The sequence below is a fragment of the Gammaproteobacteria bacterium genome (assembly GCA_016200485.1).
Lineage (GTDB): Bacteria > Pseudomonadota > Gammaproteobacteria > Tenderiales > Tenderiaceae > JACQEP01.
Genome location: JACQEP010000010.1, coordinates 285,757 through 341,981, shown reverse-complemented (window position 1 = coordinate 341,981; position 56,225 = coordinate 285,757). Strand labels below are relative to the sequence as shown.

Annotated in this window: 58 protein-coding genes and 2 tRNA genes (2 of these 60 only partly in view); 45 read left to right on the top strand and 15 right to left on the bottom strand. The window is 52.8% G+C overall.

The genetic code is table 11. From position 1 onward, the window contains the following. A protein-coding gene (locus tag HY272_06995) for a hypothetical protein (protein ID MBI3772428.1) crosses the window boundary here: on the top strand, positions 1 to 1,648 show its 3' portion. 38 nt of this gene lie to the left of the window's left edge; the window shows 1,648 of its 1,686 coding nt (coding positions 39-1,686); the start codon falls outside the window, past its left edge; the stop codon is at positions 1,646 to 1,648. Between the two features lie 473 nt (positions 1,649 to 2,121). Here HY272_06995 and HY272_06990 read toward each other — a convergent pair. Next, positions 2,122 to 2,197: transfer RNA gene (locus HY272_06990), tRNA-Phe, on the bottom strand. Between the two features lie 156 nt (positions 2,198 to 2,353). Between HY272_06990 and HY272_06985 the strand changes: the two genes are divergently transcribed. Beyond that, complete coding sequence (locus HY272_06985) at positions 2,354 to 3,370, top strand: SUMF1/EgtB/PvdO family nonheme iron enzyme (GenBank protein ID MBI3772427.1); 1,017 nt, start codon at positions 2,354 to 2,356, stop codon at positions 3,368 to 3,370. Then, on the top strand, positions 3,349 to 4,308 hold the full coding sequence (locus HY272_06980; GenBank protein MBI3772426.1) for an SUMF1/EgtB/PvdO family nonheme iron enzyme: 960 nt from the start codon (positions 3,349 to 3,351) through the stop codon (positions 4,306 to 4,308). Before HY272_06985 ends, HY272_06980 begins: the two co-directional genes overlap by 22 nt. 1 nt (position 4,309) lies before the next feature. Here HY272_06980 and HY272_06975 read toward each other — a convergent pair whose 3' ends face one another. The 3 genes from HY272_06975 to HY272_06965 all read right to left on the bottom strand — a co-directional run bounded on the left by HY272_06975 (position 4,310) and on the right by HY272_06965 (position 8,118). Further along, entirely contained in the window at positions 4,310 to 4,579 is a 270-nt protein-coding gene (locus HY272_06975; protein MBI3772425.1) for an oxidative damage protection protein, read from the bottom strand. Between the two features lie 63 nt (positions 4,580 to 4,642). Then, positions 4,643 to 5,719 carry an A/G-specific adenine glycosylase gene (gene mutY / locus HY272_06970; GenBank protein MBI3772424.1) on the bottom strand — a complete coding sequence of 359 codons (1,077 nt, stop codon included), beginning with the start codon at positions 5,717 to 5,719 and terminating at the stop codon, positions 4,643 to 4,645. A gap of 56 nt (positions 5,720 to 5,775) precedes the next feature. Further along, positions 5,776 to 8,118, bottom strand: a complete 2,343-nt coding sequence (locus tag HY272_06965; protein MBI3772423.1) for an AsmA family protein — start codon at positions 8,116 to 8,118, stop codon at positions 5,776 to 5,778. Positions 8,119 to 8,371: 253 nt separating this feature from the next. On the opposite strand from HY272_06965, the gene HY272_06960 reads away from it, so the two are divergent. Then, positions 8,372 to 8,776, top strand: coding sequence for a hypothetical protein (locus HY272_06960; GenBank protein ID MBI3772422.1), 405 nt, complete (start codon positions 8,372 to 8,374; stop codon positions 8,774 to 8,776). Positions 8,777 to 9,016: 240 nt separating this feature from the next. Next, positions 9,017 to 9,502 carry a host attachment protein gene (locus HY272_06955; GenBank protein ID MBI3772421.1) on the top strand — a complete coding sequence of 162 codons (486 nt, stop codon included), beginning with the start codon at positions 9,017 to 9,019 and terminating at the stop codon, positions 9,500 to 9,502. 67 nt (positions 9,503 to 9,569) lie between these two features. On the opposite strand, the gene HY272_06950 is transcribed toward HY272_06955, so the two are convergent. Further along, positions 9,570 to 9,644: transfer RNA gene (locus tag HY272_06950), tRNA-Gly, on the bottom strand. 98 nt (positions 9,645 to 9,742) lie between these two features. Here HY272_06950 and thiS point away from each other — a divergent pair. The 11 genes from thiS to HY272_06895 all read left to right on the top strand — a co-directional run bounded on the left by thiS (position 9,743) and on the right by HY272_06895 (position 17,088). After that, on the top strand, positions 9,743 to 9,943 hold the full coding sequence (gene thiS, locus HY272_06945) for a sulfur carrier protein ThiS (protein ID MBI3772420.1): 201 nt from the start codon (positions 9,743 to 9,745) through the stop codon (positions 9,941 to 9,943). Positions 9,944 to 9,974: 31 nt separating this feature from the next. After that, on the top strand, positions 9,975 to 10,796 hold the full coding sequence (locus HY272_06940; protein MBI3772419.1) for a thiazole synthase: 822 nt from the start codon (positions 9,975 to 9,977) through the stop codon (positions 10,794 to 10,796). Positions 10,797 to 10,965: 169 nt separating this feature from the next. Further along, positions 10,966 to 11,658 (top strand): tRNA (guanosine(46)-N7)-methyltransferase TrmB, encoded by a 693-nt coding sequence (trmB, locus tag HY272_06935; GenBank protein MBI3772418.1) that lies wholly within the window; start codon positions 10,966 to 10,968, stop codon positions 11,656 to 11,658. Positions 11,659 to 11,716: 58 nt separating this feature from the next. Further along, complete coding sequence (locus HY272_06930; protein ID MBI3772417.1) at positions 11,717 to 12,325, top strand: sigma-70 family RNA polymerase sigma factor; 609 nt, start codon at positions 11,717 to 11,719, stop codon at positions 12,323 to 12,325. Next, positions 12,325 to 12,588 carry a zf-HC2 domain-containing protein gene (locus HY272_06925; protein MBI3772416.1) on the top strand — a complete coding sequence of 88 codons (264 nt, stop codon included), beginning with the start codon at positions 12,325 to 12,327 and terminating at the stop codon, positions 12,586 to 12,588. The genes HY272_06930 and HY272_06925 overlap by 1 nt, the downstream gene beginning before the upstream one ends. 203 nt (positions 12,589 to 12,791) lie before the next feature. Beyond that, positions 12,792 to 13,877 (top strand): beta-propeller fold lactonase family protein, encoded by a 1,086-nt coding sequence (locus HY272_06920; GenBank protein ID MBI3772415.1) that lies wholly within the window; start codon positions 12,792 to 12,794, stop codon positions 13,875 to 13,877. 352 nt (positions 13,878 to 14,229) lie between these two features. Further along, a complete protein-coding gene (locus HY272_06915; GenBank protein ID MBI3772414.1) occupies positions 14,230 to 14,496 on the top strand; it encodes a DUF2282 domain-containing protein in 267 nt (88 codons plus the stop codon). A gap of 5 nt (positions 14,497 to 14,501) precedes the next feature. Continuing rightward, a complete protein-coding gene (locus HY272_06910) occupies positions 14,502 to 15,380 on the top strand; it encodes a DUF692 domain-containing protein (GenBank protein ID MBI3772413.1) in 879 nt (292 codons plus the stop codon). After that, entirely contained in the window at positions 15,364 to 16,137 is a 774-nt protein-coding gene (locus HY272_06905) for a putative DNA-binding domain-containing protein (GenBank protein ID MBI3772412.1), read from the top strand. Before HY272_06910 ends, HY272_06905 begins: the two co-directional genes overlap by 17 nt. Beyond that, a complete protein-coding gene (locus HY272_06900; GenBank protein MBI3772411.1) occupies positions 16,121 to 16,582 on the top strand; it encodes a DoxX family protein in 462 nt (153 codons plus the stop codon). The genes HY272_06905 and HY272_06900 overlap by 17 nt, the downstream gene beginning before the upstream one ends. 275 nt (positions 16,583 to 16,857) lie before the next feature. Beyond that, a complete protein-coding gene (locus HY272_06895; protein ID MBI3772410.1) occupies positions 16,858 to 17,088 on the top strand; it encodes a hypothetical protein in 231 nt (76 codons plus the stop codon). 13 nt (positions 17,089 to 17,101) lie between these two features. Here HY272_06895 and serB read toward each other — a convergent pair whose 3' ends face one another. Continuing rightward, positions 17,102 to 17,947 (bottom strand): phosphoserine phosphatase SerB, encoded by an 846-nt coding sequence (serB, locus tag HY272_06890; protein ID MBI3772409.1) that lies wholly within the window; start codon positions 17,945 to 17,947, stop codon positions 17,102 to 17,104. Between the two features lie 105 nt (positions 17,948 to 18,052). Further along, positions 18,053 to 19,225, bottom strand: a complete 1,173-nt coding sequence (locus HY272_06885) for an oxygen-independent coproporphyrinogen III oxidase-like protein (GenBank protein ID MBI3772408.1) — start codon at positions 19,223 to 19,225, stop codon at positions 18,053 to 18,055. A gap of 128 nt (positions 19,226 to 19,353) precedes the next feature. Here HY272_06885 and HY272_06880 point away from each other — a divergent pair, with 128 nt between their 5' ends. Beyond that, positions 19,354 to 20,031, top strand: a complete 678-nt coding sequence (locus HY272_06880; protein ID MBI3772407.1) for an OmpA family protein — start codon at positions 19,354 to 19,356, stop codon at positions 20,029 to 20,031. Between the two features lie 315 nt (positions 20,032 to 20,346). Here the strand turns inward: HY272_06880 and HY272_06875 are convergent, their stop codons facing one another. Beyond that, complete coding sequence (locus HY272_06875) at positions 20,347 to 21,408, bottom strand: exo-alpha-sialidase (GenBank protein ID MBI3772406.1); 1,062 nt, start codon at positions 21,406 to 21,408, stop codon at positions 20,347 to 20,349. 79 nt (positions 21,409 to 21,487) lie between these two features. Here HY272_06875 and HY272_06870 point away from each other — a divergent pair, with 79 nt between their 5' ends. Continuing rightward, positions 21,488 to 22,246, top strand: a complete 759-nt coding sequence (locus HY272_06870) for a YdcF family protein (protein MBI3772405.1) — start codon at positions 21,488 to 21,490, stop codon at positions 22,244 to 22,246. A 58-nt stretch (positions 22,247 to 22,304) separates the two neighbouring features. Here HY272_06870 and HY272_06865 read toward each other — a convergent pair whose 3' ends face one another. After that, the gene (locus tag HY272_06865; protein ID MBI3772404.1) at positions 22,305 to 22,907 is read right to left on the bottom strand and encodes a CHRD domain-containing protein; all 603 of its coding nucleotides are present in this window, start codon (positions 22,905 to 22,907) and stop codon (positions 22,305 to 22,307) included. A 541-nt stretch (positions 22,908 to 23,448) separates the two neighbouring features. On the opposite strand from HY272_06865, the gene HY272_06860 reads away from it, so the two are divergent. Next, positions 23,449 to 23,736, top strand: coding sequence for a hypothetical protein (locus tag HY272_06860; GenBank protein ID MBI3772403.1), 288 nt, complete (start codon positions 23,449 to 23,451; stop codon positions 23,734 to 23,736). A gap of 109 nt (positions 23,737 to 23,845) precedes the next feature. Here HY272_06860 and HY272_06855 read toward each other — a convergent pair whose 3' ends face one another. The 3 genes from HY272_06855 to rph form a co-directional block, all read right to left on the bottom strand. After that, on the bottom strand, positions 23,846 to 25,192 hold the full coding sequence (locus HY272_06855) for a tRNA 5-hydroxyuridine modification protein YegQ (GenBank protein MBI3772402.1): 1,347 nt from the start codon (positions 25,190 to 25,192) through the stop codon (positions 23,846 to 23,848). A 146-nt stretch (positions 25,193 to 25,338) separates the two neighbouring features. Further along, the gene (gene rdgB / locus HY272_06850) at positions 25,339 to 25,941 is read right to left on the bottom strand and encodes an RdgB/HAM1 family non-canonical purine NTP pyrophosphatase (GenBank protein ID MBI3772401.1); all 603 of its coding nucleotides are present in this window, start codon (positions 25,939 to 25,941) and stop codon (positions 25,339 to 25,341) included. A gap of 2 nt (positions 25,942 to 25,943) precedes the next feature. Then, entirely contained in the window at positions 25,944 to 26,663 is a 720-nt protein-coding gene (rph, locus tag HY272_06845) for a ribonuclease PH (GenBank protein ID MBI3772400.1), read from the bottom strand. 299 nt (positions 26,664 to 26,962) lie between these two features. Between rph and HY272_06840 the strand changes: the two genes are divergently transcribed. Continuing rightward, positions 26,963 to 27,253 carry a nucleotidyltransferase family protein gene (locus HY272_06840; GenBank protein ID MBI3772399.1) on the top strand — a complete coding sequence of 97 codons (291 nt, stop codon included), beginning with the start codon at positions 26,963 to 26,965 and terminating at the stop codon, positions 27,251 to 27,253. Between the two features lie 179 nt (positions 27,254 to 27,432). Next, positions 27,433 to 28,299 (top strand): YicC family protein, encoded by an 867-nt coding sequence (locus HY272_06835; protein MBI3772398.1) that lies wholly within the window; start codon positions 27,433 to 27,435, stop codon positions 28,297 to 28,299. A 170-nt stretch (positions 28,300 to 28,469) separates the two neighbouring features. Here HY272_06835 and HY272_06830 read toward each other — a convergent pair whose 3' ends face one another. Beyond that, positions 28,470 to 28,781, bottom strand: coding sequence for a HigA family addiction module antidote protein (locus tag HY272_06830; protein ID MBI3772397.1), 312 nt, complete (start codon positions 28,779 to 28,781; stop codon positions 28,470 to 28,472). Between the two features lie 182 nt (positions 28,782 to 28,963). Beyond that, complete coding sequence (locus tag HY272_06825; protein ID MBI3772396.1) at positions 28,964 to 31,339, bottom strand: hypothetical protein; 2,376 nt, start codon at positions 31,337 to 31,339, stop codon at positions 28,964 to 28,966. Positions 31,340 to 31,772: 433 nt separating this feature from the next. Here HY272_06825 and gmk point away from each other — a divergent pair, with 433 nt between their 5' ends. The 21 genes from gmk to HY272_06720 all read left to right on the top strand — a co-directional run bounded on the left by gmk (position 31,773) and on the right by HY272_06720 (position 51,577). After that, positions 31,773 to 32,420: a guanylate kinase gene (gene gmk / locus HY272_06820; protein MBI3772395.1), complete on the top strand. Its 648-nt coding sequence runs from the start codon at positions 31,773 to 31,775 to the stop codon at positions 32,418 to 32,420. Positions 32,421 to 32,499: 79 nt separating this feature from the next. Continuing rightward, entirely contained in the window at positions 32,500 to 32,796 is a 297-nt protein-coding gene (gene rpoZ, locus HY272_06815) for a DNA-directed RNA polymerase subunit omega (GenBank protein ID MBI3772394.1), read from the top strand. 74 nt (positions 32,797 to 32,870) lie between these two features. After that, positions 32,871 to 35,027, top strand: coding sequence for a bifunctional GTP diphosphokinase/guanosine-3',5'-bis pyrophosphate 3'-pyrophosphohydrolase (gene spoT / locus HY272_06810; protein MBI3772393.1), 2,157 nt, complete (start codon positions 32,871 to 32,873; stop codon positions 35,025 to 35,027). Between the two features lie 159 nt (positions 35,028 to 35,186). Then, a complete protein-coding gene (locus HY272_06805; GenBank protein MBI3772392.1) occupies positions 35,187 to 35,573 on the top strand; it encodes a RidA family protein in 387 nt (128 codons plus the stop codon). 21 nt (positions 35,574 to 35,594) lie between these two features. Next, entirely contained in the window at positions 35,595 to 37,688 is a 2,094-nt protein-coding gene (gene recG, locus HY272_06800; protein MBI3772391.1) for an ATP-dependent DNA helicase RecG, read from the top strand. Positions 37,689 to 37,870: 182 nt separating this feature from the next. Then, positions 37,871 to 38,467, top strand: a complete 597-nt coding sequence (locus HY272_06795; protein MBI3772390.1) for a chorismate lyase — start codon at positions 37,871 to 37,873, stop codon at positions 38,465 to 38,467. A gap of 119 nt (positions 38,468 to 38,586) precedes the next feature. Beyond that, the gene (gene ubiA, locus HY272_06790; GenBank protein MBI3772389.1) at positions 38,587 to 39,414 is read left to right on the top strand and encodes a 4-hydroxybenzoate octaprenyltransferase; all 828 of its coding nucleotides are present in this window, start codon (positions 38,587 to 38,589) and stop codon (positions 39,412 to 39,414) included. 83 nt (positions 39,415 to 39,497) lie between these two features. Continuing rightward, complete coding sequence (locus HY272_06785; protein MBI3772388.1) at positions 39,498 to 39,701, top strand: heavy-metal-associated domain-containing protein; 204 nt, start codon at positions 39,498 to 39,500, stop codon at positions 39,699 to 39,701. Beyond that, positions 39,698 to 40,711 (top strand): KpsF/GutQ family sugar-phosphate isomerase, encoded by a 1,014-nt coding sequence (locus HY272_06780; protein MBI3772387.1) that lies wholly within the window; start codon positions 39,698 to 39,700, stop codon positions 40,709 to 40,711. The genes HY272_06785 and HY272_06780 overlap by 4 nt, the downstream gene beginning before the upstream one ends. A 12-nt stretch (positions 40,712 to 40,723) precedes the next feature. Beyond that, entirely contained in the window at positions 40,724 to 41,248 is a 525-nt protein-coding gene (kdsC, locus tag HY272_06775; GenBank protein ID MBI3772386.1) for a 3-deoxy-manno-octulosonate-8-phosphatase KdsC, read from the top strand. A 6-nt stretch (positions 41,249 to 41,254) separates the two neighbouring features. Next, on the top strand, positions 41,255 to 41,830 hold the full coding sequence (lptC, locus tag HY272_06770) for an LPS export ABC transporter periplasmic protein LptC (protein MBI3772385.1): 576 nt from the start codon (positions 41,255 to 41,257) through the stop codon (positions 41,828 to 41,830). Then, on the top strand, positions 41,817 to 42,335 hold the full coding sequence (gene lptA / locus HY272_06765; protein MBI3772384.1) for a lipopolysaccharide transport periplasmic protein LptA: 519 nt from the start codon (positions 41,817 to 41,819) through the stop codon (positions 42,333 to 42,335). Before lptC ends, lptA begins: the two co-directional genes overlap by 14 nt. A gap of 3 nt (positions 42,336 to 42,338) precedes the next feature. Continuing rightward, on the top strand, positions 42,339 to 43,064 hold the full coding sequence (gene lptB, locus HY272_06760; protein ID MBI3772383.1) for an LPS export ABC transporter ATP-binding protein: 726 nt from the start codon (positions 42,339 to 42,341) through the stop codon (positions 43,062 to 43,064). Between the two features lie 80 nt (positions 43,065 to 43,144). Beyond that, positions 43,145 to 44,671 (top strand): RNA polymerase factor sigma-54, encoded by a 1,527-nt coding sequence (locus HY272_06755; protein MBI3772382.1) that lies wholly within the window; start codon positions 43,145 to 43,147, stop codon positions 44,669 to 44,671. Between the two features lie 18 nt (positions 44,672 to 44,689). Next, positions 44,690 to 45,217, top strand: a complete 528-nt coding sequence (locus tag HY272_06750; protein MBI3772381.1) for a hypothetical protein — start codon at positions 44,690 to 44,692, stop codon at positions 45,215 to 45,217. Further along, positions 45,214 to 46,068 (top strand): RNase adapter RapZ, encoded by an 855-nt coding sequence (gene rapZ, locus HY272_06745; GenBank protein MBI3772380.1) that lies wholly within the window; start codon positions 45,214 to 45,216, stop codon positions 46,066 to 46,068. The genes HY272_06750 and rapZ overlap by 4 nt, the downstream gene beginning before the upstream one ends. Then, entirely contained in the window at positions 46,065 to 46,457 is a 393-nt protein-coding gene (locus HY272_06740; GenBank protein ID MBI3772379.1) for a PTS fructose transporter subunit IIA, read from the top strand. The genes rapZ and HY272_06740 overlap by 4 nt, the downstream gene beginning before the upstream one ends. Positions 46,458 to 46,615: 158 nt before the next feature. Beyond that, on the top strand, positions 46,616 to 46,885 hold the full coding sequence (locus HY272_06735) for an HPr family phosphocarrier protein (GenBank protein ID MBI3772378.1): 270 nt from the start codon (positions 46,616 to 46,618) through the stop codon (positions 46,883 to 46,885). A 28-nt stretch (positions 46,886 to 46,913) separates the two neighbouring features. Continuing rightward, positions 46,914 to 48,656 carry a phosphoenolpyruvate--protein phosphotransferase gene (gene ptsP, locus HY272_06730; GenBank protein MBI3772377.1) on the top strand — a complete coding sequence of 581 codons (1,743 nt, stop codon included), beginning with the start codon at positions 46,914 to 46,916 and terminating at the stop codon, positions 48,654 to 48,656. 236 nt (positions 48,657 to 48,892) lie between these two features. After that, positions 48,893 to 50,251 (top strand): magnesium transporter, encoded by a 1,359-nt coding sequence (mgtE, locus tag HY272_06725; protein MBI3772376.1) that lies wholly within the window; start codon positions 48,893 to 48,895, stop codon positions 50,249 to 50,251. Positions 50,252 to 50,368: 117 nt separating this feature from the next. Then, positions 50,369 to 51,577 (top strand): HDOD domain-containing protein, encoded by a 1,209-nt coding sequence (locus HY272_06720; GenBank protein ID MBI3772375.1) that lies wholly within the window; start codon positions 50,369 to 50,371, stop codon positions 51,575 to 51,577. Between the two features lie 260 nt (positions 51,578 to 51,837). Here HY272_06720 and HY272_06715 read toward each other — a convergent pair whose 3' ends face one another. After that, the gene (locus HY272_06715) at positions 51,838 to 53,790 is read right to left on the bottom strand and encodes a hydantoinase/oxoprolinase family protein (protein ID MBI3772374.1); all 1,953 of its coding nucleotides are present in this window, start codon (positions 53,788 to 53,790) and stop codon (positions 51,838 to 51,840) included. 98 nt (positions 53,791 to 53,888) lie between these two features. Between HY272_06715 and HY272_06710 the strand changes: the two genes are divergently transcribed. The 3 genes in view from HY272_06710 to HY272_06700 are tightly spaced (at most 16 nt apart) and all read left to right on the top strand, a layout consistent with a single transcriptional unit that may run on beyond the window. Next, the gene (locus HY272_06710; GenBank protein ID MBI3772373.1) at positions 53,889 to 54,863 is read left to right on the top strand and encodes an ATP-binding cassette domain-containing protein; all 975 of its coding nucleotides are present in this window, start codon (positions 53,889 to 53,891) and stop codon (positions 54,861 to 54,863) included. Continuing rightward, positions 54,860 to 55,618, top strand: coding sequence for an ABC transporter permease subunit (locus tag HY272_06705; protein MBI3772372.1), 759 nt, complete (start codon positions 54,860 to 54,862; stop codon positions 55,616 to 55,618). The genes HY272_06710 and HY272_06705 overlap by 4 nt, the downstream gene beginning before the upstream one ends. A 16-nt stretch (positions 55,619 to 55,634) precedes the next feature. Beyond that, positions 55,635 to 56,225, top strand: partial view of a GldG family protein gene (locus HY272_06700; protein MBI3772371.1) — the 5' portion only. It continues 792 nt past the right edge of the window; the window shows 591 of its 1,383 coding nt (coding positions 1-591); the start codon lies at positions 55,635 to 55,637; the stop codon falls past the right edge of the window.

The window sequence follows — 56,225 nt, the reverse complement described above, 5'->3', positions numbered from 1 at the left end:
AGGGATCGGTTTAACGGCTATTTCGGCTGCGATAGCGGCGGTAATGTCAACGTCAGTACATGCTGAGGTATACACGGTCTCTACCGTGGGTGAGCTGAAGGAGGCTGTGATTAAGGCGAATGCCTCTCCGGTCGCGGATGTCATCAAAATGGCAGAAGCTTCCTTTGTGTTGGGGGATGTGGATGGAATCGGCAGTGATGTGTACTCAGCGTTTCCGATAGAAGGTGAGCTAACCATCGAAGGGCAGGGTATGAATAAGACGCTGCTGCAACGAAATGGTGCTGCCAAAAACCAGTTCCGTTTTTTTCATGTTGGTGCCAGCGCCAAGCTGACACTACGTAATCTGAATCTCAGCGGCGGTTCGCTCGATTACTATATGGATTCCAATATTGTTGATAAGCAGATTGGTGGAGGCGCTGTTGAGAACGAAGGTGAGCTGGTCGTTGAATCAGTCAAGTTCTTTAGTAACTCAGCAGCAACTGGAGGTGCTATTGCCAATAGTCCTAATGCCAAACTCACGGTCAGTGACAGCATTTTTTGGGCCAATCACACTACTAGAAATTGGGATAGCGATGGGGGTGCGATTTTTAATAATGCGGGTACCGCAAGTATTAAGCGTAGTACTTTCCAAAAGAATTTTACCTCACCAACCAAAGATGATAGCGGCAATGTGGTAGGGGCAACGCAATCGGACGGTGGTGCGATAGAAAACTCCATTGGGTATATGGAAGTTATCGATAGCACATTTATTAGCAACACTTCATATTGTGGCGGCGCAATAGAGAACGCCAAGGGTAAGTTGCTAGTCGTCAATTCAACCTTTAATGATAATCATGGCTTGTTGCATGCAGGGGCCATTTATGGCTCTGAGCCGCGACTGAATGGCGACGAAAGTCTCTATGGTGGTGGTTTGATTGACATTCAAAACAGCACGATGAGTGGAAATCATGCCGGCATTGAGGGCGGTGGCGGCGTGTACGCGGATGCGGGTATCGTCACGCTCAAAAACAATCTAATTGCAGGTAATGATTCTACGGCCAAGGGTCCAGATTGTGGATTTAACGATACGGATCTTCGTAGTCCTGATATGTATAAACAGAGTAACAACTACCCGAGCATGATTTTGGTGGCAGGGAATAACCTGATCGGTGATTTGACGGAGTGTAAAGTCGAATCTCTGAAGGGAACTAGCTCGCTGATTATTACTGGCGCCAATATCGCTGGTCTTGAAACGCTTGCCGATAGTGGTGTTCCGGGAAATGCTCACTTCCCATTGAAGTCGACTAGCTTGGCAATCAATCAGGGTCAGGATTGTAAGTTGACGCAGGATCAGCTCGGTAATGGCCGAGTCGGAGCTGCCTGTGATTTAGGTGCGATTGAACAGCAGATGGACGTTGCTTCGGTATTTGTGGGTGACGAATTCAAGAAAACAATTGTCGGTACCTATGAAATTCCGGATTTCTATACGCAGTCGAATAACACTTCGCCGGATACTTCGAGCGCTACAACCTCGACAGCAGTTGAAAGCAGTGGCAGTGTTGCTGCATCGGCTGGCAGTGACGGCGCAGGTGGCGGGGGTGCTTTAAATTTCCTTGGCTTGTTTCTGTTTGGCTTGCCTATGGTATTTAGATTGTCGCGTAAGCAATAATTGACCTGACTTTGTTAATTGCCTGTTTAGGATTTCAAAATAAAGGATTATTGGTTTTCGAAGCAATTTGCAAAGAACAGGCTACCCCTTATAGTTTAGCTACAGTCTGTGAGTTGTCTTCGTGAAGACGAACCCCATCCTCATCTGGGGTTCGTCTTTTTTTGTCTGAATTTTCGAATGCAAGATGGATGCTGCCGGTAATGGTTCATTGATGATTGCTGGTGCGCGTGAAGACCAAAATTTACGTTAAAGTCGCTCCCCCCATGCTCGATAGGAGTGAGGGTGGGCTCAACACGGAAACATGGCCCACCGGGGCCAAATAATCCTTCCCCGCACGGACAAGTAAGTGAGGCCTGTAAAATGGCTGCTTGGAACTGAAAAGTGAAGCTTAATATTTGAAGACGAGACAATGATAACGGCTTGAAATCTATAGCCGTTTCGATGTCATGGTTTTTTGGAATGGGAAGTAAAATTGGTGCCCAAGGGCGGAATCGAACCACCGACACGGGGATTTTCAGTCCCCTGCTCTACCGACTGAGCTACTTGGGCAAGAAGAGGGCGTATTAAACCAATTCGTCTCTCGCGGGTCAAGGTAATATGGTGATTTTCTGAGGGAGGGTGATTTTGTTACTCTTGGCCCCTTGCAACAAACAATAAGCTGGTTAGGAAAGGATGCGGCGGGTGCGGAAGTCAGGTTGGAGGATCGTGGCGGTATTGGCCGGGCTGAGCTTGGCAATGGGGGTTGAGGCCGCTGGCCAGCCTGAAAAGATTGTGCGCTTCCATCATGAGGACCTGAATGGCTGTGTGGGCTGCCATCAGGAGGCCAATACCGAGCTGTTCAAGAAGGCGATGGCCAAGGAGTGCCTGGAGTGCCATAACGAGAAGGGTATCAAGGCGAATTTTAAGGCTGCCCTGGCGCAGATGGAGTCGGCAGTACGCAAGGAGCAGCCGACGCAGAAGGTCGAGGGACAGGGGCCTGGGATGAGTCTGCCGATCTATTATCCGGGGACCAAGCGCGGTGCCCAGCCGAATGAGATGGTGTTGATCCCGGCGGGTAAATTCATCATGGGCACGGATTTTCGCCTGCCTGATGAGGGGCCGCAGCATGAAGAAACCCTGCCTGCCTTTTATATTGATAAGTTCGAGGTGACCAATCTCCAGTACAAGCAGTTCAACGACGCCACCCAGCATAAGTCGCCCAGTCATTTTGTGAATCGCACCTACCCTGAGGGTAAGGCAGACCATCCGGTGACCTATGTGACCTGGGATGATGCCAAGGCCTATTGCGAGTGGGCGGGCAAGCGTTTGCCGACACAGGAGGAGTGGGAGAAGGCGGCGCGCGGCACGGACGGGCAGATGTTCACCTGGGGCAATGAATTCAGTATTGAGCGGGCCAATACGCCGGTGCGCTGGGCGGCGCTCAAGGTCGAGGGCGACACCACACCGGTGGGGGCCTTCGAGTCGGGCAAGAGTCCGTATGGGCTTTACGATATGTCCGGTAATGTCTGGGAGTGGACCAGCTCCTGGTATCAGCCCTATCCCGGTAATAAGCGGATCACGGAAAACTACGGTGAAAAATATAAAGTCCTGAAAGGTGGTTCGTGGTGGGATTGTTCATTTTACAAATGCGGCATCTCGGCGCCGGTCTTTAATCGCAGTTTCTTCCATCCTCGTACCAAAAACGAAAGCTTTGGGTTTCGATGCGCGCGCGACGCCAGGTAATTTTGTGGTGCTCATTGGTGTTGGGATTGGCGGGGTGTGAGTCAGCGCCGCCACCAGCACCGCCACCGCAGGGCATGGTGCTGATCCCGGCGGGCGAATTTGTGATGGGGAGTAATCGGGTCGATGAGGCCAAGTTGACGGAGGAATTCGGTTTTCGGCAACCGATGTATCTGGACGAGCATCCGCAACACAAGGTTGAGCTAAAGGCGTTTTATATTGATCGTCTGGAAGTGACGAATGCTGACTACAAGGCTTTTGTTCACGCCACGGGTACGGCGGAGCCTGCGCTGTGGGTGCAAAATGGTTACAACGTGCGCGATGATAAGTTGCGTTCTTTCCGCATTGAAACCTTGCAATGGGTGGCGCGCGAGTATTTTCATCTTGATCAGGACACGCGCGCGCTGGATAAAGATGCCTTAGTGGCGGAACTGGAAAAAATTCAACGTCAACGCGATCCATTGCCGGTGACGGCGGTGAATTGGTATGACGCTGCCAGTTATTGCCGCTGGAAAAAGAAACGACTGCCGAGTGAAGGCGAATGGGAAAAGGCTGCGCGTGGTACGGATGGCCTGGAATATCCCTGGGGTCAGAGTTGGGACTCAAGCCGCGTTAATACCGGTGAAAATGATGACAGTGGTGTTGAGTTACGGCCAGTGGGGAGTTTTGCCGATGATCGCTCTCCCTTTTCAGTGATGGATATGGGCGGTAACGTCTCGGAGTGGGTGGCGGATTGGTATGAAGCCTATCCGGGCGCGACCTTCAAGAGTGAATTCTATGGCGGCATCCACAAAGTGATTAAAGGCGGTGGCGCCGGCGTTGGCCACTATGCGATCAGCTACTTTTTCCGCGCAGCCCGCCGCGGTCAGGCAGACCCGTCGGCGGTAAGCACGGATGTGGGATTTCGCTGCGCCCAGGATGCACCTGGGGCAGCGTCGTGAATTATTTCGGGGGTACGTAACCTTGAGGCATCTGTCCGCCGTCGCCGAATAGAAACTTCTCCATTTCTTCCTTGAGCAGGGTCTGCGCCTTGGGGTCGATCAACGATAGGCGATATTCGTTAATCAGCATGGTCTGCTGCTTCAACCACATCTGCCACGCCTGTTGCGAGATGTTTTCATAGATCTTTTTGCCGAACTCCCCGGGATACGGTGGGCGCGCCAGGCCAGGTAATTCCTGCTTCAGTTTTTTGCATTGCACCATGTGAGTCATGGTTGTGGTCCCCATTGCTATTTTGAGCGCTGGATTCTAACAGAGAGCAATCCGTCGTTTCTATCAGGGATTAGCGACCTCGGCTGAACGCTGGGCGAGTTGTTGCAGCAGCAGCTTAACGGGCGCCGCCAGCCCCAGTTTGGGTGGTTGGCCGGGAGCAAGCCATTGCACGGCGCTGGCTTCACGGATTTGGGGTGAGCTGTGGCGGAGTTCAGCAACCACGGGTTCGATGTCGAGGTGGAAATGACTGAAGGTGTGGCGCACGGTCGGCCAGCGTTCGCGGATAGTAATTTCGTGGCCAAGTTGATCTGCAGACCATTGGCGCAGTGTCTGGTCATCATTGGCTGTAGCTTCAGGAAAACTCCACAAGCCGCCCCAAATACCAGTGGGCGGGCGTTGATGCAAGAGCACCTCGCCCGCAGCATTGCGCAGTACCAGCATCACTGTCCGTTTTAGCGGCAACGCCTTTTTCGGTTTGGGCGAGGGCAGTTGTGTCTGTAATCCTTGCTGTTGTGCGACGCAGCCAGTGTGTACCGGGCAGCGATCACAGTCTGGGCGACGGTTACACAGTGTGGCGCCCAGATCCATGATTGCCTGCGTGTAGGCAGCGTTACGTTGCATAGGTGTGTGCTGTTCCGCCAGTTGCCACATTGCTTTTTCAATGGCTGGCGTGCCAGGCCAACCTTCAATGCCGTGATACCGGCTTAAGACGCGTTTGACATTGCCATCGAGAATTGGCTGTCGTTGATTAAGCGCCAAACTCAAAATGGCGCCCGCCGTGGATAAGCCAATCCCTGGCAAGTTGATGACGTCTGCAATGTTGGTAGGAAACTCGCCGTTGTATTCATCACGGATAATTTGAGCCGCACGATGCAGATTGCGGGCGCGGGCGTAGTAACCCAATCCCGTCCACAGGTGCAGCACTTCATCGAGCTCGGCGTTGGCCAATGACTGGACATCGGGAAAACGCTGCATGAAGCGCGTGAAATAATCGATAACCGTGCTGACCTGCGTTTGTTGCAACATGATTTCAGAGACCCAGACGCGATATGGCGTCGGGTTCTGTTGCCACGGCAGATCTTTGCGGCCGTGATAGTCGAACCACGTCAATAGCTGTTGGCTGAAATTTTTGTTGGACATTTTGTTGTATCTTGTTTGCCCGCAGGGGCGGGTTTTAAACCCGCCCCTACCGCGTTTTACCTGTTGAGAAAACCCTTGAGCTTTTCCTTTAGCTTGTCTTGTGTCTGTTGCTTAATCTCTTCGCGTTTCTGTTCAGTTTTTTGTTCAAGTTTTTGTTGAACTTGTTGTTGTTCTTGTTTCAAGCGTTCCTGAATAGCGGCTTTTTCCTTATCCAGTTTTTCCTGTAATGCGGCTTTTTCCTGTTGTAATTTGGCATCGAGCTTTTCCTTCAGCTCAGCCTTTTCCTGCGTCAGTTTGTCTTTCAGCATATCGTCGTATTGCAAATCGAATTTCGGCGCCTTTAATGGGCCGCTGATGCGTACTGGAATGGTTAATCCTTTAAGAAAATTCAAATCAGCACCGCCTTCACCTTCGCTGCTGGCGACGATTTTGGCGTTGACCCTGTAATCCAGCTGTTCTTGCACCAAATCGACGGTGCCGGCACCTGCAATGCGCGCAAACGGTGCCTTGGCGCTGAGATCGTTGTTAGTCAGTACGCCATTGTGAGCCTGTACAGAGGCTTTCACTTCGCTGAAATCGGTAGGGCGGGCCTCGGTTGCTTTTGGAGCGGTTTCACGCTTGAGTTTGGCGCGCGCCTCGCGTGCCTTGGCAGCAATGTTTAATCCCTTCATTGAAATATTGGCGAAGCTGAGCTGTAGCTGACCGTTGAGTGTTTTGGTGATCTCGGCGGGTGTCAGTCCCTCTGCAGTCAGATTAGCCTCCAGACTGCCTTTGCCATTGATCATGTCGTCGCCCATAAAATCCTTGAGCAACGGTCCGGCCTGAATGCCGCGCAGCGATTCCTTGAGGCTGACTTTGGGTGTGTCGCCACGGGCATCAATTTGTGTCTCGCCCAGGTAGCTGCCTTGATAGAGATTGGCAGAGACAGGCGCTAACTTGATCACGCCGTCTTTTGCTTTGAGTGTGGTGCGAATGTCATTGAGTCGCAGGTTGGATATTTTTAATTTGCCGATATAAGCTTTGCCGTCGATATCAAGTTTGCGCAAGGTAACCAGCGGCAAGGTTGCGGCAGCTGCGCCCGCGCTGGCGGGTGTCGGTGGTGGCGTAGCGGATTTATCAGCCTTGGGCGGCAAATAACGATCGGCATCGATAGCGTCGATAGTGAGTTCATATGTTAATGCAGGAACACTAAAGTTATGTACCGAGGCTTGGCCCTGGAGTGTGGTTTCATCGAGTTTAAGTATTAAGCGTTTCAACTCGGCATTGTTCAAGTCGCCCGCAAATGCAAGTTCGGTTCGAGCGCTTTGCAAAACTTTCTCGTCCGCCGTTTTAGGCGCTTCAATAGCGAGGGCTTGCATCGTCTGCCGGGGATTGAATTCAGCCGTTTTGAGTTGACCTTCATAATGAATTTCGCTATTGAGACCAGTGACGGCGATGCTGCCATTGGCGGTGATGTTTGCCAGCTCAAGCCGCAGATTGTCGAGATGGGCATTGCCGGCCTGCATATCGGCATCGATATCGGTGTGGAGACGCAGTGCTCCTGGCAACAGGTTTGATTTCAAGCCAATATCGGCGGGTTTGATTTGATAGTGAGATTGCGCGGTGTCGAGCTGGATGTTGCCGGCGATCTGTAATTGGCCCTGCTGTTTAAGCGCCGGACTATCAAAGCTGACATCAAGTTGGGTTTGTTCCAACTGAAACTTGCTGTTAGGCAGATCCATGTGGATACGGCTGGCAAGTTTGATGTTGGCCGTGGCCTTGGGTTTGCTGCTGCTCAGATCGGCATCGAGTTTGAAATCAATGGGTGCTTCAAGCGCGACCGGGCCGGTGCTGAGGTTTAGTTTTTCAATCGCGTAGCGGCTTTGAGTTTGCTGGTTATCGTAAACTGCTTTGGCGTTACTGACTGTCAGGCCGCTGATGGCGATCGCGGCCAAGGTGAAATCAGAAGCAGGTTTGGCGGGCTCAGGTTTGGCTTTGTTACTGGCAAGTGCTTGCATGATGTCTTGCCAGTTGCTGGTGCCATCTTTGGCGATGGCAAGATTGATGGCCATGCCATTGAGTGCCACAGTTTTCATCTGTACTTCATGTTTTAACAAGGGCAGCAGTTTGATCTTGATCTCCGCCTTATCGATCTTGGCGAACGGCTCGTTGTCAAATCCCGGTGCATTGCTCAGCGAAGCCGCGCCCAGTTCGATGCCGAGCCAGGGGAATACTGATAACCCAATATCGCCGCTAATGGTAAGTTCGCGCCCCGTGGCATCTTTGACAGCGGCGCTGATCTGAGGTTTTAGTTGATTGGGATCAAAAAACAAGTGTATCGCCGCGATTGCGAGGACAATGAGTAGCAGGAGAGTGCCAATGGCACCGCCAGTGTATTTAAGAATTTTTTTGATGGGCATGCAAGGTAGTCGAGATATGTGGAAACTAAATTGGTGTCTACCATACTAAATTCACGCCCTTTTCACCAGCTATCCTGTAATTGGTAGTTGGACGAGATGGAGTGTGTGGTTTTCAGAGCGAGTTCACCAAACAGGTGATCTCAATTTTCATGGGAACGTTAGTGAGTATCATAATGTTAAATATCCAAGGAAGCGGTCAACTGCCGATTCCAGGATTAACAGCGGGTTGGCAAGTGGCGGAAGATTAGGAATAATGGTGGTGATGGAAATCAACACAACAATCATTGAGATTGAGTCGGATAATTTCCCCGCTCAGGCAGGGACTCTATACAGTCAAGCGTTTTCAAATACCGAGCGCTTGCGGCGTGCGCTAAAAATGCTGGTGATTCTATGGGCGGTGGCGCTGGTAACGGTGTTTATCCCGATTGCCCATTTTGTGCTGGTCCCCACGTTTTTACTGGCAGGACCGATTGTGGCTTTGCGGCGTTATGGCATGAAATCAGCGCTGGAAAAGGTGGGGGGGGTATGTCCGGCCTGCGGCCAAGAGATCGCCATCCCCCTGGAGCCAAGTGACTGGCTGCCCAAACGGACCTATTGTCCGGCCTGCAATAAGCCCTTGAGGTTGATGTATAATGACCCCGCAGTAGCAACCCAATAATTCATCCTTCAAACTCGTCAGAGTAATCAGGTCAACTTATGCGAGCTGTTTTTGCGCTCATGATCATTAGTGTATTCGTCGTGTCCGGCATCATAACCCTGTTGTTGATGCTCTACATGCTGGGCTTTTTCGGGCACTAAATTTTTCCCGCGAGTTTGTATGCGGATCCTTGTTTTCCCTGCCTTTCAGGTCCATGATTTAACAAAGGGCTGTTGATTGTTTCAACGATTGGAGGGTGATATGAATAACTATTGCGTAGTCGTGACCGACGGTGCCAGGGCCCGTTTTTTTCTCCTCGAATCCGGGCAAGTGGCCAAGGGTGGCCCCAACCTCATCGAAAAGAGCGATCTGATCAACCCGGAAGGTGTCGCGTCGGGGGCGGAGTTATTCAGCGACACCCGGCCAGGCAGGGTGATGGCGCCAGACGGTGGTGGTGGCCAAAGTTTTGACGATCACCGCAGTCAGCACCACGAGGAGAACGAACGGCGTTTCGCCAAAAAGATAGCGGAGACTGCATTGAAAGCAGTGGGGGATCAAAAGGCGAAGCACTTGGTGCTGGTGGCGGACAAGCGGATGTTGGGTTATTTGCGCGGCGCGTTCACCGCGTCGCCAAAGGCCGGGCTGGAGATCAGCGAAGTGCCCAAGAATTTGACCAAACTGGCGCCCCAGGAATTGCATGAGCATCTGGCACTGGAGCAGGTTTTGCCGCAGCGCCGTAGTTTGTAATTGGGGGCGGAGGGAGTTGATGTAAAGAAGGGGGCTTAGCCCCCTTCTTCGTTGTTAAATATGAGCTTGGAGCGGGCGATGGGAATCGAACCCACGTCTCTAGCTTGGGAAGCTAGGGTAATAGCCATTATACGACGCCCGCGAGGAGCCACATTTTCACTGGTTCAGATCCTAAGGTCAATCCGATTGATGTAAAATGGCCCCCTTCTTGAGCATGACCGGTTGTGACGGGAGCAGTGGATGGAAATTGTTGTGAATGGAGTGCCTCGGCAGGTGGCTGAGGATTACACCGTCGCCAATTTGATTGCGGACATGGGGTTGCAAGGACGGCGACTGGCAGTGGAGGTTAATCTCGAGATTGTGCCGCGCAGTCTTCATGCCGCGCAGCGGTTTTCTTCCGGAGACAAGGTTGAAATCGTGCATGCCATTGGCGGCGGATAATACGTTAGCAGTTTAAATCAGGATAAATAGCATGACTGACACAGCACAACTTACGCGCGAAGAAACGACTGCCGCGAACGATCCGTTAATTGTGGCCGGCAAGGCCTATCAATCGCGCCTGTTGGTGGGTACCGGCAAATATCGTGACATGGAAGAAACGCGCCGTGCTGTTGAAGCCAGTGGTGCAGAAATCATCACCGTCGCCATTCGCCGTACCAACATCGGCCAGAATCCAAATGAACCAAGTCTGCTCGATGTGTTGCCGCCGAGCCGCTACACCTATCTGCCCAATACCGCCGGTTGTTACAGCGCTGAGGATGCGATCCGCACCTGTCGCTTGGCGCGTGAATTGCTCGATGGCCACGATCTGGTGAAGCTGGAAGTCTTGGGTGATGAGAAGACATTATTTCCCAATGTGATGGCGACCCTGAAAGCTGCGGAAGTGCTGATCAAGGATGGTTTTAAGGTCATGGTCTATACTTCGGATGATTTGATCGTCGCCAAGGAATTGGAAGCGATGGGTTGTGTGGCCGTCATGCCGCTCGGCGCGCCGATCGGTTCCGGACTGGGGATACGCAATCCCTACAACATCCGCTTCATCGTTGAAGAATTGAAAGTACCGGTGTTGGTCGATGCGGGTGTCGGCACTGCTTCAGATGCTGCAGTCGCCATGGAACTTGGTTGTGATGGTGTGTTGATGAATACCGCGATCGCCGCTGCAAAAAATCCCATATTAATGGCCTCGGCGATGAAAAAAGCGGTCGAAGCCGGGCGTGAATCATTCCTCGCGGGACGTATGCCACGCAAGCTATACGCCAGTGCCTCGTCGCCAGTGGAGGGAGCTTTTTTCTAATACTTAAATACAAAACCGCTAAGGCCGCAAAGGTGCGCTAAGATTTACCGAAATGTATCTCGCTTATAAATACTGTTGCCCAGTTGAAGGTATCTATCGTTGGTGAATGCAATAACTTCGCGATCCTTCGCGTCCTTTGCGATTTTAAAGGGTTTTTTCGTGGTTAACCATGCCCAATAGCAATCGTCCCCTCCGCACCGTCCGCAGTTTTGTCCGTCGCATTGGCCGCACCACGGCAGCACAACAGCGTGCCCTGGATGAAATGTGGCCACGCGTTGGCCTGGAACCAGGTGCGACGCCATTAAATTTTATTGAAATATATGGCCGCTCCGCACCGCTCACGTTGGAGATTGGTTTTGGTATGGGTGATGCGCTGGCACCATTGGCGGCGACGCATCCCGAGCAGGATTTTCTCGGTATTGAAGTGCATCGGCCAGGTGTTGGCCGTTTGCTGTCCAGGCTGGGTGAGCAAGGCAGTACCAATGTGCGCGTGCTTTGTGCCGACGCCGTCGATATTCTGCAAACACGGATTCCGGATCAATCGTTCGATCGAGTGCTGATTTTCTTTCCTGATCCCTGGCATAAAAAAAAGCATCACAAACGGCGGCTGATTCAGCCCGATTTTATTCAGTTATTGCGGCGTAAGCTCAAAGTCAACGGCGTGTTGCATCTGGCGACGGACTGGCAGGATTATGCTGAGTGGATGATGGATGTATTAAATGCGGCTGAAGGTTTCGAAAATCTCGCTGGTGCCGGTCAATGTGCCGAGCGACCGGATTACCGACCTGTCACCAAATTTGAAAGCCGAGGCCAGCGGCTGGGGCATGGCATCTGGGATTTGCTGTTTAAAAAGATTTCATGATGATTGCATCTCGAGCCAGCTTGTATTGCGCTGCCTAAACAACCTAAGCTAACCGGTCATGGATGACGGCGAATTAATTACCAGATTACTGGCGGGCGACGAGGAGGCATTCCGGCACGTCGTTGGCGAGTATCATGGACTGATGCAGCATGTGGCGCGCGCCATTATCGGTAGCGAGTTTGCCGAAGAAATCGTGCAGGATGCCTGGCTGGCCGTGATCCAGGCCCTGCCTCAGTTTGAACGGCGTGCCAGTCTTAAGACCTGGATTCTGCAAATTGTCGGCAATCTGGCCAAAACGCGTCTGCGCCGCGAGCGGCGTTCGGTCGCTGTCGGGGATGCCGCAGATATTGAGTTGGTCGCCGCAGCCGCTGGCCAGATGTTTCAGCCGGATGGTCACTGGGTGGAACCGCCCGGCCACTGGCATCAAGATACCCCGGAACTGATGTTGGCCAGTGAACAATTACGGGCAGTGATCGATTGTACGCTTGTTGCGTTGCCGGAAGTGCAACGGACGGTGTTGACGCTGCGCGATGTTGAGGGGCTGGAGATGGATGAAATTTGTAATATTCTGGAGCTTTCCGAGTCTAATAGTCGAGTGTTGTTGCATCGCGCCCGCTTGCGACTGTGGCAGGCCATCGATCAATTTCAGCGCGGCGAGGCTGGCTAATGTTTAAGTGCCGGGATATTCATGACCACGCCAGTGACTACCTGGAAAAACGCCTCTCCTTATGGGGGAGGATTCAATTCCGCTGGCACCTGTTTATCTGCGTTCATTGCCGCAACTTCATTCGTCAGATGCGAACCACTGTCAGTACGCTGGCGGGCTTGAAGAAATCTCCAGACAGCGGCGCCATTGATAATCAGGTGGCCTTGCTGCTGCGCCAGCGCCAATCCTCCTCCTCGAAGTCCACTTCGAAAAAAGATCAGTAATTTTCATTCCCATCTGTAACAAAGCGGGGAGTCCCGCGTCTTTATCTGCGAGCACCGGCCGGCGCGGGTAAATCTATTTCATCATTGCAACTTTGACGCTATTTGGCGTTACGAGGCGGCTGCACGCGGACAGCAGTACCGCGAAGGCGGCATTGGGCCGCCGATTTGATCTTTCTTCATTCACAACCAAGAGGAAAAAAATCATGGACATTAAAAGATATTTTCTAGGGAGCGCGACAGCGGCGATATTCCTGTTAGGATCGTTCGGCGCGCAGGCTCATTCAGGAGGCGCGGCATATACCATGACTAACGCGCCTGAAGATAACCGGATCGTTGTTTTTAGCCGTGATGCGCAAGGAATTCTCATTAAAACAGATGCGGTCTCTACGGGTGGCAAAGGTTCCGGAGGCGGCTTGGATCCGTTGGCGTCTCAAGGATCGCTGGTGCTCGCTGACGAGGGTAAATGGTTGCTGGCCGTTAACGCGGGAAGCAACGATATTTCTGTGTTCCGCGTGAAGAATGATGGTATCGAGTTGAGTGACAGAACCGGTTCCGGCGGCAGTTTTCCGGTGAGTGTGACCGTTTCGGAACATATCGTTTATGTGCTCAACAACGGTGTCCCCGCGAATATTACAGGTTTCCGGTTGAGCGATCATGGGCAGTTGGTGCCACTGCCGGATTCCACGCGTGCGTTGGGCTCGGGCTCCTTTGGTCAGGTTGCATTCGATGCGCAGAGAAAGTCGCTGGTGGTCACCGATAAAGCCAATAACAGATTGTTGGTATATCGCACGCGTGAGCATGGCTTGCCGGATGTCACGCCTGTGGTCTCGGCATCCGCCGGCAACGTCCCCTTTGGTGTTGCTTTTGACAGGGTAGGGCATCTGCTGGCGGTGGAGGCAGGCAGTAATGCAGTGTCGTCTTATGATCTGCTGCGCGACGGCAGCTTGCAAACCATTACCGCATCAGCAGCTAACGGCCAGATCGCAACATGCTGGATCGTTGTGAACCAGCGGGGCGATGTCATTACCACCAATCCCGGTACGCACTCCTTATCGGCCTTTCACGTTGATGCGCAGACGGGTGCCGTGACATTGCTGAATGGTTTGGCCGGGGCCGGTGATCGGCCGCTTGATATTGATGTGTCCAAGGACGGCCGTTTTGTTTACGCCGTAGATCCGGCGAACGGTGGTGTAGACATGTTCAAGATCGAGCACGACGGCAGTTTGACCGGTATGGGCAATGTCGATGGCGGTTTGCCGTTGTTTGCGCAAGGTATGGCGGTGCGCTAATCGATTGAAACACGATCCTCATTAAGTTGCGAAAGCAAGGAGGACGGCAGCGATGCCGTCCTTTTGTTTTTTATCTCCATGATTCGAAAAAAAGATCAGTAACAGCTTGTTGAAAAACTCCCTCTCCTCCAGGGAGAGGGTTGGGGTGAGGGGTTAAATGCCTCATCACTACTTGATTTTATCCCCTCATCCTAGCCTTCTCCCGGAGGGAGAAGGGACTAAGAGCCTTTTTCAACAAGCTGCTAATTTTTCATTTCCTCCTGTAACAAAATAAGACTTCATGCGTCTCTATCTGCGAGCACCACGGGTGTGTCGAAACTGAGTTCATCATTACAGATAAGGAGAAGCAACTATGGGTAATCGTAAATCTTCAGTTCAAGCAATTATGGCATCGGCCATCGCATTAAGCCTGATGGGTGCGTCTGCATCGGCCCTGGCAGCCAAGGATGACATGGAGAAATGCTACGGTATTGTCAAAGCAGGCAAAAACGATTGCAAGACCTCGACCAATTCCTGTGTCGGTCACGCCGAGAAAGATGCCGACCCAAATGCATTTCTTGTCGTACCGAAGGGGACATGCGACAAGATCGTTAATAGCAGTGCCAAACCGAAGGCTTAACGGTCATGGTGACGCAACATCGAAACCCCAGGTCTCGGGTTGCACATCCGATCCCGGCGTGCGCCGGGATCGGTCTTCGGGCCGAGCATTATGAGGACATTTTGCATGCACATCCCGATGTCGGCTGGCTGGAAGTGCATAGTGAGAATTATTTTGGCGAGCGTGGGCGGCCGTGGCAGATACTGGGGCAGATTCGTGAACATTATCCAGTCAGTCTTCACGGAGTAGGATTGTCGCTAGGTTCGACCGATCCGCTGGATGAGGTTCATTTAAAACAACTCAAGCGTTTGATCGAGTATATTGAGCCCGGCTTGATCTCGGAGCATGTGTCATGGTCATCAGTACAAGGCCATCATTTCCATGATTTACTGCCGTTGCCGTATACCGAAGAGGCGTTGATGCATCTCGCGGGCCGGGTCACGCAGGCCCAGGAGATTCTTGGCCGCCAAATTCTGATGGAAAATCTGTCAAGTTATGTGCGCTACGCACATTCAACCATGAGTGAATGGGAATTTCTTTCCGAGCTGGTGATCCGTAGCGGTTGCGGGTTATTGCTGGACGTTAATAATGTGTATGTCAGCGCCATCAATCATCGGTTCGATCCGAAAACGTATTTGAACAATATCGTGCCAGGCGTTGTCGGTGAGATACATTTAGCCGGCCACACCAGGAAGTTGCGCGACGCGGCGACCTTTATTATCGATACCCACGACCAGCCAGTATCGAAAGAGGTCTGGGATTTGTATGAGCACGCAGTTGCCCGTTTTGCGGGCATTCCGGTGTTAATTGAATGGGACGCCGTCTTGCCGCCGCTGCCGGTGTTGGTGGCCGAAGCACAGCGCGCACAACACATTATGGATGGGTGTTATGCACTCACTGCGTGATTTACAACTCGAAATGGGTCAACTGATTGTGGTGCGGCAGCTGAATGCGGTGCCGGATGAACTGATAAGCGATCACTTCTCCAGCCGCGAGCGGTTGACCGTATACCGCAATAATTTTGTGCTCGGGCATCATGAGGCGCTGGCCGCTGTGTATCCCGTCATAAAACGGTTAGGGGGGGAGGCCTTCTTTGGGGCATTGGCAGAGGCTTATCGGCAACATGATCCACGCACCAGCGCCAATGTGCATGCCTACGGTGTGACGCTGGCGGAGTTTCTGAAAGATTTTCTTCCGGCCAAAGCACTTCCCTATTTGTCAGATATCGCGCGGCTGGAGTGGGCCTATCACGAAGTTTTTCATGCGGGCATTAATGCTGAAGCAAGCTTGGTTTTGAATGCAGCTGAGATGAACGATGATGGTGTACTGATACCGCATCCCGCCCTGCGCTGGCTTGAGTCACAGTACCCGGTGCTGGAAATATGGCAACAACATCGCCGGGATGAACTTGAGGAAATCGATCTTGGCAGTGGCGGTGATCGGTTACTGATCTATCGCACTGATTTTGATGTCGAGATCGTCCGGTTAGGAGTGTCCGAATATGCGCTAGTAACGGCCTTGGCGGGTGGTGTGCCAGTGGGTGAGGTATTTACTGCTTATGCGGATCAGACGGATGTGGCGACTGTCATGGCCTTTTGTCTGTCGCGCCGGATTTTTATTGGTTTAAAACAGAGGGGGAAAGCTGATGAAAGTAGCTGTTAATCCTGTTTTTCATGCGTGGCAATATGTCGCCAAAGTTCTGGACTGGCTGGCACCGCTGGCATTTTTATTATTGCGTGTGTGGGTGGCGTGGGCGTTTTTCAAATCGGGTTATCTGAAAATTACCAGTTGGGATACCACACTTTATCTTTTTGAGAACGAATATGCAGTGCCATTACTTTCGCCACTCTATGCGGCCTATCTTGGAACGTTTATCGAATTGGTGATGCCTGTATTGCTGGTAATTGGCTTGCTGGCGCGGCCTGCTGCATTGCTGTTGTTTATGTTCAATATTATGGCCGTAATCAGTTATCCGGATCTTGATCCTGCTGCCGCGACCGATCATCAGGCTTGGGGTGTAGTTTTACTGTTATTGGCAACGGCTGGGGTTGGCCGTTGGTCGTGTGATCAGTGGTCAAGTCGTAGAATTAAAGCATTTGCAATATAACTTAAGACACCATTGGGTGGCTGTTATAGCCGTGTCAATGTTGTGTTATTTGTGATTGCGCAAGCGTTGCGCCACCAAAGAATCATTAATCACTAATATTCTTATTTGCTAGTAATTATTTGAGTTCATGAGGAATTTTTTCAGTACTTCAGGCACATATTTTTTGTGCTTTGCGGTGGATTATTTCTGTGGTTATGATATTGCCAATGGTCTTTCGGTGTTGTTGCTTCTGAATCAATCAACACGAAGTGAAAAACAATCAGGGGTCACGGGGTATGATCAGTAAAGAGTGTATGAGCGCGCAGCGTTTGACGGTGTTGGGGAATGCATTGGCGTATGAATTGAGAAATTTTGCTGACGACAATTGTCGCGCGGATGTGAGTGATAAAAAGTGCCGCGAGTTGCGAGAGCTGTTGTCCGCCTGGGATGATGCGTTAGGGAGTTTCCGGAAGGAAATCGAATCCAACGGCAAGCGGAGTTTGCTATTGGATATCGTTTCTCCCTAGCGGCCAAGGTGGTTTAGTGCGGTAGGTTGAGCAGGCTCAATACACCCTCCAGTCCGCAATGATTCAGTACTGTATGGGCTTGAGCTTGGACCTTGGGTTTGGCGTGGTAGGCAATGCTGAGTCCGGCTTCTTTCATCATGATGAGATCATTGGCGCCGTCGCCTATTGCAATGGCTTGTTTCGGAGTAATGTCTAGCGTCGAGCAGAGTTCGAGCAGGAAATCGCGTTTGCCTTCGGCGCCGACAATGTTGCCCAGTATCTTGCCTGTAAGTTTGTTGTCAATAATGTCGAGCGTGTTACCGCGCGCGTAATCCAGCTTGAGTTGTGTCTTGAGTTGTTCGGTAAAGTAGGTAAAGCCACCCGAAACCAGTGCGACTTTGACGCCTTTGGCATGCAGGCCGGCGATCATGGTTTCGGCGCCGGGATTGGGGCGCAGCCGTTCGCGATAGACATGATCAAGCGCGCCGGCATCAAGTCCGGTCAGCAGCCCCACGCGTTTGGTCAGTGATTGTTCAAAATTCAGCTCGCCGTGCATGGTGGCTTCGGTGATGGCGGAGACCTGGGGTTTGATGCCAGCAAAGTCCGCGATTTCATCAATGCACTCGATGTTGATCAGGGTTGAGTCCATGTCCGAGATTACTAGGCGCACCGTAGTCGGATCAAAACTGTCAGCCAGCAGGTTTAAGTCAGCGTGATATTCCTGGCTCAGGCGATTGAGTGTGTCAGCATCGATGGTATTGATAATCTGAGCACGAAAATGGCCGCGGGCGCACGGTTCGAGTCGTGCATTAAGGCGATCAGCAATCGCTTGCGCCTGAGCGGGAGTCAATTCCGGGCCTTGCATCACCAATGTTGTCATTTCAACTACCTTCAAATCCTGTAATCAAGCCGCGCATTTTCGCATATTAACCCGCATTTCTCACTCTAGGCGTCCTCGCTACGATCTGGGGTGAGAAATGCGGGTTTAGGTGTCTTCCGGTAAAAACATCTGCAACAGATCATTGAGAAAACGCTGCCCTTGGAGGGTAGGCCGAATGCGGTGGGCGTCCCATTCAATCAGCCCTTTGGACTCGGCCTTGTGCAGCGTCTCCTGGGCGATGTTCAGTGGCAGGCCGGTATGATCTTGAAACAGATGGCTGGGCACACCCTCAATCAGGCGCAAGGCGTTGAGCATGAATTCAAAGGCGGCATCTCGTGGGGTGAGCAGGTTGCTGCCGCCCAGTCGGGCCTCTGTGGCTGCGGCCGCCAGGTATTGATCCGGGTGCTTGAGTTTCCAGGAACGCTGGATCGATTGGCTGCGGGCATCGCTGATTTTGCCATGAGCACCGGCGCCGATGCCGAGATAATCGCCAAACTGCCAGTAATTGAGATTGTGGCGGCACTGGCGGTCAGGCTTGGCGAAGGCCGAGATCTCATAATGACCGTATCCCGCCTCTTCCAGCCGGGCGTGACACTGATCCTGCATTTCCCATAGCAAGTCGTCCTCGGGCAATTGGGGCGGCTGGGCGTGGAACTGGGTGTTGGGTTCCAGAGTCAGCTGATAATGCGAGAGGTGGCTGGGGCTGAGCGCGATGGCGGTATCCAGGTCTTTACGGGCCATGGCCACGGTTTGTGCAGGCAAGCCGAACATCAGGTCCAGGTTGAAGTTGTCGAAACCGGCGTGGTGCGCCTCTTCAGCGGCGCGGATGGCCTCGCGGCGGCCATGGATGCGCCCGATGCGCTGAAGCAGGGCGTCATCGAAGCTCTGGACACCGATGGAGAGCCGGTTGATGCCCACGGCCCGGAATTCATGAAATTTGCCGCTTTCGATCGTGCCTGGGTTGGCCTCCAGGGTAATTTCGGTGGTGGACGGAAAGGCCAGCCGGGCGCGCAGGCCGCAGAGCAGCCGATCCAGCGCCTCGGGCGAGAACAGGCTGGGGGTGCCGCCGCCGACGAAGATGGTTTGCACCTTGCGGCCCCAGATCAGCGGTAATTCCAGTTCCAGGTCAGCGATCAGGGCATCGACGTAAGCGATTTCAGGTATGCCGCTATCAACCTTGCGCGCATGCGAATTAAAGTCGCAATACGGGCATTTACGCACGCACCAGGGAATATGGACGTAAAGCGATAGCGGTGGCAGGGAGGTGAAATGAAACACGAGTCATTCCGGTTAAAGATAGGGCAGCATTGTACCGTATTAGGCGACATCTTCGCTGAACCTCTGGCCGGTTAGAGCCCGATTCGGTAAGATCGCACGAATTTTGTCTGAACCAGAAGGAGAGCAGTATGAAGTTGCAGTTGGGTCGTTGGGTAGTAGTAGGGTCCTGTGTAGTAGGGCTTGGGGTGGCGGGTTGCTCGACGGTGAATCCCTACACGGGTGAAAAACAAACAGCCAAGGCGACCAGCGGCGCACTTATCGGTGGTGTGACGGGTGCTGTTATTGGGGCTGCCACGGGGGATAAAGAACATCGCAAGCAACGCGTTCTGAAAGGTGCGGGCATTGGTGCCATCGCTGGCGGTGGTGTGGGTTATTACATGGATGTTCAGGAAGCCAAGCTGCGCGAGAAGCTGCAAAATACAGGTGTCAGTGTGACCCGTAATGGCGACAATATTATTTTGAACATGCCGAGCGCAATTACCTTTGATGTAAACAGTGCCGGATTGAAGCCAGATTTTTTCAGCGCGCTCGATTCTGTGAATCTGGTGTTGAAAGAATATGAATCGACGTTGGTGACAGTTGCAGGGCACACCGATAGCACGGGTGCTGCTGACCACAACATGGCGTTGTCGCAACAGCGGGCGCAGACTGTAGCGCAATACCTGCAAAATCACGGTGTAGTCGCCGAGCGACTGGCGGCGGTGGGTTATGGCGAGACCCATCCCGTAGCCTCTAACGAAACAGCCGATGGCAAGGCCCGTAATCGCCGGGTCGAGATCACGCTCGATCCAATCACCAAGCAGTAATTTTGTTAGAGCGCCCCGAATGGGGCGCTTTTTTATCGAGACAGTTGTCGATGAAGGCGTAGAGATTGATGTCGTGCAAGTGCGGGAGCTTATCGATTTTATTAAAACGATAGAGCCGTGTCCGGCGATTCTTTTTGGCAAATCGTAAGCATCCCTATTCGTTCACTTTTGCTGCCATGAGATTTATAGTCGCTCAAAATACCTTTGCGCGGTGGCCGTGGTCACTGATCGATATCCCTGGGGCATTTTTGGGCAGGCATTGTTTTTAGTATGGCGATTTTCTCGGATCGAGAAAAGGCTATTGCCTGGCTTGGATCAAGGGTGTGATGAGTTTTTATAAAGCATAGCGATCGGCAATTTCGAGATTTGTGTCATGGAGAGTTCCGGGTATTCGCGCCGATTGCCCGAACAGTAGGCGAGCAAGACATTATCTTTTGCAAAGTGAATGGCGGTATAGCAATACCATCCCTCCGGGTCATTTTCCAGGGTGATAACGTGATTCCAGCTTTTACCTTCATCGCGCGAGATGGCGGCAGTGAGCGGGGTACGTTCATCTTGTAAGGCGGCTTCCACTGTTGGTGAATTATTCCAAATCATGAGCAAATCGCCCGTGTTCGGGATGCGTTTGATCGAGGCTGGAGAGAGAGGCGACAAGATGGCTGAGGTTTGCAGTGGCGACCAGTGATCACCGCCGTCTTCAGAGTAAGAAAAATATTGATAGCCAGCGTCAGTGCGGCAGAACATCATCAAGCGGCCATTCTTGAGTTCGATAACACCTGGTTCCTGTACGATTACATGACGGGTTTCCATTTTACCATCCAAGGTGCTGACGCTGCGGCGCCAGGTCTGTCCTTGGTCATCCGATAGATAACACATCGCAACACCATAGGAGGTCCATTTTGGCCAACCGGGAGCGTTGTGCAGCGCAACAGGCATAACCAAGCGGCCGGACCGCAATTGTACGACGCGGTCGTTGAGAAGAACGTAATACCCCATCTCATTATCTGAGATGCAAGTAATTGGAGTGGTCCACGTATGGCCTTCGTCAGATGAGTAGCGCAGATAGGGGCGACAATCAGCGCTTGAGTTTTTGCGTTCATAAAATAGCGCGATGCGGCGATCAGGAAGGCGTAGCAGCGATACGGACATGACATTTTGTTTGCCTTCGTTGGCAACGATCAATTCATCATCAGTGGTCCAGGTCTGGCCATTATCCGGCGATAATCGAGCGACCAGGCAGGCGGCATCATGATCCTGATAACCGCCGCTAAAACGGGTGTAGATAAAGAGGATGCGGCCATCCTGGAGTTGAATGAAACTGCCCTCGCTATTGCGAGGATTGTTGTGGCTGGGGCGTAGTTGCAGTATATGTCGCATAACAATGATACTAGCGAAGTTTCGAGCGCCGATAAAGGCCAGTGCTGGCGGTTCGTTTTGAATCAGGGGAGCGTTTTGGATGGATTTACTTATTAATTACCTCTTTAAGAGTTTATTGTTGCCGCCGGGTTTGTTTTTGATGTTGTTGGCGATCGGCTGGATATTGCTGTGGTTCCGGCCATTTCTGGCCAAGCTGTTGCTGGGGCTGGTTTTGGTGCTGGGCTATCTGCTGAGCACGTCCTGGATCTCGCATGCATTGATTGATCAGTTACAGACTATGCCGGCGCTGACGGCAGATCAGGTCAAACGTTCAGGTGCTGGGGCAATCGTGGTGTTGTCGGCCGGGCGTTACAAAGATGCCCCGGAATATGGTGGGGACACCGTCGAAGAAAGTACGCTGATCCGGCTGCGTTATGGCGCTTATTTGCATCGCATCACCGGGTTACCAATTCTGGTGACTGGCGGTTACGGTTTCGACACCAGTGGCGATAGTCTGGCACAAGTCATGGCGGCAGCATTAAAAAATGACTATGGCATCACTGACGTATGGTTGGAAGGCGAAAGCCGCACCACGGGCGAGAATGCCATGTTCTCGAAAAAGGTCCTCGATGAAAAAGGTGTAAAGCGCGTTTTGCTGGTCACCCATGCCTGGCATATGCCGCGTTCGGTGGCGATTTTCAAGCAAGCGGGGCTGGATGTGGTACCGGCACCTACTATGTTTTTACTGGAACATGACAGCGGTGTGCTACAGTTTTTTCCGAATCCGGGCGCGTTAACGACCAGCTATTATGCGATGCATGAGCTGGTAGGCAGGGCTTGGTACGCGATTCGCTACTGAATATAACCATCACCCGCGATGGTAATGAAAGGGGTGCCGAAGCACCCCTGGCTATTGCTTAGTGCATATCGCCCATTTTTTCAAATGGACCATGGCCCATTTGATGAATTTGGCCGCGTATTTCACCTGGAACATTCTTCGTTGTATGCAGATTGATATACGCGTTTCCATGCATGATGTTCATGACCGCATCTTCAAAGGTATTGAGTCCAAGGCCAGGTGCCGGAATTAGATTGGCGGCGGTAAGTGTGCCACTTATCGATCCGGTCCACGGCCCGTCATTTCGTGGCAGAGGGAAGGGCGCATTGCTTTGATCTCCAAAGAGCCAGAGTATCACCGGGCCATTGGCGCCTTCAGGTCCAAGATGGATGTGGGCCATGAACAACGGCGTACTAAACCCCATTGCCTCGAATTGATAATGCAGCATCGTATGGTCGCTCGATAAGGAAAAGCGAGCATGGCCATGGGCGCCGGTGACCAGTGGTCCAATAGGAATCGTAATATTGTTATTATTTGCGTCTTTAATCGTTGCAGCTAACACCTGTTCGCCACCGCTAAGGTTGGCGGTGAAATTTTTCGGTTTCTCCTGATCGGCATAACTGTTGACATTCCATAGCAGGCACAAGCTGGTGCAAATGATCGCGGACATATGTTTAGACATAACATTCTCCTCCTTGAGTGAAATAAAAACTAAGTACCGACTGCGGACAACGGGAAAGATAAGCTGTGGTTGAAAGGTAAGCTTCGGACTGCAACACAACACTAGCACAGTTTGGTTGGTATTCAAGAGCACTTATTTGATGTTGTCAGGATGTTGCTAGTGAAGTAATTAAAATGCGTGAAACATCCAATGATGTTGATCAGGGCGTTTCTCATTGGCGACAACGTAAATTCAATTAACTTCAGTGTCTTGTCTATGCTTCTCTGTATTTCAGGGTTTCTGTGTCGCCGGGCGGCGACATTACTTGTTGTTCTGTTAACCAGCAAGACGCTGAGTAATTTCACCAACCATTTGATTTGCATCATAGAAAATACGGCTGGCACGGCATTTGCTAGTGTTGACCGGCGCGAGTTCAGCATGGTCACTTAAACAAAGTGAGTGTCGAAACTCCTTCACTGTCCGTTTCATATTTAATTCATGATGATGTGAGTTAATGAAACTGCATTCTGGCAATAAATGTATTCACACAAGGAGATTTACAATGAAACACACTAATGAAGTTGTGAAAATTCAAAATGTCGATGGTTATGCGCGTCTAGGTGACCTGTTATTAGGCATACTTTTGATTGCGTCGGTGTTTATGGTGGCTGATGGTCACTTGGGCTGGCTATCACTGTTGCCGATTGCTGCAGTGTATCCAATGTTTGTCGCTATCACGGGTTACAGTCCGCATCGAGCGTTGGCAAATGGAATTATGCATTATGTGGAAGGTTTTGATGTGAAGCATGAGAAGCCAGAGGACGAGCATTACCGGCTTGTGATGCATTGAACCTGCCGGCCATATGACCGAGAAATTGTGGCGGTGGCGAGCCTGGTGCCCGATTCGCAAGGGCGGATTTTAAATCTCAAAATGGTAGGGGCAGGTTTAAAACCTGCCCCTACAGTTGTCGCGCAATCAATCCGTAATCAGTGTTGGCGTCCGGTAGCGGGATGCGGACGTGATATCCCGCGCCGGGGGCTTCGTTCATCGCTTCGCCCTTCAGGCTTTCCATGCGCTCCAGGCGAATCATGCGATTGCCCTGCGGCAGAATCAGCTCCAGCTCATCGCCGACACGGAATTTGTTTTTGACCTCCACATCGGCTATGCCTGTCGTTCTGTCATAACCCGTAATTTCACCCACGAATTGTTGTTGCACCGATTTTGAAATGCCTTCGATGTAATTCTGCTGTTCCACGCTGTGATGGCGTTGATAAAAGCCATCGGTGTAGCCGCGATTAGCGAGGTTTTCGAGGATGCCCATCAGGCGCGGATTAAACGGGCGGCCAGCCACGGCATCATCGATTGCCTGACGATAGGTCTGCGCAGTGCGGGCAACGTAATAATGTGACTTGGTGCGGCCTTCGATCTTGAGTGAGTCGATGCCGATTTTTGCCAACCGCTCAACGTGCTCAATCGCGCGCAAGTCCTTTGAATTCATGATGTAGGTGCCGTGTTCGTCTTCAAGGATCGGCATCCAATCATCTGGCCGGTTCTTTTCGGCAATCAAATACACATTATCCGCCAACGGATGGCGTGGAATGTCGCTGCGATCGGCGTAACCGGTTTCGGTCATTGCCTTAAAGACATCGAACTCTATTTTTTGAATATCGCCTGTTTCGGTCTCGCGGGCAGGGCTAACGCCATATTCCCAGCGGCAGGCATTAGTGCAGGTACCTTGATTCGGGTCGCGATGATTAAAATAACCGGAGAGCAGGCAACGGCCGGAATAAGCGATACACAATGCACCATGGACAAACACTTCCAGCTCCATGTCTGGGCAGCGTTGGCGAATATCTTCGATTTCTTCCAGTGACAATTCACGCGACAGGATGACGCGCGATAGTCCCAGTGACTTCCAGAATTTAACCGCCGCGTAGTTCACGGTGTTGGCCTGCACCGAAAGATGAATCGGCATCTCCGGCCACTTTTCGCGCACCATCATGATCAGGCCAGGATCGGCCATGATCAGCGCATCCGGTTTGAGTGCAATCACCGGTTCCATGTCACCAAGATAGCTGTCTACCTTGCGGTTATGCGGCATCAGATTGCTGGCGACAAAAAACTTTTTGCCGAGTCTGTGCGCTTCATCGATGCCGATAGCAAGATTGTTCAAATCGAAATCGTTATTGCGCACCCGCAAGCTGTAGCGTGGCTGGCCGGCATATACCGCATCCGCGCCATAAGCAAAGGCATAGCGCATGTTGTTGAGGGTGCCAGCAGGGGCGAGTAGTTCGGGTGCTTTCATAATAGTGATCTAACCAAATGTAGGGTGGGTTAGCGTATTTTGCGTAACCCACCGAGCGTTGCATAGCAACACAATGCATTTTTTAGTGAGTGCCTGACGGCACAGTTGGTGGGTTACGCTGCGAAAAAACTCGCAGCTAACCCACCCTACATTGACAATGCCTTCAAATTTTCAACCAACTTCCGTAATGCCTGTCCACGATGACTCAATTGATTCTTTACCGCGGGTGTCAATTCCGCGCTTGCACAATTCTGTTCCGGTACAAAAAACACTGGGTCATAACCAAAACCACCATTGCCGCGTGGCGCATGCAGAATGCGGCCTTCCCATGTGCCCTGACAAATCAGCGGCGTTGGATCGTGCGCATGACGCATGAACACCATCAGACACTGAAACCGGGCACTGCGTTCCGTATCCGGCACATCGGCCATCGCGGTTAACAGCTTGCTGACGTTGTCACTATCAGACGCATCAACGCCCGCGTAGCGCGAAGAATAAATCCCCGGTGCGCCGCGCAGAAAATCCACTTCCAGCCCGGAATCGTCGGCAATCGCCGGTAATCCCGTTTGCGCCGCCGCATTGCGCGCCTTGAGGATCGCGTTTTCAACGAAGCTCAAACCTGTCTCTTCAATTTCAGTGACGTTGCAATCGGTTTGCGGCACCACGTCCCATGAAAATTCAGCGAGCATTTCACCGATCTCACGCACCTTGCCGCGATTGCCCGTGGCAAGTACCAGCCTTTGCTTCATGGTTACGCTTCCGCCAATGCCTTGCGTTGTTGTTCGAGCAGCGTGGTGATCCCGCCCTGTGCCAGCCCCAACATCGATTGCAGCTCATCCATGCGGAAGGCGTGGCCTTCCGCCGTGCCTTGGACTTCGATAAAGGCACCGGCCTCATTCATCACGACATTCATATCCGTTTCAGCGGCGGAATCTTCGGCATAATCGAGATCCAATACCGGCACGCCATTAAAAATTCCCACCGATACCGAGGCGATTTGGCCGTAGAGCGGGTCTTTTTTGATGGCGCCCGTCTTGTGCAAATGACGGCAGGCGTCCACCAGCGCCACATAGCCGCCGGTGATCGACGCCGTGCGCGTGCCGCCATCGGCCTGAATCACGTCACAGTCGATGGTGATGGTGTGATCCGCCAGCAGTTCCAGATTTACCACCGCCCGCAGCGAGCGGCCGATCAGGCGCTGAATCTCCATCGTGCGGCCACCCTGTTTGCCCGAAGCGGCCTCGCGATGCATGCGCTGGCCGGTAGAACGCGGCAACATGCCGTATTCCGCCGTGACCCAACCCTGATTGCTGTCTTTCATGAAGCGCGGCACCCGGCGCTCCACCGATGCGGTGCAAATCACCCGGGTATCGCCGAATTCCACCAAAACCGATCCCTCCGCATGCTTGGTAAAGCGGCGGGTGATCTTGATCGGACGTAATTGGTCGGGGCTTCGGCCGCTGGGACGCATAGCAAATTCCTTTATTTGTAAGACGAAAGCGCGGAATTATACCCTAAACCCCCTTACCCTTTCTCTGTCGATGGCGAGCCCGGATATTTCACTATGGATCGTTGCGAGGGCGTGTCTAAGGTGTTGAAGATTTGAGGCGCACGGAACTTTTGGCGGCGAAGACATAGTCAACACTATGTTGAGGCGGCAAAAGCGAGTACGGCTTGAAGATTCAATGCATTAGGCGGCCGCAGCAGATTTATGGTGAAATGTCCGGGCTAAGGGTTACCATAGGCCAACTACTAAAGAGGGGGCTGGTTATGAATCGGATGCAGGCACTACAGGCACTTGCCCGCGCCAAGCCTGAACTGGTGCGGCGCTTTGGCGTCACCCGGTTGGCCTTGTTCGGCTCCACGGCGCGTGATGAAGCCCGGCCGGATAGTGATTTGGATATTGTCGTGGCATTTGATGGGCCGGCCACGTCGCAGCGTTATTTTGGGGTGCAGTTTTACCTGGAAGATGAGCTGGGTTGCCCGGTCGATCTGGTCATCGAAAAAGCCATGCGATCCGAGTTGCGTCCTTTTATCGAGCGGGAGGCAGTGAATGTCTGAGCGCGTGAGTTTTGATGGATCTTTACAGTTCTAGTCCCTTCTCCCTTAGGGAGAAGGCTAGGATGAGGGGATGTAATTAAGCAGTTGCACGAATTACCCCCTCACCCCAACCCTCTCCCTGGGGGAGAGGGAGTCTTTCAGCAGTTATACCTATTTTCTTTTTTGGAGTTTGCACTCACATGATTTTAAGCATGACCTCGTTCGCCCGCCGCGAGCGCGACACCGAATTTGGCCGCCTGCGCTGGGAACTGCGCTCCGTCAATCATCGTTATCTTGATGTTAGCCTGCGGATACCCGATGACTTGCGCAGCATTGAATCCCGCATCCGTGAGCGGATCAGTGAGCGATTGAGTCGCGGCAAGGTCGATGCCGGGTTGCGTTTTCAGGCCGTGGCGACCGAAGCGCGTGAATTCGCCCTCGACACCGATGTCGTCAAACGTGTCGCCAAGGCCAGCAATGACATCAGCACCTATTTTGCCGATAGCGCGCCAGTGAATCCGCTGGATGTATTGCGTTGGCCCGGCGTGATGCAAATCACCGAACAGGATTTCGAGCCGCTCTACGAAGCCGTCATCGCCTTGCTCGACGAAACCCTCACCGAGATGATCGACAACCGCGCCCGCGAAGGCGCCAAGCTCAAGGCCGTCATCGAACAACGCTGCGACACGATTGATCAACTGGTGGCCGGTGCCCGCGTCCGTCTGCCCGAATTACGGACGCAGATTCGCACTCGTCTCGAAGATCGCTTAGGTGAACTCAAAGTCGAATTGGAACCCGGGCGTCTGGAGCAGGAAATCGTCCTGTTGATGCAAAAAATGGATGTCGATGAAGAAATCGACCGCCTCACCCATCATGTCCAGGAAGTACGCCATGTATTGGCACGCAAAGAACCCGTCGGCCGACGACTCGATTTTCTGATGCAGGAACTTAATCGCGAGGCGAATACGCTGGGTTCAAAATCCACGGACACTGAGCTGACGAAAGTGAGTGTTGAGCTTAAGGTGTTGATCGAGCAGATTAGGGAACAGGTGCAGAATATTGAGTGATTAGGATGGTGCCATTAAGATAACGGCGAGTATCAATGTAGGGTGGGTTAGGCGCGATTTTTTGCGCCGTAATCCACCAAGCATTGCGTAGCAACACAAACCATTTTTTAATGAGTGCCTGACGGCACAGTTGGTGGGTTACGCAAAAAACGCTAACCCACCCTACATTTCTATTGAGCGGTATGCTGATCCGCAGTATCTATTTTCAGCTTCTTGACCGCTTTCAGATTGATATTTTTTCGTGCGTGCCAGAGATCATAATGATCCTGCATCGACAGCCAGCTCTCCGGCGAACGCCCAAGTGCTTTTGACAATCGTAAGGCCATCTCGGGCGAGACATTGCTTTCACCGTTCAGCAGCCGGTTGAGCGTCGAAGGCGATACGCCCAGGCTCTCCGCTACCTTGCGCACGCTGATGGCGAAAGGTGTGATGTATATTTCCCGAATGAATTCGCCGGGATGCGGTGGGTTGTGCATGGCCATTGGTGATAATCCTCGTAATCTAAAACAATTAATACCCCTCTAACCCACCATCGCATCGCGATGATGGGTTTTCAAGAGACAATTCTGTCTCAATTTGCTTCATGAAGGCATTGCGGACAATTTGAAGCCGAGTTTTTCAACAGAATAGCTCAGAAGCGGCCATTCAAGCCCCTTCGAGTTAATCAGGGGATAGCAATTGGCACTAAACTGTTTTGATCTATACCAGATACACCAATGCCAAGCTGGCCATAATAGTTGTTTCCCCAAGTAAAGACTGTTCCATCAGCTTTGAGTGCAACCGAATGTTGAGCGCCAGCTGCGACACCTGACCAAGGTGTATCATCGCTAATTCGTGATGGGGTACTGTCCACCGTTAGATTCACATCATCTCCACGTTGGCCATATAAATTATACCCCCAAGCCCAGAGCGTTCCGTCAGCTTTGATTGCTACGCAATGATCATCACCAATGGCTATATTAATCCAACCAGTTTCAGCGCCCGCTTGAACCTGAACTGGAGAACTGCGGTTTTCTACTGATCCATCACCAAGTTGACCGCTTTGGTTATAACCCCAGCCCCAGAGGGAGGTATCACTTTTGATTGCAAAAGTATCCCCGCTTCCGGCCGCAACAGTGCTCCAGTCTTGATCAGTCCCGATTTGCACGGGGACGTTTTGATTAGTATTGGTACCATCACCGAGCTGTCCATACCAATTTCCTCCCCATGCCCAGAGAGTCCCGTCCGCCTTAATCGCTACCGTATGAAAGGCTCCTACCGCTACACTACGCCAGCCTATACTTGAGCTAATCTTGATTGGAACATTGCTACGCGTAAGTGTATTAATGCCAAGCTGATTCGAGGCATTGTCTCCCCAAGCCCACAGGGTACCGTCAGTTTTGAGTGCTACTGAATGGCTATACCCCGCCACTACACTTGTCCAATTAGTGGCAGTGCCGATTCGTATTGGCTGATGTCGATCGATGGTGGTGCCGTCTCCAAGCTGACCGAATCCATTATATCCCCACGCCCACAGCGTACCGTCATTTTTGAGGGCTAAAGTGTATGAAGTTCCTGCTGTCGCAAAAGTCCAATCGGTCGCGCCGCCAATCTGGATTGGATTTTTTCGATAGACAGTGGTGCCATCACCAAGCTGTCCATTTGTATTATCACCCCAGGCCCACAGTGTACCGTCATCCTTGATGCCGACGGTATGATCTCCACCAGCTGCGATTTTCTTCCACACCATAGCGTCATTGATACGTGTCGGTATCCTGCGATCCTGCGTTCGCACGCTCGTCCCATTGCCCAGTTGGCCATAGTCATTTTGGCCCCAGGTCCAGAGTGTACCGTTACGCTTGAGTGCAATATTGTGAGCGCCGCCAGCAGCAGCTCTGGACCAGTCTGTGTCTACACCAATTCGAGTTGGGCTGCGCCGTTGCGTAGTTGTGCCATCACCTAGCTGATTTCGCCAGTTATCTCCCCATCCCCAAAGGGTGCCATCACTCTTTACGGCAATTGTATGAAAAGCACCCGCTGTTACAGCAGCCCAGTTAGCGTCTAGACCGATTTGCGCGGGGCTGAGTCTCTGTATGGATGCACCATCACCAAGCTGACCAACACCATTACTTCCCCAGCCCCAGAGCGTACCATCGCGCTTAATGGCTAATGTGTGATAATTGCCTGCGCTGACAGTAACCCAATCGGTATCGGTACCGACCTGTATAGGCAGATTTCGTTGCTCGGTAGTACCGTCTCCGAGTTGGCCAAACGTATTGTCGCCCCATGCCCAAAGGGTTCCATCCGCCTTAATCGCAACAACATGAAGATTTCCTGCTGCTAAACTAATCCAGTTCTTGCTTGAGCCAATCTGTACCGGAACATAATGATCTACAGTCGCATCATCTCCAAGCTGGCCTCTCATGTTATTGCCCCATGCCCAGAGAGTACCGTTCTCTTTTATCGCAACAGAATAATCGTACCCTGCCGAAACGCTGACCCAATCATTGTCATTACCAATATGCACTGGAGCATTCTCTCCAGCACCATAATTCACGGCACCATTGCCGAGTTGTCCATAAAAGTTATTTCCCCATGCCCAAAGGGTACCATCGCCTTTAACCGCAATTGTATGAATATTACCTGTGGCAACACTTTTCCATTCCGCCCCTGATATCTGCACCGGTACTTCTCGGTTGGAGTTTGTACCATCCCCGAGCTCACCAAATCCGTTATCTCCCCATGTCCATAAGGTGCCATCACTCTTGATTGCTGCGCTATGTTGCCAACTGGCGTCAACGGTTTTCCAAACTGTCGCCACATTCTCATTGTTGACATTAACATTGCTACCAGACAGGACGTTGCTCTCGTCATTGCTGGTGGTTCCAGTGCTGTTGTCTGTGCCGCCGCATGCACTAAGTACAACTGCGGTGATAAACACAAATAATTCACGAACGAGGAGTTTCGAGGAAACGCGATTAATCATCTCTGCTACCAGTTTGTTATGGTGACACGCATCACAATCAGCTCCACCGCTAGATCGGCCGTCGATATCCAGCACAATTACGTGCAATGTGTGTGAAAAGTGGTGCTTTTGGGTATTATTTTTCCGTTCATTTTATATGGGTAATTGACGAAAAGAAAGTCCTATTGCTGGTTAACCGATTGCGTCGGCGAAAAGAATGCTCAGACAAATTCAGATGTCAGAGCTACTTTTCCCAATTCCCTAGGATATTTTCGAATGGTCCAATGTGTGTCGATTTCAGCCATTTTGGATAATTCTTAAAGACATCAGGCATCATCTCTTTGGTCTTAATCTCTCTATGGTCTTGCTACCCATTTTTTTTATCGTTATTGAAAGGCGGCTATTGTAATGCAAATTAATTGCAAAGGCTTCAGACGAGTGTGGTTTAACGGGGTTACAAAAATTCGACCCCTTAGCCGCTTGGCGATATGATTCAGACTTAACCAGTTCATTCAGGGATTTTTTACCTATGCCGCGACATCGCCCGCATGACGGCCAAGCCCCTTACGCCGGAACTCTATATATCATCTCCGCCCCCTCCGGTGCGGGAAAGACCAGTCTGGTCAAGGAGTTGATCGATTCGATGGCGGATATCCGGGTGTCGGTGTCGCACACGACGCGGCCGATTCGGCCGGGGGAGCGGGATGGGGTGAATTATCATTTCACGACACCGCCGACCTTTGAGCGCATGATCGAGGACGATGTATTTTTGGAGCACGCTCTAGTATTTGGTAATTACTATGGCACCTCGCGCGAGTGGGTCGAGCAGCAGTTGCGGGAGGGAATCGATGTGATCCTGGAGATCGACTGGCAGGGGGCGCAGCAGGTGCGGGCGAAGATGCCGGCCAGCGTCGGGGTTTTTATCCTGCCGCCGTCGCGGGAGGTGCTGGAATCCCGGCTCCGGGGCCGGGGGCAGGACAGCGAAGAGGTGATCCAGCGCCGGCTGAGCGAGGCGGTGACCGAGATGTCGCACTATGCTGAGTACGATTATGTGGTGGTCAATGACGATTTTGACACCGCCCTGGCCGATTTGCGGGCGATTGTCCGGGCCCGACGCCAGCGGATGGAGGTGCAGCGGATACGGCAGGCCAAAACAATCAAGGGCTTATTGAGTTAATCCGACTTAACCTAACCCTGTCCGATCATGTATAATTCTTCGTTTCCTTGAAACTGTCCTTTTTACCCTGGAGTTGACCATGGCACGCGTAACCGTCGAAGATTGTCTGGAACACGTTGATAACCGTTTTGAGCTTGTGCTGGTGGCCAGCAAGCGGGCCCGGCAGATTGCCTCGGGCAAGGAGCCGATGGTACCGTGGGAAAACGACAAGCCTACCGTTGTCGCGCTGCGCGAAATCGCCGAGAACAAGCTGAACCTGGCACTGCTGGACCAGATTGAGACCGAGCGTGGCACGGACGAAGTGTCCAAGATTTCCGTTGAGGAAGTGACCGCGGAAACGACGCAGGTCATCGCGGATGAGGGTGTCGACGATTAAGATCGCCGAGGCAGTGCTTGAACGCTTCCGATCCAGTCTCGTTATCTTCTGAGCTTGCCCAAGGCCTGGAGCCTCTGTTTGATGAATTGCGGGCGGAGTTAGAGAAATATCTCGAACCCGCCCACATCAGCGAGGTGCACCGGGCCTTCGTCTTTGGTGCTGAATCACACAAAGAACAACGCCGTCAGTCCGGCGAGCTCTACATTACGCATCCGTTGGCAGTGGCCAAGATCATGGCCGAGATGCGTTTTGATTATCACACCGTTGCTGCTGCCATTCTGCATGATGTTGTTGAAGACACCGGCGTCAGCAAAGAGACGCTGAATAAAGAGTTCGGCGATGAGATTGCCGAGCTGGTGGACGGCGTCACCAAGCTGACGCAAATCCGTTTCGAAAATAAAGCGGTTGCGGAGGCAGAAAACTTCCGCAAGATGCTGCTGGCGATGATGCGCGATTTGCGCGTCATGCTCATCAAACTGGCCGACCGGTTGCACAATATGCGTACCCTGGAGCATATGCAGCCGGAAAAACGGCGCCGCACTGCCCGCGAGACACTCGATATTTTTGTGCCCATTGCCAATCGTCTGGGCTTGAATGCCATGCGCCTGGAGTTGGAAGATCTTGGATTTAAAGCGCTGTATCCCGATCGCTATCGCGTGCTGCTGGATGCGGTGAAACGCGCCCGTGGTAATCGCCGCGAGATCGTTAATAAAATCGAATCAGGCATCAAGGAACGTTTGGAACAGGAGCATTTGTCCGGACGGGTCATTGGCCGCGAAAAACATCTCTATAGCATTTACCAAAAAATGCGCGGCAAGGGTTTGTCGTTTACTGAAGTGTTTGATGTTTATGCCTTCCGGATTGTGGTGGATAGCGTGGACAGCTGTTATCGCGTCCTGGGTGCGATTCATAATCTTTATAAGCCAGTGCCAGGCAAATTCAAGGATTATATTGCCATTCCCAAGGCTAACGGTTATCAATCGGTGCATACGATTTTGTTCGGACCTTACGGTGTGCCGATCGAGGTGCAGATTCGCACCGAGGACATGGATCGGGTTGCTGACGCAGGTGTTGCCGCGCATTGGCAATACAAGACCGGAGACCAGCAGCATCTTGGCCCGCATGCACGGGTGCGCGAGTGGATGCGTAACGTGCTGGAAATGCAGCAAAATGCCGGCAGTTCGGTCGAGTTTCTCGAGAACGTTAAGATCGATCTGTTTCCGCGTGAGGTTTACGTCTTCACGCCCAAGGGCAAGATCATGGTGCTCAAACGCGGTTCAACGCCCGTGGACTTCGCCTATGCGGTGCATACGGATGTGGGTAATCGCTGCGTTGCCGCCAAGATCGACCGTCGGTTGGCGCCATTGCGTTCGCCGTTGACCAACGGCCAAACAGTTGAAATTATCACTGCCCAGAATGCGCGTCCGAATCCGTCATGGCTTAATTTTGTGGTGACAGGTAAAGCGCGGGCCAATATTCGTTATTACCTGAAGAATTTGCAGCGCGATGAGGCGATTAGTCTCGGTCGGCGGTTGTTGGATAATGAATTGGCAGCCCACGGTTTGTCGGTCGAGCATTTGCCTGCTGCGGAACTACAGACAGCGTTGAATGAATTTAAACTGGACTCGGTTGACCGTTTGCTCGAAGACGTTGGCCTGGGTAACCGGATGGCGATGCTGGTGGCGCGTCGGTTTATCCCTGAGGTGAAGAAAGAAAGTCATGGCCTGATGGATACGCTGACCAAGATGGTGCCTTCCTGGTTGCGCGGCGAGAAGAGTGCTACGTCGCGGCCACTGATGATCAAAGGCACCGAAGGCATGGTGATCAATTTTGCCAAATGTTGCCGGCCGATCCCGGGAGATAATATTGTTGGCTTTGTTACCGCTGGCCGTGGGATTGTGATTCATGTCGAATCCTGCAAAAACGTAGCCGAGTATCGCAAGCTGCCGGAAAAGTGGATTGATGTGCAGTGGGAGCCGCACGTCAAGAGTGATTTCCCGGTGGAAGTGCGTATCGATGTGCTGAATCAGCGTGGAGTGTTGGCAACGGTTGCAGCGGCGATTGCGGAGATGGGTGCCAATATCGATAACGTCAGTATCGAAGAGCGCGATGGCCGGCATAGTACGATGTCGGTGGTGGTGGAAGTGCAGGGACGGCAGCATTTAGCCAATTTGATGCGGCGCATTCGTTCGATCGAACCGGTGATTAGGATCGCGCGGGCGCGGGGTTGATGTATTGGTTTTTATCCCCTCCTCCAGTAAGGAGGAGGGGGAACGAACATGGGGCGCGATCACTGCAGATGAATACCATGAAAGTTTTCTCCTCTGTGATCTCTGTGCCTCTGTGGTGAAATTTGAAATTGAAGTTTTTAGGTTTATTCAGGAGCATTCATGAATCGTCAAATTATTCATACCGATAAGGCACCAAAAGCCATCGGGACTTATTCGCAGGCGGTAAAGGTTGGGACAACCGTGTATCTTTCCGGGCAGATTCCATTGGTGCCTGCGACGATGGAGTTGGTAAAGGGCGACATGGAAGCACAGATTCGCCAGGTGTTTGAAAATCTGAAAGCGGTCGCCGAGGCAGCCGGTGGTGGCTTGCAACATGTGGCCAAGCTCAATATTTTTCTGACCGATCTGAGTCATTTTTCGGTAGTGAATCAGGTGATGGCGGAATATTTTCATCCTCCATATCCGGCGCGGGCCGCGATTGGTGTGGCATCTCTGCCGCGTGGTGCGGCGGTGGAAATGGATGCCATCATGGAGCTGGCGGGTTAATTCGTTGTGGTGACATCAAACGTGGCCGTTGTTTCTGCCGCGACGCATCTTGATTCGCCTATTCAATATCTCAAAGGGGTTGGGCCGCGCCTGGCTGACAAGCTGCGGCGACTCGATCTGTTCACTGTTCAAGATCTGTTGTTTCATCTCCCGCATCGTTATCAGGATCGGACGCGCATTGCGCCGATGGGTGGTCTGCATCCTGGTGATGAAGTTGTCGTTGAAGGTGAAATTCAAGCAGGTGATATTCACTACGGCAAGCGGCGTGCATTGTTGGTCAGGATCAGCGATGGCACGGGTAGTTTGCTGCTGCGTTTTTTTCATTTCAATGCCCAACAACAATCCAGTTTAGTGCGCGGTAGCCGGGTACTTTGTTTTGGTGAAGTGCGGCGTGGTCCCGCAATGTTGGAGATGGTGCATCCAGAGTATCGACGCTTTGAAGTGGATGCCATCGCGCCGGTCGATGATCACTTGACGCCGATCTATCCAGTTACCGAAGGCATTTCGCAGCGGACGATTCGGCAGCTTGTTGATCAAGTTTTATTGTTGGTGGAGCAACAATCGCTGCCCGATTATTTGCCAGAAGAATTGTTGGCGGATTGGGAGCTGCCGACATTGCGCGAGGCATTACAGGCTGTGCATCGGCCGCCGCGTGGTGCGGTCACGGACGAATTGTTGGAAGGCACTCATCCCGCCCAACAACGCCTGGCGTTTGAGGAGTTGCTGGCGCAGCATTTAAGTCTGCGCCAACTGCGGCTGAAGGTGCAGCAGCGGCGCGCTCCCGAATTAGCGGTGCGTTCTGGATTGGCCGATCGTTTGCTGGAAAATCTGCCGTTTCAATTGACAGCGGCGCAACGGCGAGTGCTGGCTGAGATCGCATCAGATCTGGCGCAACCGCATCCCATGCAACGGTTGGTGCAGGGTGATGTCGGTTCCGGCAAAACGATAGTTGCGGCGTTTGCCGTGTTGAAGGCGGTGGAATCAGGTTATCAAGCGGCCGTGATGGCGCCGACCGAATTATTGGCCGAGCAACATCTGCGTAATTTTGGCGCCTGGTTGACGCCGCTTGGGATTGAGTTCGCCTGGTTGACGGGCAAGCAAGCGGTGCGCCAGCGGCGCGAGACGCTGGCGCATTTGCGTTCAGGAAAAGCGGCGGTGGCGATAGGTACTCACGCGTTGTTCCAGGATGATGTCGAGTTCTCGAAGCTTGGTCTGGTGGTGATTGACGAGCAGCATCGTTTTGGTGTGCATCAACGTCTGGCGTTGCGCGATAAAGGCAACGTTGATGATTGCAGTCCTCATCAGTTGATTATGACCGCGACGCCCATCCCGCGCACGTTGGCGATGACGGCTTATGCCGATCTTGATACTTCTGTGATCGATGAGTTGCCGCCAGGTCGCAAGCCGATCGAGACCGTCGTGATTCCCGATAGTCGCCGTGCTGAGGTGGTGGTGCGCGTGCGGCACGTGTGTGCGCAGCAACGGCAGGTGTATTGGGTCTGCACCTTGATTGAAGAATCAGAGGCCTTGCAGTGTCAGGCGGCGGAGGAGACGGCAAAGCAACTCAAAGAAGCTTTGCCCGAACTTGAAATCGGTCTGGTCCATGGTCGCTTGAAAGCGCCTGAAAAAGAAGCAGTGATGCGCCGGTTCAAAGCGGGCGAAATCAATTTGCTGGTGGCAACGACGGTGATAGAGGTTGGCGTCGATGTACCGAACGCGAGTTTAATGATTATTGAGAATGCCGAGCGTTTGGGCCTGGCGCAGCTGCATCAGTTGCGTGGCCGGGTGGGTCGTGGCAGCGCCAGTAGTAGTTGTGTTTTGATGTATCATAAACCGCTGTCGGTGCAGGGTACGGCGCGGCTGGCGGCATTACGCAAGACGAATGATGGCTTTGAAATTGCGCGTCGTGACTTGGAGTTGCGCGGACCGGGCGAAGTGCTCGGGACGCGGCAGAGCGGTTTGTTGAAATTGCGGGTGGCGGATCTGGCCCGCGATCGCGATTTGATTCCGGCCGTGGCCCAAGCAGCCACCGTTTTGTTGCAGCGTTGGCCGGAGCGGGTACCGCCGCTGATCCGCCGCTGGGTGGGTGCGGCGCAGAGATATGGTGAAGTTTAAAAATCAGAGAAAAGGGGAAAGGGAAAAGATACAAGGGATTGGGTCGGCCAAAGGCCGACGGCATATAACGGTGCGCCTTTGGCGCACACATTCCCTTTCCTCTTTTATCTTTCCCCTTTCCCCTGAAATTCAGCAATATGTCATTTCATAAATTAATGACGGCAAAATTTAGAGCGAGTGTTGTGACACGACGTTACCATGAATCGCGATTCCCGGGTGAACCACATTGGCGCCGTGGCGTGACACTGCGCCGCGAAACTATGCCGCCCGAGATTGCGCCCTGGTTGTTCGATGCCGGTTCACTGACCAAGCGTTTGAAGCGCGCCTGTCCGGGGCAGTTTAAAGTTCGGGTTCTGGATCAGCGCTGGACCCGGCCGTTGCGCAGTGAGCGCGCGGCACTGGGTTTGGGCGATCGGCAGGTGGCCTGGGTACGCCAGGTTCATTTGTTGTGCGGTGAGCGGACGGTGGTGTATGCGCGAACGGTGTTGCCGCGCCCAGTGTTGCGGGGGCGTCATCGGCGTCTGGCGTGTCTGGGTGGCCGGCCGCTGGGAGAACAATTGTTCCGCGATCGTTCCATGCGCCGGGGGCGGATTGAGGTAGCAAAGATTGATGCTAATGAGCTGTTATATCATGTCGCGGTGCCCGAAAAACTGGCAAAGGCAACGCAGCTATGGGGGCGGCGCACGGTGTTTCGTTTACGCGGCTTGCCGTTATTGGTCAGTGAGATCTTTGTGCCGCCACCGCCTCAAGAGCGCGGCAATCGATTAAGGAACCTCTGATTAATCCGCTGAAGCAGCGTCTGCGGATTAATCAGAGGTTCCTAAGGGTGTGCACAAGTCATGAAGGGAGTGCTTGCATCGTGCTAAATAAAGAACGGCTGCGCGGCTATGCTTTATTAATGCGGCTGGATCGGCCAATCGGTACCTTTTTATTGCTATGGCCGACACTGTGGGCGTTATGGATTGCGAGTGCCGGTCATCCCGATATCTGGGTAGCGGTGGTGTTTGTCGTGGGCGTTTTTTTGATGCGCTCGGCTGGCTGCGTAATCAACGACTACGCCGATCGTGACCTCGATCCGTTTGTGGAGCGCACCCGCCAACGGCCGCTGGCCTCAGGTCTGGTCAGTCCCAGAGAGGCATTGCTGCTGTTTGCGGGATTGGGATTGCTGGCCTTTCTGTTGGTGTTGACCCTCAACTGGCTGACGATTGCCCTGTCGGTGGTTGGCATCGTGCTGGCGGTGAGTTACCCGTTTATGAAGCGGCACACTTATTTACCCCAAGTTTATCTCGGCTTGGCCTTTGGCTGGGCGGTGCCCATGGCCTTTGCCGCCCAGACCGGAGCGGTGCCGGCGGTGGCCTGGTTATTGCTAATCGCTACCGTGTTATGGGCCACCGCCTACGATACAATGTATGCCATGGTCGACCGGCCCGATGATCTGAAGATTGGGGTCAAATCCACCGCCATCCTGTTTGGTGAGGCTGATCGGGTGATCATCGGTATCATCCAGGGGATGATGGTCGTGGTGTTGTTGATCATCGGGCAGCGGGCGGAGCTGGGTAAGTTCTATATTATGGGAGTGGCAGTCACCACCTTATTGATGGCTTATCAACAATATCTAATTCGTGACCGTGACGGCATGGGTTGTTTCAAGGCTTTTTTGAACAATAACTGGGTTGGGATCGCGGTGTTTGCGGGGTTGGCGGGGCATTATCTGAGCGCCCCGTAGGCGCGAACACAAGTTCCCTCTCCCCCCCAGCCCCTCTCCCACATGTGTGAGAGGGGAGTACAACGCAAAATAGGAATGACGTGATGGAAACACTGCAATTCAAAGTCGCTAATATGAAATGCCAGGGCTGCGTGGCCAATGTCCGCAATGGCTTGGTGACAGTTGCGGGTGTCAACAATGTGGACGTTGATCTTGGCCGCGCTGAAGTGACGGTGCAGGGCGATCATCTCGACCGGCAGCAGATTACCGCCAAACTGGCGCAATTGGGTTACCCGGAAAAGGCATGATCGTCAAACAACACTCAAATGCACCGCGTCTTAGCGATTCCGAGCGCGAAAAGTTGAAACAACTGGCGTTGGCGGTCGTTGACATCGAGGCGCGTGCGGTCACTGACCTGCGGTCGCGCATTGATGATCAGTTTGTCCGCGCTTGCGAATACATGCTTGTTTGTGAGGGGCGTATTGTCGTCATCGGCATGGGCAAGTCCGGCCATATCGGCAGCAAGATCGCCGCCACGCTTGCCAGCACCGGCACGCCCGCATTTTTTGTGCATCCGGGTGAGGCCAGTCATGGCGATCTCGGCATGATCACCACTAAGGATGTGGTGTTGGCATTTTCCAATTCCGGTGAAACCGAAGAAATTATTACCATTTTGCCGTTGATTAAACGCTTGGGCGTGCCGCTGATTGCGTGCACTGGCAATCCGCAGTCGACGATGAGCAAGGCGGCGGATGTGCATATCAATGTCGGTGTCGCGCAAGAGGCGTGCCCTTTGGGTTTGGCGCCGACGGCCAGCACGACTGCTTCGCTGGTGATGGGCGATGCCTTGGCTGTTGCATTATTGGAAACGCGAGGTTTTACTGCCGAAGATTTTGCCCGTTCGCATCCGGGGGGGCGTTTGGGTCGGCGTTTGTTGCTGCTGATTCGCGACATCATGCACAGTGGCGAGCGCCTGCCCGTAGTGGGTGAAGATGCTTCGCTGGTCGATGCGTTGATGGAAATGTCACGCAAGGGTCTGGGGATGACAGCCGTTGTGAATCAACAGAGACAGCTGATCGGTATCTTTACCGACGGTGATTTGCGCCGCACCATCGATAAAGGTGTCGATGTTTATAAAGCCAAAATTGCCGATCTGGTGTCGCGGCAATGCAAAACCGTGCTTGAAGATGAATTGGCAGCCGAGGCTTTACGGTTGATGGAAACGCACAAGATCAACGCCCTGCCGGTGGTGGATGCCAAGGGCGCGCTGGTCGGGGCGCTGAATATGCACGACTTGTTGCGCGCCGGCGTCGTTTGAGAGGAAGGAAAGATGCAGGATATTCTGGCCAAGGCCGCGCGGATCAAGCTGGTGATTTTCGATGTCGATGGTGTGCTGACCGATGGTGGTTTGTTTATGGATCATCAGGGGCATGAGTATAAAAAATTCAATTCTCGCGACGGCCACGGCATGAAAATGCTGCAAGAGACCGGCGTCGAAATTGCGATTATTACCGGCCGTAATTCGCCGGTAGTAAATCATCGCATGAATGGTCTCGGTGTCAAGCATGTCTATCAAGGGCAGCAAGACAAACGCGTCGCTTTTCGGCAACTCATCAATGATCTGCAGCTTGATCCGCGTGATGTGGCCTATGTCGGCGATGATGTGATCGATCTGCCGGTAATGCGCCAGGTCGGGTTTGCTGTGGCGGTGCAGGATGCGCATGTTTTGGTCAAGCAACATGCCCACTGGCAAACACCCAGTCGTGGCGGTTGCGGGGCTGCGCGCGACATCTGTGAATTGATCATGGAAGCTCAAGGTAATTGGCAGGCGCAGTTGGCCCATTATCTGGAATGAACGACGATGGCCATCAGTGTCGATAAACGTTATCTTGGCCTATTGGTATTGGTGTCAGTGGCCGCTGCCAGTGTTTGGTTACAGCGCAGTACAGAGCCAGGTGCACAGCATATGGCGGGTGCCGAGAAGGCGCCGGATTATTATCTCGAAGGGTTCGTTGCCAAGACCATGGATGTTGAAGGTAGATTAAGCCAGCAGCTTGAGGCGAAATCGATGCTGCATTTCGAAGGAGAAAATGCCGCCGAGCTGGTTGCGCCGAACTTTACAAATTATCGGCCGGATGGGCAGGTCTGGACCATCAAGTCTGAGACTGCCACAGCGTATCAAGATCAGGATCTGTTACTGCTACGAGGGGCTGTTTTGATTCGGCGTCAGCCTTTGGCCGAGGATGGTCCTGTCGATATCAATACCCGCGAGCTGAAAGTTTATCAGACCAGCGAATTGGCTGAGACAAGTGAGGCAGTGGAAATTCGCGATGCCCGAGGTGTTACTTGGGGTGAAGGTATGAAAGTGGACATGCAAGCAGGTCATTTGCAATTATTGTCGAAGGTGCGAGGCGAGTATGTGGTTGAGCGTCATTAGAGGTGTCATGCTCTCGCTGGTACTGATTTCTGTAGCCCAGGCACAGGTGGACTCAGAACAACCGATTTATATTGAGTCGGACAGCCTGGATATCGATGACACACGTGGCGTGAGTACTTATCGCGGTAATGTTCAGTTTAAGCAGGGTGGCAATCAGCTGTGGGCGGATGAGGTGGTGATTCACAGTCGCGACCGGCGCGAACTCGATAAGATGGTGGCAACGGGTAAGCCAGCGCGCTTTCATCAAGCGCCTGCACCGGGCAAAGCTCAGGAAACTAACGGTGAGGCCGAGCAAATTGAATATCAAGCCATGCAGGGGGTGGTGGTGCTGGATGGCACGGCGCGCTTGAGTCAGGGCGATAATGTGTTTACCGGCAATCGTATTGAATATGAAACTGAGCAACGCCTGGTGCGGGCAGGTAAGGCTACAAGTACTCAGAAACCGGGGCGGGTGAAGGTCGTGATCCAGCCACGCAAGAAACCCGATGCGGCTGGCAGCAATTAAGATATGACCGTGCTCAGCGTCGAAAATATTCACAAAACTTATCGTGGTCGCAAGGTCGTCAATGGCGTTTCTCTCGAGCTCAATAGCGGTGAAGTGGTAGGGTTGCTGGGCCCGAACGGCGCAGGTAAGACGACGTGTTTCTACATGATCGTCGGCCTCATCGCTAGCGATGAAGGGCGATTGTTGCTCAATGGCCGTGACATTACCCGTTTGCCGATGCATGCGCGGGCTCGTCTGGGGGTGGGGTACTTGCCACAAGAGGCCTCAGTGTTTCGCAAACTTTCAGTGGCCGACAATATTGCCGCTATCCTTCAGACGCAGAAGGGTGTGACGAAACAGCAGCAGCAGGAAATGTTGAATAATCTGCTGCATGAGCTGCGGATCGGCCATATTCGAGACAGCCTCGGAATGAGTTTGTCTGGCGGTGAGCGGCGCCGGGTCGAGATTGCCCGATCCTTGGCCATACGGCCGCGCTTTATTCTATTAGATGAGCCTTTTGCCGGGGTTGATCCGATCTCGGTAATTGATATTCAGAGAATTATCAGCTACTTGCGAGGATTGGGGATCGGCGTGTTGATTACCGATCACAATGTCAGAGAAACCTTGGGGATATGTGAGCGGGCTTATATCATGAGCGAGGGGCAGGTGATTGCTCAGGGTGGGGCGGAGGCAATTCTCGCTGACGAGCATGTCCGTAAGGTCTATTTGGGTGAGCACTTTCATCTCTAAATTGCAATGCTGCCCACCCTGAGGCAAACACTGTAAACTGGTAACTTATTGATAATTGGTGTAAGCGTAATCCATCACTCATGAAACAATCACTCCAGCTTCGGCTTGGTCAGCAACTCACCATGACGCCACAATTGCAGCAGGCGATACGCCTGTTGCAGCTATCGACGATTGATCTTCAAGCAGAAATTCAGGAGGCGTTGGATAGCAATCCGCTGCTTGAACTCGGCGATGCGGGTGATTCGGGTGATATGACGGGCGATATGACGGGTGAGCCTGAGCACTGGAATGAGTCGGGTGATGTGACCGAGTCGGTGCCACAATCCGTGACAGAATCGCTGGATGTGGTGCAAACGGCCAACGATGTCGATCGCGCCGTTGATTTGCAAGACGCTCAAATGCTGGATGAATTGCCGGTGGACAGCAATTGGGAGGATGTTTACGACACGTTCACGCCCACTACCCATGGCATGACGGCCGATGATCATCAGCGGATGTTTGAAAATCAGAGCGAAGGGGCGGAGAGCCTGCGCGATCATTTGGTATGGCAGATGCGGTTAACGCCGTTTAGTGCTGCCGATCTCGCAGTGGCCGAGGCCATTATCGACTCGATTGATGAAGATGGCTATCTGATTGGCTCGCTGGAAGAGATTCGTGACGGTCTTGATCTGGATTATGAGGTGGGTCTGGATGAGGTGGAGATGGTATTGCATCGAATCCAGAATTTCGATCCTGTAGGCGTTGGCGCGCGAGATTTGCGCGAGTGTTTGTTGTTGCAATTGCAGGCGCTTGATAAAGATCAACCCGGTGTTGTGAACGCGATCCAAATCGTCAAGGAACATCTCGATTTACTAGGGGATCGCGACGCCAACCGGCTGCTGCGAATCATGAAGCTGTCACTGGAAGAGCTTCAATGCGCAGTTGGCGTGATACGCGCCATGAATCCAAGACCAGGGGGGGCTGTTGCATTGTCGGCGCCCGAATACGTGATTCCTGATGTAATTGTGAAAAAGGTTCAAGGCAAGTGGAAGGTTGAACTGAACTCGGATGCCGCGCCACGACTGAAAATAAATTCACATTACGCGGGGCTGATCCGGCGTGCCGATAATAGCGCCGATAACACGTATTTGCGCAATCATTTGCAGGAAGCGCGCTGGTTTATCAAGAGCCTGATGAGTCGCAATGAGACCTTGTTGCGGGTGGCAACGGCGATTGTTGAACACCAGCGAGGTTTTCTGGAGCACGGTGAAGAGGCAATGAAGGCGCTGGTGTTACACGATATCTCCGAAGAGTTGGAGTTGCACGAATCCACGGTCTCGCGTGTGACAACGAAAAAATATATGCATACCCCGCGCGGGGTGTTTGAGCTGAAATATTTCTTCTCCAGTTATGTCACGACAACCGCCGGAGACTCCTGTTCATCGACGGCAATCCGGGCGGTGATCAAGAAATTGATTGGTGCCGAGAATCCGGGTAAACCGCTGAGTGATAGCAAGATTGCCGAAATTCTTGAGGATCAGGGGGTTAATGTTGCACGGCGCACGGTGGCCAAATATCGTGAAGCGATGTCGATTCCACCTTCAAGTGAGCGCAAGCGTTTTGTGTAAGCGAAAGGCAGGTTGATCTTGTCTAGCATGGCCCCGGGGACTTTGGTCAGTGTTTTGGGTTGCGGGGTATTGCTCCAGGGCGTGGCTGGAATTGGTAAGAGCGAATTAGCCCTAGGATTAGTCGATCGCGGTCATCGGCTGGTGGCAGATGATGCGCCTGAATTTTCTGTGATGTCATCAGGTGTGGTGATGGGGTCTGCCCAGAAAGGCTTTTCCGGGTTTATCGAAGTGCGTGGTATCGGTGTGCTCAATCTCGCTCGGATTTATAGCGCAGCGGTAACGCAAGCTTCTGTGCAGCTGGATTTGATTCTCAAGATGGAATACGTTGATTGTGTTGGGCATGATCGAATCTTGGGCCGATACGGCGTAGAAAAAATATGTGGCCAGGAAGTTTCTTGGCGCAGTCTGCCGGTGTCTGCGGGACGTAATTTGCCCTTGCTGGTTGAAACCCTGGTGCGTATTCAGCAATTGTCAGATCAAGGTTACGAGGCAGGAGAGGATTTGTTGGCTAAATTGAACGCAACGATGCGGCAGGGGGCGGCATGAAGCTGGTGATTGTCAGCGGGTTGTCTGGTTCCGGCAAGAGCGTGGTCTTGCATGCGCTTGAAGATCTTGGGTTTTATTGTATCGATAATTTGCCGTTGAGTTTGTTGACGGCGTTTGCGCAGCAGATTTCATCGTCACCACGGCGCGATTATGAGCATGCAGCGGTAGGTATCGACGCCCGCAACCTGGCGGGAGATTTTAAAAACTTCCCTGAGTATGTGTCTGAAATCAGGGAAATGGGGCTTGAGTGCGAGATTATATTCCTGCAAGCCGATAACGCCACGTTGATCAAACGTTTCAGCGAGACGCGACGCAAACACCCGCTGACCCGGCGCGAGATATCGCTTAAAGAAGCGATTGAAAGTGAGCGTCGTCTGCTGTCAGACGTTGCGATCAATGCCGACTGGTGTCTTGATACGACGCGTACCAATATTCATGAATTGCGCGACCTGGTGCGGGAACGGATGTTGAGCGAGGCCAAAGCCATGACGCTCACTTTCTTTTCCTTTGGATTTAAGCACGGTGTTCCCAATGATGCCGATTTTGTGTTTGATGTCCGTTGCTTGCCCAATCCTCATTGGGTGCCACAGCTGCGCAGTCTGACCGGCCTTGATCAGCCGGTGGCGGAGTTTCTGGCGCAGCAGCCGGTGGTGGGTCAGATGTTTGAAGATATTGCCGGGTTTCTGGAGCGCTGGTTGGCAAGTTTCGAATCAGATAACCGTACTTATATGACGGTGGCCATTGGCTGTACCGGGGGTCAGCATCGCTCTGTTTATTTGGCCAAACGTCTGGCGGAGCATTTTGGTGCTGTGCGGGAGAATGTTCTGTTGCGCCACCGGGAGGTGTCATGACGATAGGATTATTGCTGATCACTCATGACCATATTGGTAATGCGATGATTGAGTCTGCAACCAACATGCTGGGCATGTGTCCCATGTCATTGGAGGTGGTGTCAGTGACCGCGGGGTGTCGTCCGGACGTCATGATGGAAATGGCATTGGCGGCGATAGACCGGCTGGATCAAGGCGGTGGCGTCCTGGTGTTGACGGATATGTATGGCTCTACGCCGAGCAACATTGCCAATCGCCTCGTGGGGCTGGAGCGTGTGCGCGTAGTTGCCGGATTGAATCTGCCGATGCTGGTGCGAGTGCTGAATTATCCTCGGCTTGAGCTTAAAGAGTTGGCGCAAAAGGCGGTGAGCGGCGGTCGCGATGGCATTTTTGCCTGCGAGGCGAGTTAGCCCGAATTATTCACCACGGAGACACAGAGGACACGGAGATGATGGAATATCGAAGACTTGTTATTACCAGAGTAGGGAATTGCTCAGTGCGCCAGGCGCGTTTCCAATCGATGTTTTCCCTGTGTTCTCCGTACCTCTGTGGTGAATAGATACGTCCGATGATTCAAGTATCAATCGATATCATTAACAAGCTGGGTTTGCACGCCAGAGCGGCTTCCAAATTCGTAAAGCTGGCCTCCAGTTTCCAAAGTGAAATCCGTTTGCGTAAAGGCGAGCGTGAGGCGAATGGCAAGAGCATCATGGGTGTGATGATGTTGGCGGCAAGTTGCGGTACAACGCTGGAATTGCTGATCGATGGTCAGGATGCGCAGCAGGCGCTCGTTGCGTTACAGGAGTTGGTAGAAAATAAATTCGGCGAGGGCGAGTAGAATAGTGGCAAGCGTCGGGCTCAAGGGGATGGGGGTGTCACGTGGCATTGCCATCGGCAGGGCCTATCTATTGCAGAGCAATCAACCTGCAATTGCCGAATATCTGTTGACCGATGATGAATTGGTCGCCCAGGAAATCGAGCGTTTTAATGGGGCTGTCCTGGCCGCTCAAGCGGAATTGCGTCGTATCCGCGATCGAATTCCTGTTTCAATCCCGGTCGATATTGCCTCGTTCATTGATACTCACTTGCTGATGCTTGAGGACAAAGCGATAGCGAGCGATCCGGTCAAACTGATTGTGCAGCGGCGTTGCAATGCCGAGTGGGCATTGAAGCTGCAACGCGATGCATTGGTGAATGTATTTGAGCAGATGGATGATCCCTATTTGCGTACCCGCAAGGATGACGTCGATCATGTCGTCAATCGCATTCTGCGAATTTTGTTGAATCATGAAGATAAATTGCAAGTCAGTGGCAAGCTTGCGGGTTGCGTGATTGTGGCGGATGATCTGTCGCCTGCCGATACGGTCACGATGCAGAACGAAGGCGTCATTGCCTTCGTGACCGAGTATGGCGGCCCTACCTCGCATACGACGATCCTGGCGCGTAGTTTAGGAATTCCCGCGGTGGTTGGCGTACGCAATGTGCTGCGTTATGTGCGGCATGGAGAACAGTTGGTGGTCGATGGCCATATTGGTGTGATCCTGGCGGGCATGGATCAGCAGGATATTACCTATTACCGGCGCCGCCACGCGGATGACAGGCGGCAGCATGCCTTGCTGCGGAAGTTGAAAACGACACCTGCAGTCAGCCGTGACGGGAGGTCTATCTCTTTGCGCGGAAATGTCGAGCTGCCGGAAGATCTGGCAGAGATGAAGCGCGTCGGTGCGCGTGGCGTGGGTTTGTATCGTACCGAATATTTGTTTCTCAATCGCGAAGAGTTGCCGAGTGAGGAGGAGCAATACGAAGATTATCTTAAGCTGGTGCGGGCATTAAATGGCGCGCCGCTAACGATCAGAACCTTGGATCTGGGTGCCGATAAGGCGCTGCCGGGGGACAGGCGTCTGGAAACTCGTGGCGGGAGCGCTGTTAATCCGGCGCTGGGTTTGCGTGCGATCCGGCTTTGTTTGCGCGATGCGGCGATGTTTAAGACACAGTTGCGGGCGATACTGCGCGTCTCGACAGAGGGGCCGGTGAATCTAATGATCCCGATGTTGTGCAGTGTCCAGGAAATACTCCAGACACTGGAGCTGATCGAACAAGCCAAGCGCGAGCTGGGGCGGGAAGGAAAGTTTTTCGATGAACGTTTGCCTGTGGGCGGGATGATCGAAATCCCGGCGGCGGCGCTCTCGGCCGAGGCAATGGCCAGGCATCTGGACTTTTTCTCGATCGGGACCAATGACCTGATTCAATATACTTTGGCGGCAGATCGTCTCGATACCAATCTCGGGCACATGTTTCAGGCGACCCATCCGGCAGTTTTGCGACTGATTGATATGACGATCCGCGCCGGCCATAAGGCGGGTATCCCGGTGGCGATGTGTGGTGAGATGGCGGGCGAGCCACGGTATACCCGATTGTTGCTGGGTTTAGGGTTGCGCGAATTCAGTATGCAACCGGCGATGATTCCTGAAATCAAGCATATTATTCAGAACAGTGATATCGAGCAGCTCACCAAAAAGGCGCGGCGGGTATTGCGTCTGCCATCGACGGTCGAGACGGAATTGTTTGTCGATGAGCTCAATGCTGTCGCAACGATAGCAGCCTGTTGAAAAAACGTGATCAGGGGATGTAGCGCGAGACGGGAGCGGGCGGAAAAGCGGAGTTTATACGGCGTAAATGAGCATTTTGAGTCCGTTTTCAACGCCGCGATGTGCCCCTTAGCGCGTTTTTTCAACAGGTTGCTAGGGAACCTGATTCATCGATAGGGCTGGCGCCCTCACCTTATCCCTCGTAGAATCCCAAGTTATCATCCCCAGCAGTGTGAGTTGAGTAGCTGCGAGTTTTTATGCCGGAATTAAAGAATCAGCAAATACCTCAAAGTCGATTGCAGCGCCTGGCTGAGGCGCTGCAATCGGGGCGTTTGGTGCATATCCGGCAAATGGTCAATGAACTGCACCCCGCCGAAATCGCCCACCTGCTTGAATCCTTGCCTCAGAATGAGCGTGAGCTGGTGTGGGAACTGGTAGAGGCAGACAAGGACGGCGATGTCCTGTTGTATGTGAATGACGATGTGCGCGCCAAACTGATCCGGCAAATGGATCCGGAAGAGTTGGTGGCGGCGACGGAAGGTTTGGATACCGATGATCTGGCGGATATCTTGCAGGACTTGCCCGACATTGTGATTCATCGGGTATTGCAGTCGATGGGTGAGCAGGATCGTATTCGACTGGAGGCGGTATTGTCTTATCCCGAGGATACCGCCGGCGGTCTGATGAATATCGACACTATCACGGTCCGTCCCAATGTGACGCTGGATGTGGTGTTGCGTTATTTGCGGATACGGGGCGAGATCCCCGAGATGACCGATCATTTGATTGTGGTTAATCGCGCGGATAAATACATCGGGTTATTGGCCATCAATCATTTGCTGACCAAGGATCCCGAGCTGCTGGTGGGGCAGGTGATGGTGAAGGATATTGAGCCGATTACCGCCAGCATGCCTGCGAGCCAGGTCGCCAGCCTGTTCGAGCATCGAAACTTGATTTCGGCACCGGTGGTGGATGAAGAAGGCAAGTTGCTCGGGCGTATCACCATCGACGACGTGGTTGATGTCATCCGTGACGAAGCCGAACACTCGATCATGAGTATGGCCGGCTTGGACGAAGAGGACGATATCTTTGCCCCGGTCGTGACCAGTTCACGGCGGCGTGCGGTATGGTTGGGGGTTAACCTGGTGACGGCCTTTATTGCTTCCTGGGTGATTGGCCTGTTTGATGCGACTATTGAAAAAGTGGTGGCGCTAGCGGTGCTGATGCCCATCGTCGCCAGTATGGGCGGGATTGCCGGTACTCAGACGCTGACGTTGGTGATACGTGGCATGGCGTTGGGTTATATCGGTCAATCCAACGTCAAACGCATCCTGATTAAAGAGCTCGCCGTAGGGATGTTGAACGGCTTGCTTTGGGCCTTTGTGGTGGCGGTAGTGTCGTTCCTCTGGTTTGGTGATTATGTGATCGGTGGTTTGATCGCGGCCGCGATTCTCGTCAACCTCATGGCGGCGGCTCTGGCCGGGGCCACAATTCCGCTGCTGATGCGGCGCATGGGGTTTGATCCAGCCCTGTCGTCATCGGTGGTGTTGACCACTGTGACCGATGTGGTCGGTTTCTTTGTCTTCCTTGGGTTGGCAACGTTAGTATTCATCTAACCTGCTGAAATAAAAGCCCATTATTTATTGGCAGGGGCGATCAGGAAAAAGCTCTGGCGGCCGATACTATACATACGGCAGCAAGGAAGAAAACTTCTTACGAAATAGGTGGATAGCATGGCCGAGATCTTTATCGCGCGCCAACCAATATATACACGAACGTTGCACGTTTTTGCTTACGAGCTTTTGTATCGAGCCGATGCCGATAATCACGCCAAGTCGTCGGGCGATGCGGCAACGACGGAAGTATTACTGGGTGCTCTGACCGAGATTGGTCTCGATTATCTGGTCGGTGTTCGTTCAGCGTTTATCAATCTCACTCGCAGCTTCATCATTTCGCAGGAAGCATTGCCATTCCCGGGCGATCAACTTGTCATCGAGTTGATGGAAGATATTGAGCCGGACGAGATGGTGGTGCGTGGCGTGCAGCGCCTGGTGAGTCTGGGCTATACCATTGCCCTGGATGACTTTATTTATGATGACAAATATATACCGCTAATCAAATTAGCCAAGATCGCCAAGATTGATATCCAGGCGCACACCGAGCTGGAATTACGGCAGCTTTATGAAAAGCTGCGCAAGTTTGAGCATTTGAAGTTGCTGGCGGAAAAGGTTGAAACCCAGGAGCAATACGATTTTTGCCGCGAGTTGGGATTTAATTATTTTCAGGGTTATTTCTTTTGCCGGCCGCGCATCATCAAGCGTAAGCGTATGCCTGCCAATCAAGCGGCATTGATGCAATTGCTGACCGAAGTGCAGCGCACCGATGTCAAGGTGGCTCGTCTTGAAGCCATGATTACCAAGGATGTAGCGCTGAGTTATAAATTACTGCGTTATATCAATTCTGCATTCTTTGGTTTGCCACGGCCGATGGAATCCATTCAGCGGGCTATCGTATTTCTTGGCGCGCGCGCGATTCAAAAATGGGCGACGCTGCTGATTCTGTCGCGTATCGATGACAAGCCAAACGAATTGATGGTCACTGCTGTTGTGCGCGGCAAGATGTGCGAACTGCTGGCGCAGGCGCTTGAATTCGAACCCGAGGATGCTTGTTTTACTGTTGGTTTGTTGTCGGTGCTGGATGCGTTGTTAGATATGCCAATGGACAGGATCGTAAACTCTCTGACGCTATCCGATCAGATTACTGATGCGTTATTGGAGTTCAAAGGGACGCCGGGTGAGATTCTGCGTTGCGTCTTGAATTATGAGCGTAGCAACTGGGAGAATGTCGCGCTTGGTAATTTAGAGTCAGATGTGATCAAGGATGCCTATTTGCAGGCAGTGGGTTGGGCGGTAGGGGCGTGCCGGGTTGTCATTGGGGAGTAGCGCCTGGCGCGAGTACACAAAACATAAAAAATCCAACGCGGAGACGCAGAGGCGCGGAGATGATTAAAATACTGGAGGCTCCTGCAGTGACGCGATTTTGCACAACCACTCACCCTCTCCCCAACCCTCTCCCGCAAGCGGGAGAGTGGGTTGTAGTTTTTTGAAGTCCTTCAACAAGCGAAGGTATTACTGGACTGAACAAACATCATCACAAGAATTTTTGCCTTTCTCCGCGTCTCCGCGTCTCCGCGTTGGATTTTTTATGTTTTGTGTACTCGCGTTAAAAGCAAATTGCCATAATCATCCATCTCGCTGTGCCAGCCGTTCGCAATAAACGTGGTGGCGATGTCATCGGTAATCAATGCCGGTCCCGCAATCGATTGCCGGGGATTCAGCTGATCACGCTGCCAAATGGTTGTGCCGCTTTGATCATGAACTGGAGTCGGGCTGGTCTGAGCGAATACACGTAATGGCAGTTTCAGCTCGGGTCTGGGTGCCGCAAGCCGGGTACGGATGTTTACTAATTCCACGGTGTTGTTCAAACGATGCCCATAGCGTTTGTGATGCACTTCATGAAAGGCATCAACGGCGCTCATCAACTCCTGCCACGGAATATTCAAGTGATAGGCCTGCCCCTGATAGCGTAAATCAAGCGAACGTTTACAGGCAATCTCTGTTGCGGCAGCGCCTTCATCGATCAGTGCCCGTTGGCCTTGAGATTCTAATTGGGTAAAGGATGATTCCAACGTTTGTGTCGAGATTTCTGTCAGTGGTGTAATGATGCTGCGCGATAATTCACGTGATCGTGGTGAAACCAACATGCCGAAGGCTGACAGTACTCCGCTATGGATCGGCACCAGTGCCTGATGCATGCCCAGTGATTCCGCGAGTGCACACACATGAAGCCCGCCGGCGCCGCCAAACGGCATCAAGGTAAGCTGGCGCGGATCAATGCCGCGCTGTACCGAGATCAAACGCAGGGCTTGTGCCATGTGTTCGTTGGCGATGCGGATTATGCCCAGCGCAGTTTCATCAATACTGAGCCCTAGTGGTTTGGCGATGCTGGCAATTGCCGTGCGGGCGGCATCGCGATCAAGTTTCATCTGGCCACCCAAAAAGGCATCGGGGCGCAGACGGCCAAGGATTAAATTGGCATCGGTGACTGTGGGGCGCGTGCCGCCACGGCCATAACATGCTGGCCCTGGATCGGCGCCCGCCGATTCGGGGCCCACTTGCAGCAGGCCGCCGGCATCAAGATAGGCATATGAGCCGCCGCCCGCGCCAAGGGTATGCATGTCCACCATCGGTACCGCAACAGGATAAGGACCGATGCGGCCTTCGGATGTGAGTTGTGGTTCGCCGTCGATCAATGCCACATCCGTCGATGTGCCACCCATGTCGAAAGTAAGCAAACGCGGACATTGGGTTTGGCTGCCGATAAAACGTGCACCTGCCAATCCGCCCGCCGGGCCGGAGAGCAACATGTTGACGGCGAGTCGCGCCGCTTGATTGGCGGCGAGCGTGCCGCCAGAGCTCTGCATGACGCTGATTTTGGTATTCGGTAATCCCGTCTGTAATCGATCGAGGTAGCGCTGCACGAGTGGGCCGATCCACGCGTTAAGCCAGGTGGCGATGCCGCGTTCATACTCTTTGTATTCAGGCAAAATCGCCGATGAGCGGCTGGTGAAAATATGCGCGGAAATGATCGCCTCAATCTGCCGCTCGAAGCGGTCATTGAGGAAGGAAAATAAAAGATTGATCGCCACCGCCTCCGGTTGTAGTGTTGCAAGTTGTTGCTGAAGCAGTATAAGGTCTTCTGCCGTCAGCGCTTCGACGATGCTGCCGTCGGCACCGAGCCGGCCACCCGTTTCCAGGCACAGATTTTGAGGCACCGGCGGCGGTTGCGGCGCAGGTTGTAGATTATAAAGCTCGCGCCGCGCCTGACGGCCGATGGTCAGTAGATCGCCCAGTCCATGATTGGTGATGAAGACAGTGCGCACGCCTTTGCCTTCCAGTGCGGCATTGGTGGCTACGGTGGAACCGTGAATCACCGTCAGATGCTGAGGATCAACGCCAAGTTCGGCGATCCCCTGCAAGATGGCCTGTTCTGGTGCCTGTGGCGTGGAAAGCCGTTTATGAATGCGCAACGAATGACCGTTGTAAAGGACGAAATCGGTGAAGGTGCCGCCGGTGTCGATGCCGAGTAACATGATGTTTGAGGAACTTTTTTGAGATGCAGCGATCTTTAGACAAAGATTGATTATACTGTGCCTTAACGAATCGCCTAACTGGAAACATATAATACTCAGTCATGGATCAGGATGCCCCTCTTATTCAAGTCGATCAGGTGAGCCGTTATTACGGCCATCTCTGCGCGGTTGATAACATTAGTTTTGAAGTTAAAAAGGGCGAGGTGGTTGGCTTTCTCGGCCCCAATGGCGCGGGCAAATCGACCACCATGCAGATGATCAGCGGCAATTTGGCACCCAGCGCCGGTCGGGTGCAGATCAATGGCATCGACCTGCTGGATATGCCCAAGGCCGCCAAGGCGCAGTTGGGGTATCTGCCCGATACGCCGCCACTGTATCGTGAGCTGACGGTGGATGAATATCTCAATTATTGTGCCCGTCTTAATCGCATCCCGAAGGAACAGCGTGCCAAGGCGATCGCATCGGCGAAGGAACGTTGTGGTTTGACAGATGTCGGGCGGCGACTGATCGGTAATTTGTCCAAGGGCTATCGCCAGCGCATCGGTATTGCCCAGGCGATTATTCATTCACCGGCGGTAGTCATCCTCGATGAGCCAACGGTGGGGCTGGATCCGATTCAGATTCGCGAAATCAGGATCTTGATCAGTGATCTGCGGAAAGAACATAGCGTGATTCTGTCGACGCACATCCTGCCTGAGGTGCAGAAAGTCTGTGACCGGGTACTGATCATCAGTAAAGGCAAATTAGTGCTGGTCGATACGATTGCCGGTTTGGAGCAGCGGATTCGCGGTTCGAGCCTGGTGGTGGGTTTGCGGCGACCACCTACAATCGATGCCTTGCAGCAGCTGGCACACATTGAAGCCGTGACTGAACTCGGCGCTGGCCGATTCCGTCTGCAATGCGCGGCGGATAGCGATCCGGCCGAAACCATCGCCGCCGCGGCGGTAAATCAAAATTGGGGACTCTATGAATTGGCGCCAGATCGCATGACGCTGGAGCAAGTGTTTGTCGATATCACGACTACGGATCACGCGGCCGAACACCCTGCTGAGCCAGTGGCGGAGGAACACGTATGATGGTGTTTACCATTGCTGCCCGGGAATTGCGCAGCCTGTTTTTGTCGCCGCTGGCGTGGTCGATACTCGGTGTGGTGCAATTTATATTAGCGTACATGTTTTCATCCCAGGTCGAAGTCTTTATGCAAATTCAATCGCGCCTGGTGGGGATTGAAGGTGCACCGGGAGTGACCGAGGTTGTGGTCGCGCCGGTACTCTACAATGCGGGTGTCGTGCTGTTGTTGGTGGCGCCGATGCTGACCATGCGATTGATCAGCGAAGAACGGCGTTCGCAAACATTGAGTCTGTTGTTTTCCGCGCCGGTCTCGATGTCCGAAATCGTGTTTGGTAAGTTCTTTGGTGTGATGGGCTTTTTAGTGGTCATGGTGTTGTTGATCGCGCTGATGCCATTATCTCTGTTCACCGGGGCGACACTGGATATGGGAATGTTCAGCGCCGGATTGTTGGGGTTGGTGTTGCTTCTGGCCAGTTTTGCCGCGATCGGACTGTTCATGTCCACGCTTACCGTGCAGCCGACCATCGCTGCCGTGAGTACCTTTGGTATTTTATTGTTGTTATGGATACTAGATCTGGCCGGCAGTGCCAATATGGGCAGTGCCAGCAGTTTGTTTGCCTATTTATCGATCCTGCGGCACTTTGAATCCTTGCTCAAAGGTGTATTCGATACCAGTGACGTGATTTATTATTTGTTGTTTGTCACCGTGTTTTTGGTGCTCAGCATCCGGCGTTTGGATGCAGACCGGTTGCAGCATTAACAGGCCCTGATCAATTATGAAAGTCACCACCCGTTCCCGGCGCAAGGTATTGTTACAGAATGTTCTGTTTGTGATGCTGTTCTTGTCAGTGGTAGGGATGCTGGCCTGGATATCGACCCGCTACCATTATCAGGCGGATTGGACTGCAACCGGCCGCAATACCTTGTCACCGGCCAGTGTCGCGTTGTTGGCGCAGTTGCAAGAACCGGTCAAGATCACCGCCTTTGCCCGGGATGCAGGGATGACCAAGAAGCAAATTAGCGATGTTATTGGCCGATATCAACGCTATAAACAAAATCTCAGTCTCGAATTTGTGAATCCCGATACCGAGCCGGAACGGGTGCGCGCTGAAGGTATCACGGTTGATGGCGAGTTGTTGCTCCACTATCAGGGCCGCCAAAGCAAGCTTTCCGATCTGAGTGAGCAAAGCATCACCAATGCGCTGCAAGGACTTTCCCGTACTGGCGAACGCTGGTTGGTATTTCTCGAAGGACACGGTGAGCGCAGCCCATTTGGTGCCGCTAATCATGATTTGAAGGCGTGGGCAGATGAGGTGCAGCGCAAAGGTTTCAAATTAAAAGCCTTGAATCTGGCGAATGATCCGGTA

What these genes read in the sequence shown, in the direction of transcription:
- HY272_06980 (MBI3772426.1), top strand. Translation starts at nt 3,349, where the DNA reads ATGCGCGCGCGACGCCAGGTAATTTTGTGGTGCTCATTGGTGTTGGGA.
- HY272_06975 (MBI3772425.1), bottom strand. Translation starts at nt 4,579, where the DNA reads ATGACTCACATGGTGCAATGCAAAAAACTGAAGCAGGAATTACCTGGC.
- mutY (MBI3772424.1), bottom strand. Translation starts at nt 5,719, where the DNA reads ATGTCCAACAAAAATTTCAGCCAACAGCTATTGACGTGGTTCGACTAT.
- HY272_06965 (MBI3772423.1), bottom strand. Translation starts at nt 8,118, where the DNA reads ATGCCCATCAAAAAAATTCTTAAATACACTGGCGGTGCCATTGGCACT.
- HY272_06960 (MBI3772422.1), top strand. Translation starts at nt 8,372, where the DNA reads ATGGTGGTGATGGAAATCAACACAACAATCATTGAGATTGAGTCGGAT.
- HY272_06955 (MBI3772421.1), top strand. Translation starts at nt 9,017, where the DNA reads ATGAATAACTATTGCGTAGTCGTGACCGACGGTGCCAGGGCCCGTTTT.
- thiS (MBI3772420.1), top strand. Translation starts at nt 9,743, where the DNA reads ATGGAAATTGTTGTGAATGGAGTGCCTCGGCAGGTGGCTGAGGATTAC.
- HY272_06940 (MBI3772419.1), top strand. Translation starts at nt 9,975, where the DNA reads ATGACTGACACAGCACAACTTACGCGCGAAGAAACGACTGCCGCGAAC.
- trmB (MBI3772418.1), top strand. Translation starts at nt 10,966, where the DNA reads ATGCCCAATAGCAATCGTCCCCTCCGCACCGTCCGCAGTTTTGTCCGT.
- HY272_06930 (MBI3772417.1), top strand. Translation starts at nt 11,717, where the DNA reads ATGGATGACGGCGAATTAATTACCAGATTACTGGCGGGCGACGAGGAG.
- HY272_06925 (MBI3772416.1), top strand. Translation starts at nt 12,325, where the DNA reads ATGTTTAAGTGCCGGGATATTCATGACCACGCCAGTGACTACCTGGAA.
- HY272_06920 (MBI3772415.1), top strand. Translation starts at nt 12,792, where the DNA reads ATGGACATTAAAAGATATTTTCTAGGGAGCGCGACAGCGGCGATATTC.
- HY272_06915 (MBI3772414.1), top strand. Translation starts at nt 14,230, where the DNA reads ATGGGTAATCGTAAATCTTCAGTTCAAGCAATTATGGCATCGGCCATC.
- HY272_06910 (MBI3772413.1), top strand. Translation starts at nt 14,502, where the DNA reads ATGGTGACGCAACATCGAAACCCCAGGTCTCGGGTTGCACATCCGATC.
- HY272_06905 (MBI3772412.1), top strand. Translation starts at nt 15,364, where the DNA reads ATGCACTCACTGCGTGATTTACAACTCGAAATGGGTCAACTGATTGTG.
- HY272_06900 (MBI3772411.1), top strand. Translation starts at nt 16,121, where the DNA reads ATGAAAGTAGCTGTTAATCCTGTTTTTCATGCGTGGCAATATGTCGCC.
- HY272_06895 (MBI3772410.1), top strand. Translation starts at nt 16,858, where the DNA reads ATGATCAGTAAAGAGTGTATGAGCGCGCAGCGTTTGACGGTGTTGGGG.
- serB (MBI3772409.1), bottom strand. Translation starts at nt 17,947, where the DNA reads ATGACAACATTGGTGATGCAAGGCCCGGAATTGACTCCCGCTCAGGCG.
- HY272_06880 (MBI3772407.1), top strand. Translation starts at nt 19,354, where the DNA reads ATGAAGTTGCAGTTGGGTCGTTGGGTAGTAGTAGGGTCCTGTGTAGTA.
- HY272_06875 (MBI3772406.1), bottom strand. Translation starts at nt 21,408, where the DNA reads ATGCGACATATACTGCAACTACGCCCCAGCCACAACAATCCTCGCAAT.
- HY272_06870 (MBI3772405.1), top strand. Translation starts at nt 21,488, where the DNA reads ATGGATTTACTTATTAATTACCTCTTTAAGAGTTTATTGTTGCCGCCG.
- HY272_06865 (MBI3772404.1), bottom strand. Translation starts at nt 22,907, where the DNA reads ATGTCTAAACATATGTCCGCGATCATTTGCACCAGCTTGTGCCTGCTA.
- HY272_06860 (MBI3772403.1), top strand. Translation starts at nt 23,449, where the DNA reads ATGAAACACACTAATGAAGTTGTGAAAATTCAAAATGTCGATGGTTAT.
- HY272_06855 (MBI3772402.1), bottom strand. Translation starts at nt 25,192, where the DNA reads ATGAAAGCACCCGAACTACTCGCCCCTGCTGGCACCCTCAACAACATG.
- rdgB (MBI3772401.1), bottom strand. Translation starts at nt 25,941, where the DNA reads ATGAAGCAAAGGCTGGTACTTGCCACGGGCAATCGCGGCAAGGTGCGT.
- rph (MBI3772400.1), bottom strand. Translation starts at nt 26,663, where the DNA reads ATGCGTCCCAGCGGCCGAAGCCCCGACCAATTACGTCCGATCAAGATC.
- HY272_06840 (MBI3772399.1), top strand. Translation starts at nt 26,963, where the DNA reads ATGAATCGGATGCAGGCACTACAGGCACTTGCCCGCGCCAAGCCTGAA.
- HY272_06835 (MBI3772398.1), top strand. Translation starts at nt 27,433, where the DNA reads ATGATTTTAAGCATGACCTCGTTCGCCCGCCGCGAGCGCGACACCGAA.
- HY272_06830 (MBI3772397.1), bottom strand. Translation starts at nt 28,781, where the DNA reads ATGGCCATGCACAACCCACCGCATCCCGGCGAATTCATTCGGGAAATA.
- gmk (MBI3772395.1), top strand. Translation starts at nt 31,773, where the DNA reads ATGCCGCGACATCGCCCGCATGACGGCCAAGCCCCTTACGCCGGAACT.
- rpoZ (MBI3772394.1), top strand. Translation starts at nt 32,500, where the DNA reads ATGGCACGCGTAACCGTCGAAGATTGTCTGGAACACGTTGATAACCGT.
- HY272_06805 (MBI3772392.1), top strand. Translation starts at nt 35,187, where the DNA reads ATGAATCGTCAAATTATTCATACCGATAAGGCACCAAAAGCCATCGGG.
- ubiA (MBI3772389.1), top strand. Translation starts at nt 38,587, where the DNA reads ATGCGGCTGGATCGGCCAATCGGTACCTTTTTATTGCTATGGCCGACA.
- HY272_06785 (MBI3772388.1), top strand. Translation starts at nt 39,498, where the DNA reads ATGGAAACACTGCAATTCAAAGTCGCTAATATGAAATGCCAGGGCTGC.
- HY272_06780 (MBI3772387.1), top strand. Translation starts at nt 39,698, where the DNA reads ATGATCGTCAAACAACACTCAAATGCACCGCGTCTTAGCGATTCCGAG.
- kdsC (MBI3772386.1), top strand. Translation starts at nt 40,724, where the DNA reads ATGCAGGATATTCTGGCCAAGGCCGCGCGGATCAAGCTGGTGATTTTC.
- lptC (MBI3772385.1), top strand. Translation starts at nt 41,255, where the DNA reads ATGGCCATCAGTGTCGATAAACGTTATCTTGGCCTATTGGTATTGGTG.
- lptB (MBI3772383.1), top strand. Translation starts at nt 42,339, where the DNA reads ATGACCGTGCTCAGCGTCGAAAATATTCACAAAACTTATCGTGGTCGC.
- HY272_06755 (MBI3772382.1), top strand. Translation starts at nt 43,145, where the DNA reads ATGAAACAATCACTCCAGCTTCGGCTTGGTCAGCAACTCACCATGACG.
- rapZ (MBI3772380.1), top strand. Translation starts at nt 45,214, where the DNA reads ATGAAGCTGGTGATTGTCAGCGGGTTGTCTGGTTCCGGCAAGAGCGTG.
- HY272_06740 (MBI3772379.1), top strand. Translation starts at nt 46,065, where the DNA reads ATGACGATAGGATTATTGCTGATCACTCATGACCATATTGGTAATGCG.
- HY272_06735 (MBI3772378.1), top strand. Translation starts at nt 46,616, where the DNA reads ATGATTCAAGTATCAATCGATATCATTAACAAGCTGGGTTTGCACGCC.
- ptsP (MBI3772377.1), top strand. Translation starts at nt 46,914, where the DNA reads ATGGGGGTGTCACGTGGCATTGCCATCGGCAGGGCCTATCTATTGCAG.
- mgtE (MBI3772376.1), top strand. Translation starts at nt 48,893, where the DNA reads ATGCCGGAATTAAAGAATCAGCAAATACCTCAAAGTCGATTGCAGCGC.
- HY272_06720 (MBI3772375.1), top strand. Translation starts at nt 50,369, where the DNA reads ATGGCCGAGATCTTTATCGCGCGCCAACCAATATATACACGAACGTTG.
- HY272_06710 (MBI3772373.1), top strand. Translation starts at nt 53,889, where the DNA reads ATGGATCAGGATGCCCCTCTTATTCAAGTCGATCAGGTGAGCCGTTAT.
- HY272_06705 (MBI3772372.1), top strand. Translation starts at nt 54,860, where the DNA reads ATGATGGTGTTTACCATTGCTGCCCGGGAATTGCGCAGCCTGTTTTTG.